Below are 55,177 nucleotides of genomic sequence, written 5' to 3' on the forward strand. Positions count from 1 at the left end.
CCGCCTTCACGCCAAAGGAATGCCGACACTATTTCGAGGCCGCAGGATATGACCCGGAATAAGTCGAATCTGCTCTAGAGGCGGCGGCGCCGGGAACGGTGCCGCCGTTTTCGTATGCGGGAGATCAGCCGCGCGGCGCGGCGGCGCGGGCGAGCCGGTCGAGGATCGCCTCGCCGAGGCCCTCCGGCGGCATCGGCGCGAAGGCGATGGCCGTTGCGCCCGTCGCATCGGCCTGCTTCATGAAGGCGAAGAGGTTGGCCGCCGCTTCGGCAAGGTCGCCGGACGGGCTGAGGTCGAGGACGACGGTTGCCGCCTCCTCTCCCGCAATCCGCCTGCCGCCGAAGCGGATCAGCGCCTCTCCGGGCCGGACCGCGGTCGCATCGAGCCGCACCGTCGCCGCCGGCGCATAATGCGAGGCAAGCATGCCCGGCGCCTCGATCGCCGCGCCCGGCCGTTCCGGCCGGATCAGCCGCGTGCCGGTCAGCGCTTCGATCGCGGCGGCGTCGAGCCCGCCGGGGCGCAGAAGCCTGACGCCGTCCGCCTCCACCTTGACGATGGTCGATTCGAGCCCGACCGGGCAGGGGCCGCCGTCGAGGATCAGCGGCAGCTTGTCACCGAGATCGGCGGCGACATGGGCGGCGCTGGTCGGGCTGATCGCGCCGGAGGTGTTGGCGCTCGGCGCTGCGAGCGGCCGGCCGTAGCGCCGGATCAGCGTGCGGGCGAACCCTTTCGGCATGCGCAGGCCGACCGTGTCGAGCCCCGCGGTGGCGAGGTCGTGGATCGTGCTGGTCGCGGCAAGCGGCAGGACGAGGGTCAGCGGTCCCGGCCAGAAGGCGTCCGCCAGCCGGCGCGACAGCGGGTCGAAGACGGCGTGTGCTTCCGCCATGGCGAGGTCGGACACGTGGCAGATCAGCGGATTGAAGCGCGGCCTGCCCTTGACCGCGTAGATGCGCGTGATCGCGGCCGGCGCGGTCGCGTCCGCCGCAAGCCCGTAGACCGTTTCGGTCGGCAGGGCGACCGGGTCGCTGCCGTGGAGCGTGGCAAGCGCGCGTTCGAGCGCGCGCTCCGGTTCGTCTGCGGTGTCGATGATCTCGGCCATGGCCTTCCCGTCCGTTCGCCCGCTTCATAGCGGATCGGCGGGGCGATCGGAACGGAAATCGCCGCACCTCGGCATGATCCGGCCCGAGTGAGACGGGGACCGGCCCATGATGCCGGCGAAACGGGGCGTTGAAAGCGCCGTTCCGTTTCAGGTCGATCGACCGTGCTCCCGGCGACCGGGCGTCAGAGATTGCGGATGACCTGGCGGATCTGTTCGTCCTTGGCGCCGAGCAGCAGCACGCTCTTCAGCGCCATCTTCGGATCGTGGGTGCGGAACAGGATGCCGTTGCCGCGCACGTCGCGATTTATCGTCATGTGCTGCGTCTCCGCGTCGAGACGGATCGCGACGGCGAAGTACATCCGCCCATAGCCGATGTTGATGTTCTCGAAGAACACCTCCGACTCGCCGATGTCGGAGAAGAAATTGGCGATGTAGAAGGCCCAGCCGACATTCTTGAAATCGGCGAATTCGCTCTGGGACGCGGTGATATGGCAATAGCCGAGATGGGGGCTGCCGTCGATCGTCCGGTGGAAGAGAAGCTTCGGAAACTGGATCGAGCGGTGGAAGCCGTTGATGCGCTCATGCGTCGTCTCGCCGGCGACGGCGAGCTTCTTGCCGGTGCGCTCGGCCACTTCCTCATAGGTGAGGTAGCGCCGCTTTTCCTGGTCCCAGTCCTCGCGCCAGCGACGGATGCGGCCCGTGCGCAGGAATTCCGTATGGAACGCCGGCTTCAGCGCCGGTTCCTTCGGCTTGGTCGGGGCATCGAAGTAACGAAGCTTTTCCATGGTCGGTCCGGAACGCTTTATCCTGATCGAACTCTTAAGCCTGCGGCGGCATGTTACCGCGCCCGGATTAACGAGTCGTTACGCCATTCTGGCGGGCGAAGGGTGTGCGAAACTTGACGCGTGACGGAAGGGGCCGGTGTCGCATTCCGGCAGGGCGTCGCAGCGCCCCGGCCGCGAACGGCGCGAGAAGCGGCACCTGCCGAAAGTTTAAGCCATGTTTCTGATTCGAAACGGGAAAATCTTCTCATTCGGCGAAGTTGCCGGATTCGGTGCGCTGTCGCCTTTCTCAAATCCGATGTCGCTTCGAGGCGCAGGCAGGCGCACGATTTCGCATTAGATGGATGCATCTCACGGTGCCGCCCTCGGCTGAGGGCGGAGAATTGGGAAGCCGGTCGAAACCCGGCGCTGCCCCCGCAACGGTGGTGGAGCGATGTCGCGGCGGATGCCACTGGGAGGAGCCCGGGAAGGCGCCGCGACCGTCCTTTTCAAGAGGACGGCTCCTGAGCCCGGAAACCAGCCTTGAGGTATGAGCTGTTGCAACGGGCTGCGGAGGGCGGCCGGGTTACGGAACCTTGACGACCGGCCGGTCATTCCGCCGGCGGTTCCCGCCCGCATGCGTCCTTCCATCCCCGACACCAATGGGCAGGCGCCCGAAGGACGTGACCATGGATACCCGCAGCGAAATGGTGCGCCGGTTGAAGAACCGCCGCGCCGGCTACAGCCTCGACCAGGCCTTCTACATCGATCCGGATGTCTACAAGGTCGATCTGGACACGATCTGGTATCGCGACTGGCTGTTCATCGGCCATGACTGCGAGATCCCGCGCGCCGGCAACTATTTCACCGTCCAGGTCGGCGACTACCCGGTCGTCGTCACCCGCGACCGCAAGGGCACGATCCGGGCGCTGCACAATTCCTGCCGCCATCGCGGCTCGCGCGTCTGCAGCCAGCAGAAAGGCGCCTCCGCCAAGCTGGTCTGTCCCTACCACCAGTGGACCTACGAGCTCGACGGCACGCTGCTCTTCGCCCGCCACATGGCCGACGATTTCGACCCGGCCGCCCACAGCCTGAAGCCCGTCGCCTGCGAGGTGGTCGGCGGCTACATCTTCATCAGCCTCGCCGACGAGCCGATGGATTTCCAGCCGATCCGCGACCTGGTGACGCCCTATCTCTCCCGCCACCGCCTGAGCGACGCCAAGGTCGCCTTCGAAAGCACCATCGTCGAGAAGGGCAACTGGAAGCTCGTCTGGGAGAACAACCGCGAGTGCTACCACTGCGCCGCCAACCATCCCGAGCTTTGCCGCACCTATCCGGAAGCGCCGACGGCGACCGGCGTGCAAGGGGCGAAGGACGATCCGGTCATCGCCGCCCACTGGGCGAAATGCGAGGCCGAGGGCCTGCCGAGCGAGTTCAAGATGGACCCATCCGGCCAGTTCCGTATCGCCCGCATGCCGCTGATCGAAGGCGCCGAGAGCTACACCATGTCGGGAAGGCGCGCCGTGCGCAGACCGCTGTCGGACGACGTCACCGCCAGTGAGATCGGCACGCTGCTGCTCTTCCATTATCCCGGCACCTGGAATCACGTCCTCGCCGACCACGCCGTCACCTTCCGCGTGCTGCCGATCGGTCCGGAACTGACGCAGGTGACGACCAAATGGCTGGTGCACAAGGATGCGGTCGAGGGCGTCGACTATCAGATCGACGAACTCATCCACGTCTGGACCGAGACCAACGACCAGGACCGCCGCATCGTCGAGGAAAACGCCTTCGGCATCCGCTCGCCCGCCTATCAGCCCGGCCCCTATTCCCCGGTCGACGAAGGCGGCGTGATGCAGTTCGTCGACTGGTACGCGACCTTCATGCTGAACCGTCTGCAGGGCGCCAAGGCCCCGCTCGTGCGCGTGGCCTGACCGCGATGAGCGCCGCCGCATCCTTCCGCCATCTCGACGAACTGCATCCCTGGAACGACCGCCAGCAGATGCTCGAATGCATCTCCGTCACCGCCGAGACGGCGGATGTCATGACCTTCGCCTTCCGGTCGGAGCGGCCCGGCTGGTTCCGCTACCTGCCGGGCCAGTTCGTCACGCTCGAACTGCCGGTCGGCCCGGAGCCTGTGATGCGCACCTACACGCTCTCCTCCAGCCCGTCGCGGCCCTTCTCCATCGCGGTCACCGTCAAGGCGCAGAACAACAGCATCGGCACGCGCTGGATGTTCGACACTCTGAGGCCGGGCATGAGGCTGAAGGCCTTCGGCCCGCTCGGCGATTTCAGCTTCGTGCGTCACCCGGGCGAAAAATACCTGTTCATCTCGGCCGGCTCCGGCGTGACGCCGATGATGTCGATGACGCGCTGGATGGCGGATTCGGCGCCGCTTTCCGACGTCGCCTTCGTCTCCTGCGCAAGGCGGCCCGACGATCTCCTCTTTCGCGCCGAACTCGAGGTGCTTTCCGGGCAGATGCCGAACATGGCGCTCGGCTTCATCGTCGAGGGCCATGCGCCGCGCGACGGCTGGCACGGTCTTCGCGGCCGCATCGACGCGACGAAGCTCGCGCTGCTGAGCCCCGACTTCCGCGAGCGCACCGTCTTCTGCTGCGGCCCGGAACCGTTCATGCGCGGCGTGCGCGCGGTGCTCGAGGCGGCCGGCTTCGACATGGCCCGCTATCACGAGGAGAGTTTTCAGCCGGCATGCGCGCCGGATCCGGCCGAGCTTGCCGCCCGCGCCGGCGCGGCCGGGCAGGAACAGGCCGGGACGGCCACGATCACCTTCGCGCTCTCCGGCAAGGACGCCGCCTGTCTGCCGGGCCAGACCGTGCTCCAGACGGCGCGCGCCGCCGGTGTCCGTATCGGTGCGGCCTGCGAGAGCGGGCTTTGCGGCACCTGCCGGGTGATGAAGATTTCCGGCGAGGTCGAGATGAACCACAATGGCGGCATCCTCGACGACGAGATCGAGGAGGGCTATATCCTCGCCTGCTGCTCGCGCCCGCGCGGCGACGTGCAGATCGAAGCGTAGGCGGCGGGTTTTTAGAACCAGAAGTCGCCGGCGTCGAGGTCCTTGAGCGCCACGTTCTGCAGGAGGATGCTGTCGCCGTTGAGCCCGTTGATCAGGATGTCGGCCCCCTTGACCGTGAGGTGGTCGGCCTTGAGGTCGTTAAAGTCGGTGATGCTCGCAAGGCCGGTGAGGTCGAGCACGTCGTGCAGGGCGCCCTTCGCCCTGAAGTCGGTGATCGTGTCGCGGCCGTGGCCGGTCGCGAAGACGAAGGTGTCGACGCCCTTGCCGCCGGTCAGCGTGTCGTTGCCGCGATGGCCGACGAGGACGTCGTTGCCGGCGCCGCCGTCGAGGCGATTGGCGGCATTGTTGCCCTCGATGCGGTTGGCGGATGCGTTGCCCGTCCCGTCGATTTTCCTGGCGCCGAAGAGGAAGAGCTGCTCGATATTGTCGGCAAGCACGTGGCTCGCCGAGGACTTGACGACATCGTTGCCGCCGCCGCGCAATTCGACGATCGTCACCGCATTGCCGTTCAGCACGTAGACGTCGTCGCCCTTGCCGCCCCGGACCGTGCCGGTGATCGCGCCGGTGTTCTCCAGATAGTCGTTGCCGGCGCCGAGGTCGATATGGCCCCTGATCGTCCCGGTGTTGACCACCGACTGGCTGCCGGCGCCGCCGAGGACGGCGGTCTTCACCGCCTCGATCAGGCCGTTGTTCTGCAGCGCCGCCGCCGTCGCCTTGGCGAGATCGACCGTGGCGCGGCTCGCAAGCGTGCCGGCGAGCGTGCCGTAATTGGCAAGCGATGCACCGTCGCCCGTCACGCTCATCGCGCTTCCGGCGGAAATCGTCTGGTTGTTGCGCAGAATCACGCCGTCGGCCGAGACGACGATGGCGACGGCCTTCGTGTCGATGCCGCCGTCATTGGTGACGATCGTATCGTCGCCGGTCACCGTAATACCGGCGCGCTTTGCCGAGATCGTGCCGTTGTTGGTGATGATCGCCGTATCGCCGGTGACGGAGAGCCCGCGATCGTTGAGCGACTGGATCAGCCCGTTGTTGGTGACGGTCGCGCCCTCGCCGGTGACGCTGACGGCAAGGGCCGCCGCCTTCGCCGTGCCGTTGTTGGTGACGATCGCGCGGTCGCCGCGCGACAGGATCGCCGCCCCCTTCGAGGCCTCGGCGAGGCCGTTGTTGGTGGCGATGATCGCGGCGCCGGTCAGCACCAGCGCATTGCCGAAGGCGGTGACGGTGCCGTTGTTGGTGACGACCGAACTGTCGCCCGAGGCGGAGATGCCGGCCGTGCCGCCGGCCGAGATCGCGCCGCTGTTGGTGATCCGCGTCGTCGCGCTGGCGGTCACGCCGACGAGGCGCGCGCCGATCTCGCCCTCGTTGACGAGGCTGAGGCCGGTGCTGGCGATGCGGATGCCGTCGCCGCCGCTGCCGATCCGGCCCTCGTCGCCGATGGTGATGCGGTTGCCGCTCGATGCCGTGCCGGCCGTGCCGAAGTCGATCGCCGGTCCTCCGGTCGATTGCAGCGTGCCGTGGATGTCGAAGCTGCGGTTCGCCGCGCCGCCTGTTGCGACGATCGAGGCGCCGCCGGTCGAAACCGTCACACCGGCATCGACGATAAAGGCGTCGCCCGCCTCCAGCGCCGTCACGGCCGTGGTCGTGCTGGCATCGATCTCGTATGTCGCCATTGCCTCTGCCTTCATCGCAGGTTCAGGTGCGGACCGCATGATCGGCCGCATCGGGGATGTATTCATTCCATCGACGGCGACACTAAGGCGGTGTGCCTTTTCCGGCGGTTAACGCGCGTGCGACACGAGGCGCTTCTTGCCGGATGGTTAAGCCTTCGCTGACGTTTCTCCCCGGAACAAAGCGACGTCTCCCGCGTTGAGGCGCCAGGGACGAAACATCGCATTTGACCTCAGAAGGAGGAAGACATGTCTCTCTTTAGAAACAAGTTTACGGTGGCGGCTCTGGCGGCGCTGCTGATCGGTACGTCGGTCGCGCCTTCCCAGGCCTTCACGCCCGTCCCGGCCGCGGCGGAACGCAGCTCCGACATCCAGCAGGTCCAGGCGCGCGAATCCTGGCGCGACCGCGACGGCCGCCGCTGGAGCAATGTCGACCGCGAGGTCTGGCGCAAGCGCGGCTACCATCGCCGCGGCAACGCCTACTATTACAATGGCCATCGCGGCTATCGCTACGCGCGTCCAGGCTACCGCCGCCACAACGACGCCTGGTTCCCGCTGGCGGCCTTCGGCGCCGGCGCGATCATCGGCGGTGCGCTCGCCGACCGGCCGCGCGTCTATGTCGATCCGCCGGTGCGCCGCGTCGGCAACTCCCATGTCGAGTGGTGCATGAACCGCTATCGCACCTATCGCGCGTCGGACAATTCCTACGTGCCGCGCGCCGGCTACCGCGCCCAGTGCGTCTCGCCCTACAGCTAAGACGCCGGGATCTTCACTCTATCGGGCCGGAGGGCATCCCTCCGGCCTTTTCGCGTCCGGAGCGCCGCACCTGACACTATTTCCTAGAGGATACCGATCCGTTTCAGGATCATCCAGGCGAGCCCCATCGAGGCGAGGATGAAGGCGAAGGCGGCGACGGTGCCGCTTCCGTCGGAGAAGGGCAGGCCGCCCGTGTTCATGCCGAAAAAGCCGGTGACGAGCGTCGGCGGCAGTAGGAAGGCGGTCATCAGCGACAGGATGTAGAGGTGGCGGTTGGTCTCCGAGGAGAGCTTGCTGTCGATCTCCTCATGCAGGAGGCGGGCGCGCTCCTGCAGGGCGAAGACGTCGCGGTCGACGGTGTCGAGCCGGTCGTAGAGCCGTTCCGCCACCTCGATCACGCCGGGCGGCACCTCGTCCTCGTCGGAGGCGGCGGCCCGGCGCAGCAGCGCCATCAGCGTGCGCAGGTGGCGATGCAGGCGCACGGCGGTGCGCCTCAGCGGCGCCAGCCCCGGCTGCAGCTTGTGGACGGCCTCGCCATAGACGTCCTCCTCGATGACGTTCAGTTCCTGCGTCATCTCCACGACCAGCGAGATCAGCGTGCGCTGGAATTCGACCACCATCAGCTCGAACAGCTCGATCGGGTTGCGGCAGCGGGCATTCTTCTCGATCGCCGCGCGCACCCGGTCGATCGAGCGCAAGGGATGCAGCCGCGTCGTGACGATGATCCGGTCGGTGACGGCGAAATGCATCCAGCCGATCGTATCGGTGACGCTGTCGAAGGTGCGTTCGAAATCGACGAGCGTGCCGTGCAGCATGTCGTCCTGCACGGTGATCGCGGCTTGGGTGTCGTGGCTGGTCAGCGTCGTCGCCGCCGCCGCCGGCAGGCCGGGGATGCGGGCGATCAGCGCCGGCACGCGCGCATCGCTCAGGGCGAGATGCAGCCACAGCCAGCCCTCGCCCGTAAACAGATCGTTGATAGAGGCGTCGTGCGGCACGCGGATGCAGCGGTTCTCGCCCGGGATCACCCGGCAGGCCCAGACGAAACCGGGAATCTCCGTCGAAATCAGGTTCATGCTGTCCAACATCGCGAGAGGGAAGGTCGAGCGCCCGCCGGGGCGGCGCGCCTTGCCTGTTGTAGCGTCCCGGCCGTTCCCGGCAATTCCATCGCCATAGGCGGGCTTGATGACAGTTTTGCTAAAGGCGCGCCTGCGACCTTGCCGTTTTCGCCGGATTCGCTCAGCATCGGCGCCGCAATCAGGGAGGTGAGGGATGTATACTGCGCCGGTCGGGGAGATCCTGTTCACGCTTCAGCATGTCGCCGGCATGGCGGGCGACGGCTCCGATCCGCTCGACGAGACGCTTGCGGCGGCGATCCTGACCGAGGCCGGCCGGTTCGCGAGCAACGAGATCGCGCCGCTGGCGGCGACGGGCGACCGGGCCGGCGCGACGCTTGCCGACGGCGTGGTCACCGCCCCGCCCGGCTGGGCGGCCCTCTACCGCGCCTGGGCGGCGGCGGGCTGGAACGGGCTCGGCGCGCCGGAAGCCCATGGCGGGCAGGGGCTGCCGCATCGGCTGCATGTCGCGGCGATGGAGATGTGGAACTCCGGATCGATGGCCTTCGCGCTGGCGCCGATCCTGACCACCGGCGCGATCGAGGCGATCGACCGCCATGCGACGGACGCTTTGAAGGCGCTCTATCTGCCGAAGATGGTCTCCGGCGAATGGACCGGGACGATGAACCTGACCGAGCCGCAGGCCGGTTCCGACCTCGGCGCGCTCTCGGCACGGGCCGAGCGCCGCACCGACGGCAGCTACCGCCTCTTCGGCCAGAAGATCTTCATCACCTGGGGCGAGCACGACCTGACGGAGAACATCGTCCATCTGGTGCTCGCCCGCCTGCCGGACGCGCCGGAGGGCACGCGCGGCATCTCGCTCTTCCTCGTGCCGAAGTTCCTGCCCAACGCGGAGGGCCGGCCGGGCGCGCGCAACGATCTTTTCTGCCACGCGATCGAGCGCAAGCTCGGTATCCACGGCTCGCCCACCTGCACGATGATCTTCGGCGACGGCCGCTTCGGCGCGGAGAAGGGCGCGGTCGGCTATCTCGTCGGCGAGGAGCATCGCGGCCTTGCCTGCATGTTCACGATGATGAACAACGCCCGCCTCACCGTCGGCACGCAAGGGGTGGCGATCGCGGAGGTCGCGACGCAGAAAGCGCTCGCCTATGCCCGCGAGCGCCGCCAGGGCCGGGCCGGCGGGGAAAAGGGCGGGCCGATGAGCCCGATCGTCGCCCATCCCGACATCGCCCGCACGCTTCTCCTGATGAAGGCGCTGACGCAGGGCGCGCGGGCCATCACCTATGCCTGCGCCGATGCCATCGACCGCGCCGGCACGGAAACGGGCGACAGGGCGCGCTTCTGGCAGGGCCGCGCCGGCCTCATGACGCCGATCGCCAAGGCCTTTGCCACCGATGTCGGCGTCGACGTCGCCTCGATGGGCATTCAGGTGCATGGCGGGATGGGCTTCATCGAGGAGACGGGCGCGGCCCGGCTCTACCGCGACGCGCGGATCGCGCCGATCTACGAGGGCACCAACGGCATCCAGGCGATCGACCTCGTCACCCGCAAGCTTACGCTCGAAGGAGGCGGGCATGTCCGCGATTTCATCGCCGGGCTCGCCGGTGCGGCGGGGGAGGGCAGGCTCGGCGAGGCGGTGCGGGCGCTGTCGGACGCGACGGAACACCTGCTTGCGCTCCAGGCCGCCGGCCGGCCGGAGGAGGCGCTCGCCGTCGCTACACCCTATCTGCGCCTCTTCGGACTGGTGCTGAGCGGCGTCTATCTCACCCGCGGCGGTTCGGTCGATGCCGGCGACGGGCGGCAGGCGGAGCGGCAGGCACTCGCCCGCTTTGCCGTCGACTGGCTGCTGCCGGAAACCTCGGCCTTGCGCGCGGTGGTCACCGGCGGCGCCGGCAGCCTCGATGCCGCGCGCTTCCTGCTGGCCTAGGGTCCGCCGGGTTCATTGCGAACCGGACGGCCCTCCGCTCTTTCGTTGACGTTTGCCTTTCGGGGATAACCGGATGAAACGTATCCCCCACACACTCCAGGAGACGATGATGACCGATGCGATCCTCGTCGAACGGGCGGAGGCGCTGCCCGGCGTGCAGCTCATCCGCCTCAACCGTCCGCAGAAGAAGAACGCCATCACCCGCGCCATGTATGCCGCGATGACGGCGGCGCTGCGGGAGGCCTGCGACGATGCCACGGTCCGCGTCACCGCCATCCTCGGGCATGCGGGCTGCTTTTCCGCCGGCAACGACATGGCGGATTTCATGGCGGCCGCGTCGCACGGCGATCTCGGCGCCGAGGTGATCGAGTTCCTGCGGGTGCTCGCCCGCCACGACAAGCCGCTCGTCTCCGGCGTCGACGGTCTCGCGATCGGCATCGGCGCGACGCTGCATCTGCATTGCGACATGACGATCGCCTCGGCGCGCTCGGTGTTCCGCACGCCCTTCACCGATCTCGGCCTCGTTCCGGAAGCCGGATCGAGCCTGATCCTGCCGCAGATCGCCGGCCACCAGCGTGCCTTCGCCATGCTCGCCGCCGGCGAGCCCTTTTCCGGGAGAGAGGCGTTCGACGCCGGCATCGTCTGGCGGATCGTCGAGCCGGACGGGGTGGAGGAGGAAACGCTGGCGCTCGCGGCACGGCTTTCGGCCAAGCCGGCCGAGGCGCTGCGCCTCGCGCGGCGGCTGATCAGGGGCGAACCGCAGGAGCGGCTCGCCCGCATCGATGCCGAGGCCGCGCATTTCGCCGAGCGGCTGCGCTCGCCGGAGGCGAAGGCCGCCTTCGCCGCCTTCCTTGCGCGCTGACGCCCGTCGCGATCGCTCCGATCCGCTCGTATGTTTCAGATCCCCGTTTCTGCGCATGTCCTTACGCAAAACAGCGGCGCACGTTTTCCGGGACATGCTTCGGGGCTCATCTCTCGAGCAGCGCCACCGCCTCGACATGGGCCGACCAGAGGAACTGGTCGATCGGCGTCACGGAGCGGATGGCATAGCCGGTCTCGGTGAGGATCTTCAGGTCGCGGGCGAGCGTCACCGGATTGCAGGAGACGGCGGCGACGCGCCGCACGCCGGATTTCGCCAGCTCGCGCATCTGCGCTTCCGCCCCCGCGCGCGGCGGATCGAAGACCACCGCGTCGTAGACCTTGAGCTCGGAGGTCATCAGCGGCCGGCGGAAGAGGTCGCGCTTTTCCACCGTGACCGGCTTCAGCCCCTGCATGTTGCGCGCCGCGTGGTCGAGTGCGGCCAGGGCCGGCCCGTCGCCCTCGACCGCATGGACGCGGCCGATCCGCGCCAGCCTGAGGGCGAAGGTGCCGCTGCCGGCGAAGAGGTCGGCGATGCGCTTCGCCTTGCCGACATGGCCGAGCACGATCTCCGCCATCGCCTCTTCCGCCGCGCGCGTCGCCTGGACGAAGCCGCCCGGCGGCGGGCTGACCGGAACGCCGCCGAAGTCCAGCACCGGCCGCACCGGCTCGACGACGATTTCGGCATTGAGCGTGACGCGGGCGATGCCGCGCGCGGCAAGCGTCGCCGTCACCGTCGCCCGGCGCTGCCGGTCGTCGATCGCCTTGATGCCCTCGAAGGCGAGGTCGAGCCCCGTCATCGTCTCCAGCACGGTGACGCGGAAGGGCTCGGCATTGACGGCGATCGCCGCCGCGATGGCGCGGATCGCGGCGAGCTTTCCGACGATGCCGTCGCTGGCGATCGGACAGTCCGAGACGGCGACGATATGGTGGCTCTGGGCCTGGTTGTAGCCGAGGAGAAGGCCGCGCTCGGTGCGCCGCGCCGTCAGGGTGACGCGGCGGCGTTCGCGGGGACCGCAGGGCAGGAGCGCCGCGACGGGCGCGTCGAGCCCCCTGGCCGAAAGCGCGTCCACGACGAGCGAACGCTTGAAATCCCTGTAGAGCCGGTCGCCGGCATGCTGCAGCGCGCAGCCGCCGCAGGTGCCGTTCTCGCCGTCCGGCCCGAAATGCGGGCAGGGTGGCGCAACCCGCTCGGGCGAGGACTGGCGCAGCGAGATCAGCGTGCCGTGGCCCTTGCTGACGGCGGCGGCGACCGTCTCGCCCGGCAGAGTGAACGGCACATGCACCGGCCCGTCGGCCCCCCGCGCCACGCCGTCGCCGCCATGGCCGAGCGCCTCGATCGCCAGCGTCTCGCCGCTCATGGCTTCCTCCCCGCCAGAAGGAATTCGACATTGCCGTCGCCGCCCGCGATCGGCGAGGGGATGAGGCCGAGGATGATCCAGCCCATGTCGTCGCGAAGCCAGCGCTCCAGTTCGGCCGCGACCGCGGGCGCGCTTTCCGGGTCCTTCAGGAGCCCCGCCTTGCTGATCGCCTCGCGCCCGGCCTCGAATTGCGGCTTCACCAGAAGCACGGCTTGCGCGCCGGGGGGCGCGAGATCGAGCGCTGGCGCCAGCGCCAGCTTCAGCGAGATGAAGGACACGTCCGAGACGATGAAGCGGATGTCGCGCCCGCCGAGATGGCTTTCGTCCAGCGTGCGCGCGTTCAGTCCCTCGATGCTCGTCACCCGCGGATCGGCTTCGAGGCGCGGATGGAACTGCCCGTGGCCGACATCGATGGCGAGCACATGGGCCGCCCCCCGTTCGAGGAGCACGTCGGTGAAGCCCCCGGTCGAGGCGCCGACGTCGAGACAGTCGCGCCCGGCCGGATCGAGGCCGAAATGATCGAGCGCCGCGACGAGCTTCAGCGCCGCGCGCGAGACATAGGCCTGGGCGGGGTCGTCGATGGTGATCTCGGCGTCCGTCGCGACGTTGACGCTTGGCTTGGTCACGAGCCTGCCGTCGAGGCGGACGGTGCCGCGCTGGATCGCGTCGCGCGCCCGCGCGCGGCTGGCGACGAGGCCGCGTTCGAGGAGAAGCTGGTCGAGGCGAAGGGTCTGGTCCTTGGTCATCGCCCGTCATGGCGCGTCGGCCGCCGGAAGGCAAGGGGCGGCGCGCCTTTGCGCCGCCAGGCGGTGGGCTACCAGACGATGCGGCCGTTGAAGCGGGCCGGCTGCCGGCCGTCGACCAGCCGGTCGAGATCGCTCGGCGCGCTGCCGGCGAGGCGCTGGGGACCCGCTGCCGACAGGCCGCCGCGCAGCTCCGGCAGCTTCTTCTGCAGGATCGCGATCGCCGCCTTCTCGACCGCCGGATCGTGGCGCGGACGCTCTTCGGCGCCGGCGCGGGCGGCGAGGGAGCCGGCAATGAGGATGGCGATGACGATGGGCTTCATGGCAGGCTGTCCGCAAGGTTCGACGTCAGGTGGAAACTAGCGGGTCCGGGTTGCGGAACGACCAAGGAGCGTGGTTAGCGGGGCGAGAAGACTTTGGGTTGAGATTTTCTCAACGGCATTCTGGGCGGGGCACCGCTTCGCATAAGTTTTGTTCAGTTTTTGATCAATTTAGCACTAAATTAAGACGGGTGCGGGACAGTCGCTGCGGCGCCTCCGCGCCCGTCGGCGATGCTGCCGGTGTCCCGCCTCCGCGATGCCATGACGACGTCTCCGGATGGACGAGCCGCAAGGCTTTCAGAAGATGGCCTGCCGATCTTTGCCGGAGCTGACTGATGTCGAGACCCAAGATTAAAACCGCCCTGACGGGCATTTTCGCGATCACGGCCTTCGCCGTGGCGACCTTGTCGTGGTTCGCCCTGTCCGGATTGCAGGCGCTGAACGCCAATACCGAGACGATCGCCACCAACAGCATGCCGAGCCTGGCCGCCGCGCGCCAGATCGACACCGCGCTGATGGGCGAGCGCTACGCCTATGCGCGCCACATCCTCGCCGTCGACAAGCTCCAGATGACCAATGCCGATGTACTGGTCGACCAGCAGATCGCCGCGGCCAGGAAGGCGATCGCCGACTACGAGGCGCTGATCTCGTCGGAGGAGGAGCGGGCCCTCTACGAGGAGATCAAGACCAGCGTCGCCGAATACGGCAAGCTCGGCAAGGAGATGGTCGATCTGTCGAAGGACAACGGCAAGGAATTCGCCAAGGCGCTGTTCGACCGCGACATGACCACCCTGTCGACCAAGATGAGCGATCTCGTAGGCCAGCTCGTGGTCATCAACACGACGGCGGCGGAAGCCGCCCATCAGGCCAGCATCGAGACCTATAACGGCGCCTTCGTCAAGATTTCGGCGATGATCGGCCTCGCCGTCGTCGTCCTTCTCGGCTCGATCCTCTTCGTGCTGCGCGGCATCGCCCGGCCGATCCAGTCGATCACGGCGGCGATGACCCAACTGGCGCAGGGCGACACGACGTCGGCGGTGCCTTTCGCCGGGCGCCGGGACGAGATCGGCGAGATGGCCAGCGCCGTCGAGGTCTTCCGCCAGGCGGCGATCGCCAACCATCAGCTCGAGGAAGAGGCGGCGGAAGCGCGCCGTCGCGCCGAGGAAGAGCGTGGCCGGCTGCAGGCGGATGCCGAGCAGGCGGCGCAGGTCCGCCTGCAGCAGGCGACCGCCGGCCTCGCCGGAGGCTTACGCCGCCTTGCCGCCGGCGACCTCGCCTTCACCCTCGACGAGCCCTTCGCCCCGGATTTCGAGCAGCTCCGCCACGACCTGAACGCCGCCGTCACCCAGCTCGGCGAGACGCTGCGCTCCGTCGCCGGCGCCACCTCCGAGATCGACAGCGGATCGCGTGAGATCAGCCGCAGCGCCGACGACCTGTCGCGCCGCACCGAGCAGCAGGCAGCCTCGCTCGAAGAGACCGCCGCCGCCCTCGACGAGATCACCGCCAACGTCTCGAACTCCTCCAAGCGCGCCGACGAGGCCCGTCACGTGGCGGTCCAGGCCAATGCCAGCGCCTCCCAGTCCGGCGCCGTCGTCGCCAATGCCGTCGACGCGATGCAGCGGATCGAACAGTCGTCGAGCCAGATCTCCAACATCATCGGCGTCATCGACGAGATCGCCTTCCAGACCAACCTCCTCGCGCTCAATGCCGGCGTCGAGGCGGCGCGGGCGGGCGATGCCGGCAAGGGTTTCGCCGTCGTCGCCCAGGAGGTGCGGGAACTGGCGCAGCGCTCGGCCCAGGCGGCCAAGGAGATCAAGGACCTCATCCGCAACTCCTCGAGCGAGGTGCAGAACGGCGTCCGGCTCGTGCGCGACACCGGCGAGGCGCTGAAGACGATCGAGGGCTTCGTCGTCACCATCAACCAGCATATGGACGCGATCGCCACCTCGGCCCGCGAGCAGTCGGTCGGCCTCGCCGAGGTCAACACCGCCGTCAACCAGATGGACCAAGTGACCCAGCAGAACGCGGCGATGGTGGAAGAGACCAATGCGGCGAGCGCCACGCTCGCCACCGAAAGCGGCCGCCTGCGCGCGCTGATTTCGCAGTTCAATCTCGGCACGGCGCAGGAACAGGCCGGTGCCCTGCGCCAGACGGCGGCGCGCATGGCGAGTGCCGTCCGCCCCGCGGCGCCGGCAAAGTCGCGCGCCGCAGCAAGTCCCCCCGCAGGCCGCCCGGCGCCCGCCAGCCGCGGCAACACCGCCTTGAAGGAAGACGACTGGACCGAATTCTGATCGGCCCGGGGCCGCTCCACAGCCGTCCATCCCCGACATCCCGCCGCGTCCACGGCGGGATGTCGCATTTCGTGGCATCTCCTTCAGCAAATCCTGAAATTCGTTCAAGTTGTCGCGATCGCGCTGAGACTTTCTTTGCCGCGGCGCGGTAGGCTTCGTCCTCAATGACGGACCGCGCGGCGCCGCGATCTTGGAGACACGGCCGATGGCGAAAGAGCGGGAAAACCGGATCGACCTGCTGCGGGGGCTCTCGCTCCTGCTGATCTTCGTCGGCCACGCCAATTTCACCTTTTCCGAGGCGTTCCAGCAGGCGCGCGGCTTTTCCGATGCGTCGGAAATCTTCGTCCTCCTCGCCGGCGTTTCGGCGGCGCTCGCCTATTACCGGCCGCGCGAGGCCGGATGGCAGGCGTCGCGGCCGCTGCGCCGCGCCGGGCGGCTCTACGTCGTGCATCTCGCCATGTTCGCGACGATGGCGCTCGTCGCGGGGCTGGCCCTCGTCAAGGGCGGACGCCTCGGCGATACGGTCGTCCAGTCGCTCTATATCGCGGATTTCTGGAAGGACCCGCTCGGTTTCGGCGGCCGGGCGCTCGCGCTCGCCTACATGCCCGGCAATCTCGACATCCTGCCGATGTATGTCGTGCTGATCGCCGCCGCGCCGCTGATCTTCCGCCTGCATGACCGCTCGAAAGTGGCGCTGGCGGCGGTCTCGGTGACGGTCTGGCTCGTGTCCGGCCTCGGCCACATCAACCTGCCGAACGCCGCCTCCGAGAATGGCCGCTGGTATTTCGATCCGCTCTCCTGGCAGATCATCTTCGTCGCCGGCATCGTCATCGGCATCCGCATGAAGACAGGCCTGTCGGTGCTGCCCTACAACAGGCTGGTCTTCCGCGCCGCCGCCGCCTTCGCGCTGGCCGCGATTCCGGTAAACCTTCTCTTCCATTTCGGCCTTGTCGAGCCGCCGCTGCCCGTCCTCTACGATGCGATGATCTCGAAGACCAACAGCGGCATCCTGCGGCTGATGAACATGATGGCGATCCTCTATCTCGCCTGGAATCTGCCCCTGGTGAAGCAGGCGGCGGCCCATCCGGCGCTGGCGCTCGTCTGCGCCGCCGGGCGCCACAGCCTGCCGGTCTTCGTGCTCGGCGTCGCGCTTTCGGAACTCGCCACCATCGCGATGCTGTCGGTGCCCGACCTGCCGATCGTCAGCCAGCTCGCCATGGCGATCCTCGGCTGCGCCGTCCAGCTGATGCTGGCGCAGCGCCTGGCGGAGAAGCGGCGGCAACCGGCCGCGCTTCCGCCGCAGACCGACCGCGACGTCCTCAAGGCGCGCATCGCCCGGCTTCATGAGACCCGCCTGCGGGCGCCCCGACCGAGCCCGCTGGAACACCGGCCTTGAGCAACGGCCTCTGCCGAGCCTGATCGTGAGTGCCGAAAAGCGCCGTCAGCCGGCGGCGCCGATCGTCACTCGATCCTGTCGGCCGAGTGCGGCGAACACCGTCCCGACGATGCCGGCCCGCGTCAGCCCGGCGCGGGCATACATCGCCTCCGGCTTGCCCTGTTCCATCCAGACGTCCGGCAGCACCAGCGGCCGGACCTTCAGTCCCTGGTCGAGAAGGCCCTGATGGGCGAGGAAGTGCAGGACATGGCTGGCGAAGCCGCCGATCGCGCCCTCCTCGATCGTCACCAGCACATCGTGTTCGCGGGCAAGGCGGCGGATGAGATCGGCGTCGAGCGGCTTGGCGAAGCGGGCGTCCGCCACGGTGGTGGAAAGGCCGGCGGCATCGAGTTCTTCCGCCGCGAGCAGGCAGTCGGCGAGCCGGGTGCCGAAGGACAGCAGCGCCACCGTCGTGCCCTGGCGCAGAACGCGGCCCTTGCCGATGGAAAGGATTTCGCCGCGTTCCGGCATCTCGACGCCGATGCCCTCGCCGCGCGGATAGCGGAACGAGATCGGCCCGTCGTCATAGGCGGCCGCGGTGCGCACCATGTGCTTCAGCTCCGCCTCGTCCGCCGCCGCCATGACGACGAAGCCCGGAAGGCTCGCGAGGTAGGTTGTGTCGAAGGACCCGGCATGGGTCGGCCCGTCGGCGCCGACCAGGCCGGCGCGGTCGATCGGGAAACGTACGGCCAAGCCCTGGATCGCGACGTCGTGCACCACCTGGTCGTAGGCGCGCTGCAGGAAGGTCGAATAGAGCGCGGCGAACGGCTTGTAGCCCTCGGCGGCGAGCCCGGCGGCGAAGGTGACGGCATGCTGCTCGGCGATGCCGACGTCGAAGGTGCGGGCGGGATAGGCTTTGAGGAACTGGTCGAGCCCGGTGCCGGACGGCATGGCGGCGGTGATCGCCACGATCTTCTCGTCCGCCGCTGCCTCCTGCACCAGCGACTCGGCGAAGACGCTCGTATAGGCCGGCGCGTTCGGCTTCGCCTTCGCCTGCGCGCCGGTGATCACGTCGAAGGTGTTGACGCCGTGATACTTGTCGGCTGCGGCCTCCGCCGGCGCATAGCCCTTGCCCTTCTGCGTCACGACATGGATCAGCACCGGCCCGCGGGCATTGTCGCGGACATTGCGCAGCACCGGCAGCAGATGGTCGAAGGAATGGCCGTCGATCGGGCCGATATGGGAGAAGCCCATCTCCTCGAACAGCGTGCCGCCGGTCACGTAACCCCGCGCGTGCTCGACGGCGCGGGTGATCGCCCGGTCGACCGTCTTGCCGAGATAGGCGGTCAGCTTCTTGCCGAATTCGCGGAAGCCCATATAGGCGCGGCCCGAGGCCAGCCGGGCGAGATAGGCGCTCATCGCCCCGGTCGGCGGCGCGATCGACATGTCGTTGTCGTTGAGGATGACGATGAGGCGCGCGTCGAGCGCGCCGGCATTGTTCAGCGCCTCATAGGCCATGCCGGCCGACAGCGCTCCGTCGCCGATGACGGCGATGACGTTGCGCGGCGTGCCGGAAAGATCGGCCGCGACCGCCATGCCGAGGCCGGCGGAGATCGATGTCGAGGAATGGGCGGCGCCGAACGGGTCGTATTCGCTCTCGGCCCGCCGCGTGAAGCCGGAAAGGCCGTTTTCCTGGCGCAGGGTGCGGATGCGGTCGCGCCGGCCGGTGAGGATCTTATGCGGATAGCACTGGTGGCCGACGTCGAAGATCAGCCGGTCGTGCGGCGTGTCGAACACCTTGTGGATGGCGATCGTCAGCTCGACGACGCCGAGCCCGGCGCCGAGATGGCCGCCGGTGCGCGAGACGGCGTCGACCATCTCGGCGCGCAACTCGCTCGCAAGCTGCGGCAGGTCGCGGTCCTCGACCGCCTTCAGGTCGGCGGGAAACGCGACCCTGTCGAGCAGGGGGGTTGCCGGTCTCGGCGGGGCTGGTTTCGGCTGGGATGGGCTCACGATCGTCTTGCCTCTTGCCCGGCGCACCGTTCGAGGGGCCGGGGCGCATGTCTGCCGGTCCGCCGGATGGGGCGGCGGCGCGCTTCGTTCAGACTGTTTTAACGCAAGTCAGCGCGCCGGCAAGGGGATAAACTCCTCCTCGTCGCCGGGCACGATGTCGAAACGGCCGGTGCGCCATTCCTCCTTCGCCTGCTCGATGCGCTCCTTCGAGGAGGAGACGAAGTTCCACCAGACATGGCGCGGCGAGGTCAGCGCCGCGCCGCCGAACAGCATGACGTGACAGCCGGCCGCGCCGCCCTCAAGCGTGATCTCGTCGCCGGGGCGGAAGACGAGGAGCTGGTTCGGCGCGAAACGGTCGCCGGCAATCACGACCTCGCCATCGAGGATATAGAGCGCGCGCTCCTCGCAGGCCGCCGGAAACGGCGCCTTGCCGCCGGGCTGAAGCGTCAGGTCGACATAGAGCGTGTCGGAGAAGGTCGAGACCGGCGAGCCGAGCCCAGCATAGCGGCCGATCACGACGCGGCCACGCATGTCACTATCGAAAAAGGCCGGCAGCGCCTCCTTCTCGGTGTGGGCGAAGACCGGGGCGATCTCCTCCTGCGCATCCGGCAGCGCCAGCCAGGTCTGCAGGCCGGAAAGCCAGCGGTCGCGGTCGCGCTGGTTTTCCGGCGAGCGCTCGGAATGGACGATGCCGCGCCCGGCCGTCATCAGGTTGAGGTCGCCCGGCCGGATGACCATTTCGGTGCCAAGGCTGTCGCGATGCTTGATCTCGCCGTCGAAGAGGTAGGTGACGGTCGAAAGCCCGATATGGGGATGGGGTCGCACGTCGATGGCCGCGCCCGCCTTCAGCAGCGCCGGTCCCATCCGGTCGAAGAAGATGAAGGGGCCGACGAGGCGGCGCCTGACCGTCGGAAGCGCGCGGCGCACCTCGAAGCCGCCGATATCGCTGGTACGGGGAATGATCAGATGCTCGATCGCGTCGCAGGCCGGCGCATCGCCGGCAATCGGGTCGTTTCCGGGGAAAAAGGACATGGGCAAACCTCGGTTCTGGAGTTTGCGCCATGCTAGACCGTAGCGCGGGGGATGGATAGGCGCGAGCGGTTGACGGTGCTGCTACCGGATCCTCCCTTGTCATCCGGTATCCGGTCCTGCGAAGGCAATCCCGCGTCGGCCTCGCGTGTCACGCCCCGTCGAGCGGCTCCACGCCCTGCGGCCGCCCGGCGCGGTCGAGGCGGATCTTTTCCACCCGGTCCTCGGCCGCCTTCAGCAGCGCCTCGCAATGCTTCTTCAGCGCCTCGCCGCGCTCGTATTTCTCGATCGACTGGTCGAGCGCGACATCGCCGCGTTCGAGCGCCGAGACGATGGTCTCGAGTTCCTCCACGGCCTTTTCGAAGGTGAGGGCGGCGATGTCGGAATGGGGATCTTTTGCCATGGTCAGCCTTTCATCAGGCGCAGGATGTGGATCGCGGCCGATTCGGCGAGCCCCTGCAGGTCGTAGCCGCCTTCCAGCAGGCTGACGATGCGGTTGTGCCCGGCGTTGCCCGCCATGTCGAGAAGCCGGCCCGTCGCCCAGTCGAAGTCGTCTGCGACGAGATTGATCTGCGCCAGCGGATCGCGGTGATGGGCGTCGAAGCCGGCGGAGATGACGATCAGGTCGGGCCGGAAGCGGTCGAGCGCCGGGAGGACCCGGTCCCTGAACGCCTCGCGGAAATGGTCGCTGCCGGTAAACGGCGAAAGCGGCGCGTTGACGATGTTGCCGGCGCCGGTCTCGTCCTTGGCGCCGGTGCCGGGATAGAGCGGCATCTGGTGCGTCGAGCAGAAGAGCACCGAGGGATCGTCAAAGAAAATGTCCTGCGTGCCGTTGCCGTGATGCACGTCCCAGTCGACGATGGCGATGCGCTCGGCGCCGTGGGCGGCCTGCGCGTGGCGCGCGGCGATCGCGGCGGTGTTGAAGAAGCAGAAGCCCATCGCCTTCGTCTTCTCGGCGTGGTGGCCGGGCGGGCGGGCGGCGACGAAGGCGTTGTCGGCCTTGCCGGAGAACACCGCGTCGACGGCGGCGGTGGCGCCGCCGATCGCCGTCAGCGCCGCCTGCAGGCTCGCCGGGCTCGCATGGGTGTCCGCCTCGAAACTGTTGATGCCCTCCTCGGGGATCACCGACATCACCATGCGCAGATGGTCCTCGGGATGGGCGAGAAGCACCAGGTCCTCGTTGCCTTTTTCCGCCTGCTCGCGCACCAGCCGGCGGAAATTCTCGTGTTCCAGCGCGAGGTTCAGCGCCTTCAGCCGGTCCGGGCGTTCCGGATGGCCCTCGGGCACCTGATGGTCGAGGAAGACGCTGTTTTCGTAGAGGATGGTGGTCATGGGCGGGAACCTAGGGCCTCGGCCCGCGAAGGTCTAGCATCCGGCGGCCGCAAATCGCCGCTTTTCAACATCCGGCGCCCGCGCAAGGACGCCGGACATGCAAGGACCGCGCTCAGGCGCGCTGGTGCAGCAGCGGATAGCCGGCAAGCACCGCGCGTGCCGCGAGCGTTGCAACGGCCGCCTTGACGAGGTCGCCGGGAATGAAGGCGAGGTTGCCGATGAGTGCCGCGCCGAGCGGCGTGCCGGTGACGGCCGAGAGCCACGGGATGCCGAGCAGGTAGACGACGCCGATGCCGCCGACGATCGCGGCGGTGGCGAAGCCGGCGATCTGGCGCAGCTCGCTCTGGCCTTCGCGCACCAGCCGCTCGGCGATCAGGCCGGTGACGAAGGCGCCGAGGATCCAGCCGACGATGTAGCCGCCGGTCGGGCCCTGCAGGATGGCGAGACCGCCGCGCCCGCCCGAGAGCACCGGAAGGCCGATCACCACGAGAAGCACGAAGAGCGCATAGGCGAGCATCGCGCGGCGCGCGCCGAGAATGCAGCCGGCCAGCATCACGCCCATCGACTGGGCCGTGATCGGCACGGGAATGAAGGCCAGCGTGATCGGCGGCAAGAGGCCGAGCACCACCACGATGGCGGCGAAGAGGGCGGTCAGCACGATGTCTCGGGTCGTCATATCCAGTCCTTTGTCCATGAGGAAAGTCCGATGTATCCCGCGATGTCGCAGATGGGAAGCCCCGCGTCGCTATTCTCCCACCCGCCGGCGCAGGCCGCGCGCGTCGATCGCCATGGCGATCGTGTCGGCATCCTTCAGCGTCAGGATGATCAGCGGTCCGATCAGCGACAGCGGCTTCAGCGCCAGGCCGCGGGCGCGATGGGCTTCCTTCAGGCTTTCGTAGCGGTCGAAGATCTCCGGCACGAAGCGCATGACCAGACCGAAGGCGAGCCCGACATCGGCCGCGCGCACGAGGCCGAGCCGCTCGAAGGGCGCGAGGGAGCGGGTGATCGCGGCGATGAAGGCGCCGGTCTCGGTCGTCGCCGTGATCGCGCCGGCGAGAAGGACGAGCGCCGTCAAGCGGAGCACGGTCTCGGCGGCCTCGCGGGGAGAATTGAGCCAGGCCGTCGCCACCGCCAGCACGAGGATGGTGAGGAGCACCGGCACCAGCCGGCGAAGCCCGTCGCGGAAGGACAGCCCCGTCGTCGCATAGGCGGCAAGCGCGACCAGGAAGGCCGGGCCGAGGATCAGGAACGAGCGGCTGGCGAAAAGGACCAGGCCGCAAAGCAGGAGGCCGAGCAGCTTCGGTGTGACGCCCAGCCGGTGCAGGGCCGTGTCGCCCTCGACGTTGAGCCCGTTCAGCATGCGGCGAGCGCCCGGTAGCGCGCAATCACCGGCGCCGGCGCGCCGTCGGCGACGAGCCGACCGTCGTCGAAGAGCAGCACGCGGTCGAAGCCGTCGAGGAGCGCGAGGTCGTGGCTCACCACGATCGCCTGCTGGTCGAGGCCGGCGATCGCCGCCTCGACGCGGTGCCGGTTCTTAAGGTCGAGCTGATTGGTCGGCTCGTCGAGGATCAGCACGTCGGGCCCGGTGACGACGACGCTGGCGATGGCGACGAGCTGCGTCTCGCCGCCCGAGAGTTCATGCACGCGCCGGCGGGCGAGGGCGGCGATGCCGAACCGGTCGAGCACCGCCTCGCTCCGCCGGGCGATCTCGTCCTTGGCGAGGCCGTGGTTCGAGAGGCCGAAGGCGATGTCCTCGGCGACGATCGGCATGATGATCTGGTGCTGCGGGTTCTGGAAGATGAAGCCGACGCGGGAAAGAACCGCCGCCGTATCCGCCCGCGTGTCGAGCCCACCGACGGTGACGGCGCCGGAGGTCGGCTTGACGAGGCCGTTGACGAGGCGGGCGAAGGTGGTCTTGCCGGAGCCGTTCAGGCCGATCACGCCGATGCGGCGTTCGGAAAGGACGAGCGTCAGCGGCTGCAGCGCGACGCGCCCGCCATAGACGACCGATGCCTCTTCGAAACGAATGTCCAAATGTCCCGCGCGCCCCTTTTGGTCCCGGTCGCTCTATAATCGGCTTTGCCGGGAAGGGAAATGCCTCTGGATGCGGCCGGGCCGGCCAGCCTATCATGGCGCCATGCCGATTCTCCTTTCGAACGCCGACGCGCGGCGCCTCTTCCTCGCCCGCCAGGGGCTTTCCGCGCCGCCGAACCGCGCGCTCGGCAAGGCGGGCCTGCTCGATCTCATAGAGGCGATCGGCTTCGTCCAGGTCGACAGCATCGCCACCGTCGAGCGCGCCCATCACCACATCCTCTTTTCCCGCAACCAGACCTACCGCCGCGAGCACCTGACGGCGCTGCTGGAGGAGGACCGGGCGCTCTTCGAGCACTGGACGCACGACGCCTCGATCATCCCGACCGCCTTCTATCGCTACTGGAAGCACCGCTTCCGCCGCGAGGAGGCGACGATCCTTGAGCGCTGGCGCAGGTGGCGCGAGCCCGGCTTCGAGGCCGCCTTCGACCAGACGCTTGCCGGAATCGTCGAGAACGGCGCGGTGCTTTCGCGCGACTTCAAGCACGAGGACCACGTCTCGGGCGGCTGGTGGAACTGGCATCCCTCGAAGACGGCGCTCGAATATCTCTGGCGCACCGGCAGGGTGGCGATCGCGCGGCGCGACAATTTCCAGAAGGTCTACGACCTCACCGAGCGGGTGATCCCGCGCCATCACCACGAAGACGAGGTCGACCACGACGCCTTTGTCGACTGGTGCTGCTCGGCCGCGCTCGACCGGCTCGGCTTCGCCACCCATGGCGAGCTTGCCGCCTTCTTCGCCCTGATCTCCCCGGAGGAGGCGAAGGCCTGGGTCGCGGCCAACCGCGACCGGCTGGTGGACCTCCTCGTCGCGCCCGCGGACGGCGCCAGGCCGCGCGCCTCCTTCGCCTGGGCGGGTTTTCCCGAGACCCTCGGCGCCATACCCGAACCGCCGGACCGGATCCGCACGCTGAGCCCCTTCGATCCGCTGCTGCGCGACCGCAACCGTGCCGAACGGCTGTTCGGATTCAATTACCGTATCGAGATCTTCGTGCCGGAGCCGAAGCGGCAATACGGCTACTACGTCTTCCCGCTGCTTGAAGGCGACCGGATGATCGGCCGCATCGACATGAAGGCAGAGCGCAAGGCGGGCGTGCTCGCGGTGAAGCGGCTCTGGCTGGAGCCCGGCGTCAGGGCCTCGGCGGGGCGGCTGGCGAAGCTCGATGCGGAACTGGCGCGTGTGGCGAGGTTCTCGGGGCTCGAACGCGTAAAATATCTCGACGGCTGGCGGAGTTAGGCATCGTTTCTATCATCCGCCGGAGCTTTGTCCGACGGCGGGCGGTCCTTACGGCCAAAAATCTTCCCGTTGAATATGTGCGTGCAGCAGGTGTGGCGCGGCTCCATCTCGGCTGCCCAAAGCGTCGGATCAACCATCATAGGAAAGGTGTTGCCATCGACATAGAGACCGCTGAAATCGCTGCTCTCGTCTGTCCTGACGATCGCCTGCCGCTCCCTGCCGCTATGGGTAACGAGAATGAAGATCCTTTCCGGATCGTCGATGCCGTGCCACCGCTTGGCTATGGACGGCATCCCACTCCCGACCGACGCGGGAGATCAGCAAGCGGCAGAGCGGCGTATAGTCCAGCCCGTGGCGATGGTTCGAATGCATCGAGCCGCGCGAAGACCTATTCTGCCCGTTGCCTTACCGCTCCCGTCCCGTCTGGCCGCGATCGCGCAGATAGTGGTCGGCGATGGTGCAGGCGAGCATCGCCTCGCCGATCGGCACGGCGCGGATGCCGACGCAGGGGTCGTGGCGGCCCTTGGTGCGGATATCGACCTCCTTGCCGTCCGAATCGACCGAGCGGCGCTCGGTCAGGATCGACGAGGTCGGCTTGATGGCGAAGCGGGCGACGACCGGCTGGCCCGTGGCGATGCCGCCGAGGATGCCGCCGGCATGGTTCGACAGGAAGACCGGGCGGCCGTCGGCACCGATGCGCATCTCGTCGGCATTCTCCTCGCCGGTGATCTCGGCGGCGGCGAAGCCGTTGCCGATCTCCACGCCCTTGACCGCGTTGATCGACATCAGGTTGGCGGCGATGTCCTGGTCGAGCTTGGCGTAGATCGGCGCGCCGATCCCTGCCGGCACCCCTTCCGCCACCACCTCGACCACGGCGCCGATCGAGGAGCCGGCCTTGCGGATGCCGTCGAGATACTCTTCCCACACCGGCACGATTGCCGGATCGGGGGCGAAGAAGGGGTTGCGGTTGACCTCCTCCCAGTCCCAGTTGTCGCGGTTGATCGCGTGCCTGCCGATCTGCACCAGCGCGCCGCGCACGACGAGGCCGGGCACGACCTTGCGGGCGAGGCCGCCGGCGGCGACCCGCGCCGCCGTCTCGCGCGCCGAGGAACGGCCGCCGCCGCGATAGTCGCGGATGCCGTATTTCACGTCATAGGTGAAATCGGCATGGCCGGGCCGATAGCTTTTGGCGATCTCGGAATAGTCCTTCGAGCGCTGGTCGGTGTTCTCGATCATCATCGAGACCGGCGTGCCGGTCGTCACCAGCGTCTCCCCGTCGGCATCGGGCATGACGCCGGAGAGCACGCGCACCAGGTCGTCCTCGCGGCGCTGGGTGACGAAGCGCGACTGGCCGGGCTTGCGCCGGTCGAGCCAGACCTGCAGTTCGGAAAGGGTGAAGCGGATGCCGGGCGGGCAGCCGTCGACGACGCAGCCGAGCGCCGGCCCGTGGCTTTCGCCCCAGGTGGTGACGCGGAACAGGTGACCGAAGGTGTTGTGCGACATGGATGCGCCCGGAACCGTTGACAGACGCGCCCGCTCTAGAGCATCGCGGCCGAAACGACAATCGCCTTGTGGCGGCGCGCCGGCGCTTACGAGGCGAGCTTCAGCGCCTCCTGGCCGGCGAAACGGGCGAGGTCCTCCGGGCTCAGCGGCCGGGCGAAGGCATAGCCCTGCAGAAGGTCGCAGCCGAAGAGGCCGAGCATTTCCGCATGCGCGAAGGATTCGACGCCTTCCGCCACCGTCTCGACGCCGAGCGAGCGGCCGATGTCGATGATCGAGCGGATCAGCCCCTGCTGCTTCTTCGAGCCGAGGATCGGCGCCACGAGCTGGCGGTCGATCTTCAGCCGCTTCGGCTTGATCTTCAGCAGGCTGACGATCGAGGTGTGGCCCGTGCCGAAATCGTCGATCTCGATGTCGATGCCGCGCCGCTTGATCGCCGCGATGTTGGCGGTCACCCGGTCGTCGCTCTCGTCGAGGAAGATCGATTCGACCAGCTCGAAGGCGATCTTGCCGGGCGCGATCTGCAGCCCGTCGAGCGCGTGAAGCAGGGTCGCGTCGGACAGCCTGCGGGCCGACACGTTGACGGAGATTTTCGGGATGACGATGCCGTCCGCCTGCCAGCGCCGGTCGTCGGCGAGCGCCTTTTCCAGCACGATCCGGTCGAGCGTCGCGGTGACGTTCAGTTCCTCGGCGATCGGCAGGAACCTGTCGGGTGTCAGGAGCCCGTCGCGCGGATGCTGCCAGCGGATGAGCGCCTCGACGCCGGCGAGCGTCAGCGTCGTCGCGTCGAATTGCGGCTGGTACCAGACGACGAACTGGTCCTTTTCGATGCCCTCGAGAATGTCGTCGGCGATGCGCTTGTTGCGGATGACTTCGGCCTGCAGGAATTCGGTGAAGAATTCATGCCGGTTGCGGCCGCTCTCCTTGGCACGGTAGAGCGCGATGTCGGCGTTGACGAGCAGCCTCGATGCCTCGACCGGCGTGTCGCGCGCGACCGCGATGCCGATGCTGACGCCGAAGCGGCAGGGAAACCCGTTATAGTCGACGGGCTGGCGCATCCGGCCGATGATGCGTTCCGAGAGTGCGGCGAGATAGGTCTTGTTCGGCGCGTCGGTGACGACGAGGACGAATTCGTCGCCGCCGATCCGGGCGACGATGTCGCCCTTGCGCACATTGGCCCCGAGGATCCCCGCCGCATGCACGAGCATCGCGTCGCCGGCGGCGTGGCCGAGCGTGTCGTTGATCTGCTTGAACCGGTCGAGGTCGATGTGGAGGATGGCGACGTTGGAAAGCCCCGTGTCTCCGCCGAGTTCCGCGAGCTTCATGTCGAGCATGCGGCGGTTGCCGAGGCCGGTCAGCGGATCGTGCAGCGCGTTGTGGACGATCTGGTCGCGCGTGCGTTCCAGCTCGGCGTTGCGGGCGTCGGCGAGCGCCTTGGCCGAGAGCAGTTCCTCCGTCAGCGAGACGTCGTCGGTCACGTCCCAGGCGATCCCGGTCATCCGCTCGCCTCCGTCGGCGCAGCGGTAGACCGAGCCGACGGTGCGGATGTGGCGGACGCTGCCGTCGGCGCGCAGCACCCGGTATTGCGAGCGGTATTCCTCGCCGTCGTCGAGGGTGCGCAGCAGCGAGAGCGATGCGGAGCGCATGTCGGCCGGATGCACGCTCGCGCGCCACGCCTCGAAGGTCGGATGGGGATTGTCCGGCGCCAGCCCGTGCAGGTCGAGCATGCGGTTGTCCCAGCTGCGCTTCTGGGTGGCGAGATCGATTTCCCAGATGCCGATGCGCGAGGCGTTGAGCGCCATGTCGAGGCGGCGCGACAGGCTGAGCAGTTCCTCGTCGCGCACGCGCAGCCGGGCGAGGTTGCGCTGGCGCTCGCTGATCAGGTTACCGGTCAGCACGATCGGCAGCACGACGACGAGCACGGCGAGCAGGATGATGAGCCGGATCGTGTCGCCATTGTCGGGCGCCTGCGCCCAACCGTCCTTCGGCAGCGCGCCGAGCTGCCAGGTGCCGCCCGGTAGGGCCAGGGAGCGCAGGACCGGCGACTGGTCGAAGAGGGCGCCGTCGCCGAAGAACGCATCCTGCACATGGTCGGCGAGCGAGGCGTCGCGGATGGCGAGACGGATGCCGTCGCCGCCCTCGATGCCGTGCAGCGCGGCCTCGGAGGCTTTCCGTTCGCCGCCGAGCCCTGCATTGCGGTAGAACGGCCGCTCGGCGATCGCGGCCTCGACGAAGCCCCAGAACACCGGCTCGCCGCTGCGCATGGTGAAGACCGGATAGTAGACGGTGAAGCCCCTTTCGCCGCTCGGCAGGCGGACAGGACCGTCGATCACGGGCTTGGCCTTCTGCCGCGCCCGGTCGGTGACCGCGCGCAACGAGGAGAAGCGCGTGAGATCGGTGCCGGGTGCCTTTCCGCTCGTCGCCGGGAAACTCATCGAGACGACCCCTCCCGGCGCGGCGCTGATGCGGCTGATCTGGCTGTTCTGGACGAGGATCTTTGTCGCGATGCGCTCGAAGACGGCCCTCTCCATGAACGGCTCGACCGAGAGGCTGTTGACGAGACCGCGCAGGGCCGACATCGAGCCGCGCACCTCTGCGCCGAGCCGGGTCGCCACGAGGTCGAGTTCGGTCTCGACGCTGTTCTTCAGGCGGATCTGGAAATTCTGCTCGTTCTGCGCGCTGAAGAGCACACCGCCGGTGACGATGACGCAGGCGGCGATGGCCGCCGGCACGAAGGAGGGTTTGACGAAGCGGATGAGAGAAAGGGCCGTGAGCCGCAGATTTTCAACGCGTTTCAACGCTTTCGAGACCCCTTGCACCGACGTTCGCGCCCCCTCCGGCACGGTAGGAGGCAGGTCTTAATTTTGCATTGCGGGATGACGGCCTGGCCGCCCGAGCGCACCGGCAATGGTTGATCTTTCGTTAAACACCGCTTGCCTTTTTCAGGCCCGCAGGGTTTCACTCTTGCCGCCGTCGTGGCCGGAGCTTCGCCGGAATGTCATCGCGCCGGGCGATTTTCGCCACAATCCGGGACCAGAAGGGATCGCACCAATGGCAGACAAACATGCTCGGGGAATCACGATGCGCTTCATCATCGCCGCTTTGCTGGGCGCCGCCGGCCTCCTCTCCCCCTTCTCCGCGGTGGCGGAGAGCGCCGATGTCGAGGCGGTGATCACCGATGTCGACACCGAACGGCTGAGCCTGTCGCTCGACGACGGCAAGAGCTACCAGGCGCCCGAGGAATTCAATTTCGAAGGGTTGAAGGCGGGCGTGAAGGTGATCGTCTTCTACACCGAGGTCGACGGCAAGCGCGTCATCAACGATCTCGAGGTCGTGCAGTAGGCGAGCGCGATCGCCGCACGGTTACTGCTGGACGAAGGCATCGCGGCCCTCGGCATCGGCCGGAGATGCACCGTCTCATCGTTCGCGGCACCGTCGGACGCCGAAACGATCCCGATCCCGCCGGACCTTCGCAAGAGCGCGCCGCGACCCTTCAGATCCGCTTTCGATCATCGTTCTTCCGCAAGGCCGACGCACGGTTGCGGGGAACGCGCTTCAGATCCAGGTCAGCGCGCCGTTGTCGGAAACGAGGATGCGATCCTGCGGGATTGGCGCGACGGAGGCCTCGTCGGAGGCCATGTGGCCGGACAGCTTGAACATCGAGCGGATGACGCCGCCATGGCAGACGCAGACCGTCGGCCGGTCGACGCCGTCGAGCCAGTCGCGGATGCGGTGCGACAAGATCTCGTAGCTTTCCGCCGTTTCGCCCGGCGGCACGAAGTCCCATTTGGACGCCTCGCGCGCCGCTACCAGGTCCGGCGCGCGCGCCTCGATCTCGGCGAGCGTGTTGCCTTCCCAGTCGCCGAAGGAGACCTCCTTCAGCCGCGCATCCAGCCGGTAGGCGGCGGGATCGAGGCCGATGGCGGCACGCAGCCGCTCCATCGTCTCGCGCGTGCGGCCGAGCGGGCTGGAGACGAAGTCGAACGCGTCGACGCGGCCGCCGAGCACCTTGGCGAGCGCCCGGCCGTTGGCCGTCGCCTGCGCCCGGCCGGTGTCGTTCAGCGGGATGTCCTTCTGTCCCTGGAGACGCCCTTCCGCGTTCCAGTCCGTCTGACCGTGTCGTATCAGGTAGATGAGCAAGCGGGTCGCTCCGCGAGAGGCAGGAGAAGGGGAGGGCGCCGTTCCTTCGGGACCGTCAGTCCTTGACGACGGAGATGTCCGGCGCGTCCACCGCCTTCATGCCGACGACATGATAGCCGCTGTCGGCATGGTGCACCTCGCCGGTCACGGAGCGCGACAGGTCGGAGAGCATATAGAGACCGACATCGCCGACCTCCTCGATGGTGACCGTGCGGCGCAGCGGCGCGTTGTACTCGTTCCACTTGAGGATGTAGCGGAAGTCGCCGATGCCCGAGGCGGCAAGCGTCTTGATCGGCCCGGCCGAAATCGCGTTGACCCGGATGTTCTTCGGCCCGAGGTCGACGGCGAGGTATTTCACGCTCGCCTCCAGCGCCGCCTTCGCGACACCCATGACGTTGTAGTTCGGCATCACCTTCTCGGCGCCATAATAGGTCATGGTCAGCATCGAGCCGCCGTCCGTCATCAGCTTTTCCGCGCGCCGCGCGATCGAGGTGAAGGAGAAGACCGAGATCTGCATCGTCTTGGCGAAATTTTCCGGCGAGGTATCGACGTAACGTCCGGTCAGCTCGTCCTTGTCGGAAAAGCCGATGGCATGCACGACGAAGTCGATCTTGCCCCAGAGGGCCGCCAGATGGTCGAACACGGCATCGATCGTCGCCTCGTCGCTGACGTCGCAATGGCCGGCAAGCACGCCGCCGAGTTCCGCGGCCAGCGGCTCCACCCGCTTCTTCAGCGCGTCGCCCTGATAGGTGAAGGCGATCTCGGCACCCTGCTGATGAAGAGCCTTGGCAATCCCCCAGGCGATCGAACGATTGTTTGCCACGCCGAGGATGACGCCGCGCTTGCCACTCATCAGACCGGATGCCTGTGCCATGGTATATCCCCAATACTTTCAACATGCCCGGCCGTACCGCGGGACGGGTATACGCAAACGAGACCGTGCGGGAGGAGAGCCTGCGGCATTCCGGCGCGGAAATGTCCGAAGCCTATGGCATAGGCGCCGGACCGGTTCAAGCGCGGCCGGGATCAGGAACTGTAAGTTCCCGTAACAAAGGGTCAGGCGCCCGAAGCCTGTAGCGATCCCCCAGATTCGCCTGTCGGCTTCAGGCCTTCGCTTTCAAGCGTGTCTTTTCGCAAGACCGCCGCACGCTTTTGCGAGCCATGCTTCAAAGATAGAGCCCCTCGCGCAGGCTGCGCATCAGGTCGGTCATCTTGTCGTCGGGCTTTTCCCACAGCATCAGGCGGAGTTCGACGAACAGCGTGCCGCGCCGGCCGGCTTCGTCGGCGAGGCCGCGGCCGGGAAGCGGGATGACATGGCCCGAATTGGACCAGGGCGGAACGGTGACGACGACCGGCCCGTCGAGCGTCTCGACGGCCGTCTCGCAGCCGAGGACGGCGTTCTGGATGTCGATCGGCAGCGTGGTGCGCAGGTCGTGGCCGTCGGTGCGGAAGGCGCCGTCCTTCTCGACGCGCAGCGTCACGACGACGTCGCCGCGGCGCAGGCCCTCGACATGATGGCCCTGCTCCGTCAGCCGCACGACATGGCCGTCGGTGGCGCCGGCGGGAAGGGCGACCTTGACGGTTTCGCCGTCGTCGAGCGTCACGGCGAGGCGCGCGCGGCTGTGGAGATCCTCGACGGTGACCGGCAGGTCGATCGCAAGGTCCGGCACCTTGTTGACGCTTTTGCGCTGCGCGCCGCGGATGCGGCGGACGATGGCGGACACGAGTTCGGCGGCGGGTGCTGCGCCACGCGCGAAAGGGTTCAGCGAGGCGCGCCGCGGCGCTGCCTGCGGCGCCGGCTCCGCATCGGCGGCCTCCGTGAAAGCCTCGGGACGGACGGCCTCCGGGCGCGGCGCGGATCGCGGCGGCGGCTTCTTCTCCTGCTGCCTCGGTTCCTGCGACCTCGTCTCCTGCGGCTTCGGCCGGACGGCGGCGCCGAAGATGCGCTCGATCATCTCCTCGGCCATGTCGGCGTCGACGGGTTCCTCGCCGGCCTCGCGGGCGCTTTTCTGCTTCATCGCCTCCATGCGGCGCAGTTCCGCCTCGCGGCGGGCCTGGTCGTAGCGGGTGCGCAGCCGCGGATCCTTCAGCACCTCGTAGGCGCGGCCCGCTTCGGCGAAGCGCGCGGTCGCCAGCGGATCGTCCGGGTTCTGGTCGGGATGCACGCTCTTCGCCACAGCCCGCCAGGCGGCCTTGATCTCGTCGGGACCGGCATTGCGCCTGACGCCGAGAACGGAATAGGGATCGCGCATCATCTCAACCGCCCTTGAAGCTTGGCCTTTGCCTGTCGGTCCGCAACGCCTTCAACGAGCAGGAGAGGTGCGGGTTCCGTCGGGCGTTCCGGCCTTTTTCGCTTCCTCGACTGTCGGGAAAACTTGCTAAGGATGGGTTATGCGGCCGGGAAGGGCCTGCGCGCCCGGCCCGCGATCCGCCATCTTGGTTAACGGCGGGTGAAAAACCCGGCTCAGCCCTGGCGTTCGAAGCGCGACAGCAGCCATTCGCCCTTGCCCGCCTGGCAGGCGCGGCCGTCGAAGCGGGCGATCCCCTCGTAGGAATGGCGGGTGGTGGTGAAGCTGCGGCAGACGACGCCGTCGGCCCGCTGCTCGCGGATGGCGCTGATCACGCCTGCGCTTCCCGAACTGGCGTTGGCCCAGGGAACGGGGCGGTCCTTCAGGCTGGCGAGGTCGGCGGAGGAGACGGCGTTGCGCACGGTCGCCTCGTCCGAGGTCTCCGCGGGACGCGCGGCGATCGCGCCGGTAGCGATCGACCGGTCGACGCCGCTGGCGAAATCGAGCCCGCCGCCGACGCAGGCGGCAAGCGGCAGGCATGCGACACCGATGCAGGCCGCGCGACCTGCCGCCCGGGCCATCTGCCCCTTTGTCTCCGCGATCCGCTTTGCTATGTGTCGCACGGCATACCTGTGAATGAATCGAGACGCATGCAGGACACGTCGCGCTCCGTGCCGACGGGTCCAGGGCGGCATGGGACGGAGACTATGGGCGTGAACAGCTTAACAAGCGGTGACTTCACCGATGCGAATGATCCCGTTTCGCTCTTCGGCGACTGGCTGACGGAAGCGCAGGCGACCGAGGTCAACGATCCGAGCGCAGTGGCGCTCGGGACGGTCGACGAGGAGGGGATGCCGAACGTGCGCATGGTGCTGCTCAAGGACCACGACGCGCGCGGCTTCGTCTTCTATACGAATTTCGAGAGCGCCAAGGGCCGCGAGATCCTGTCCAGCCGCAAGGCGGCGATGTGCTTCCACTGGAAGACGCTGCGCCGCCAGGTGCGCATCCGGGGTGCCGTCGAGGTCGTCACCGATGCCGAAGCGGACGCCTATTACGACAGCCGCCCGCTGCAGAGCCGCATCGGCGCCTGGGCGTCGAAGCAGTCCCGCCCGCTCGAAAGCCGCTTCGCGCTGGAAAAGGCGGCCGCCGCCTATGCGGCGAAGTTCGCGCTCGGCGCCGTGCCGCGTCCGGAGCACTGGTCGGGTTTTCGCGTGATGCCGGAGACGATCGAGTTCTGGAAGGACGGCGCCTTCCGCCTGCACGACCGCATCGTCTTTGCGCGCGACGGCGAGGGCTGGTCGAAGACGCGGCTCTATCCGTAACGCGCGCCCCCTCGCGCACGTCCGGCGAATCCTGGTTCTCCGGACGTGTTCTCTTCTTTTGTTCCCGCCGCCTTGTCCGACGCCGAAGCGATCCCGCTTCGGCTCGACATGCCCCGCGCTCAGTCCCTCGCGCCCATCAGGCGGAAGGGAATGCCGGAGGCGAGCGCGGCAACCGCGCCGGCGCTCTGGAAATAGCCGTTGAGCGAGATGCGCGGCAGGCCGGTCAGCCTTTCCTGCAGGCGGAGCGTGCCCGGCCGGGTCAGCACGCCGACCGAAAGCCCGGCCTCTTCGGCGAGCGCGGCTTCGCGGTCGCCGGCCGCCGCCCGGTCGCCATAGGGATAGGCGATCGTCGTCGGCCTCCGACCGGTGATCGCCTCGACCGTCATGATGGACCCCTCGATCTCCGCGAGCGCCTCGTCGCGCGGCAGTCGGGCCAGCGCCCGATGGCTGACCGTGTGCGCGCCGAGGCTTGCCAGCGGATCGGCGGCAAGCCGGGCGAGCCCTTCCACATCAAGCGTCAGCGCGCCGATCAGTGCCAGCGGGTCGATGCCGTGCTGCCGGGCCGCGGCGTCGATCCGGGCGACGGCCTCCGCCTCGTCGATGCCGTGGACGAAGGCGGCCAGCCGATCGAACGCCGCCTGTTTGCCGCGCGAGGTCGCAAGCTCAAGCCTCTCCGGGCCCGAGCCGAAATCGAAGGCGAGGTGGTCGATGCCGGACAGAAGCCGGTCGAGCGTCTGCCACCAGGCGCCGTGGCTGCGCTCGACGAAGCCCTTGGTGACGAAGACGGTGTAGGGCACCCCGTGCCGTCGGAACACCGGCGCCGCATGCTCGAGATTGTCGCGATAGCCGTCGTCGAGGGTGAAGGCGGCGAGGGGCGGGCCCTGCGGCTCCGACAGAAGGGCGGGCAGGGCATCGAGCGCGACGAAGCGGTAGCCTGTCCGCTTCAGCGTCAGGATCGCTGTGTCGAGGAAGTCCGGCGTGATGTCCAGATGCGCGTTCGGCGCAAAGGCGGCCGCGACCTTCGGTCGCACATGATGGAGCGTGAAGATCGCGCCGCGCCCGCGCGCGGCAGCCATCAGGCCGAAACCCGCCACGACACCCGAGGCGGCGAGCCCCGCGGCGATCACGCATCGTTTCAACTGCCGCTTCACGCGCAAGGACCTCCGAGACCCGACGGGCGCTATTGAGACAGAGGCGCGTTAAGCCTTGCTTAAATCAGGTGCGCGTGCCGCCGACGGTGGTCTCGGTCATCTTCAGGTGCGGCTGGCCGACGCCGACCGGCACCCACTGCCCGCCCTTGCCGCAATTGCCGATGCCGGTGTCGAGCTTCGAATCATTGCCGATCATGGTGATGCGCTTCATCGCGTCCGGCCCGTTGCCAATCAGCATCGCACCCTTGACCGGGGTCGTCACTCGGCCGTTCTCGATGAGATAGGCCTCGGTGCAGCTGAAGACGAACTTGCCTGAGGTGATGTCGACCTGGCCGCCGCCGAAGGAGACGGCATAGATACCCTTCTTCACCGAGGCGATCATCTCCTCCGGCTCATGGCTGCCGGAGAGCATGTAGGTGTTGGTCATGCGCGGCATCGGCTGGTAGGCATAGCCCTGACGGCGGCCGTTGCCGGTCGGCTGCATGCCCATCAGGCGCGCGTTCTGCCGGTCCTGCATGTAGCCGACGAGCCGGCCGTCCTCGATCAGGACATTGTAGGCGGACGGCGTGCCCTCGTCGTCGATGGTGATCGAGCCGCGCCGCTCGGCGATCGTGCCGTCGTCGACGACGGTGACGCCCTTGGCCGCCACCTGCGTGCCGATCAGCCCGGCGAAGGCGGAGGTCTTCTTGCGGTTGAAGTCGCCCTCCAGCCCGTGGCCGACCGCCTCGTGCAGCATCACCCCCGGCCAGCCGTTCGCCAGCACCACGTCCATGCTGCCGGCCGGCGCGTCGACGGCGGAGAGATTGACGAGCGCCTGGCGCAGCGCCTCGTCGGCGCCGGCCTTCCAGTCGTGCTCGCCGATGAAAGCGTTGAAACCCATGCGCCCGCCGGTGCCGAAGGAGCCCGATTCCTGCCGGTCTCCCTCGCCGGTGACGACGGAGATGTTCAGCCGCGTCATCGGCCGGACATCCTCGACGCGATGGCCGTCGGCGCGCAGGATCTCTATTTTCTGGTGGCTGGCGGCGATCGAGACCGACACCTGGCGCACGCGCGGGTCGGTGTCGCGCAGATAGGCGTCGATGTCGGCGAGCAGCTTCGCCTTCGCCTCGAAGGAAGGTTCGCCGATCGGGTTCTCGTCGCCGTAGAGCCGAGTGTTGGTCCCGCGCGGCGGCTCGGCATAGGTGCCTGCCCGCCCGCGCGCCACTTCCTTCACCGCGTCCGACGCGCGCTTCAGCGCCGAGAGGCTCATCTCGCCGGAATGGGCATAGCCGACCGCCTCGCCGGACACCGCGCGCAGCCCAAAACCCTGGTCGGTGTTGAAGCTGCCGCCCTTCAGGCGGCCATTGTCGAAGGTCAGCGATTCGGACTGGATCTGCTCGACGAAGAGTTCGCCGTCGTCCGCGCCGGCAAGCGTGTCGGCGAGGCTGGCGCGCACGGCCGCCTCGTCGACATCGAAGAGGGAGATCAGATCGGCAGCCATGGGGAACTCCATTGGAACGGGCGGATGCGGCCGTATGTAAGGAGTGGTCCGGCGCCTGGCAACCCGAGGGGCCGATCCGGCAGGCGCGCTCAGGGCAGCTTGTCGTAGCCTTCGCCGAAGCCGGAAAGATCGACGGGGATGCCGATGCCTTCTTCCGGCGACTGGAAGACGATGAAGGTCGCGGTCGCGCCGGCGCGGAAGGTCTTCAGCAGTTCCTCCTCCAGCACCACCTCGGCATAGCAGCCGTCGGAGAAGCAGCGGACGAAATAGGCGCGGCCGATGTCCTTGCCGTCGACATTGAGGCCGAGGCCGTTCGGAAGCAGCACGCCGAGCGGCGCGAGGACGCGCAGGATGCGGGCCTTGCGGTCGGCGGTCTTCAGCACGACGACGGAAAGCCCGACCTCCGGCCGGTCGTCGGCAATCACGTTCTGCATCAGCGCGCATTGCTCGGAGGAGGCGCCCGGCGGCTTGTCGCAGATGATCGACCAGGCGCCGTGATTGGACTTGACCGTGCCCGGCTGCTGCGCGGCCGCGCCCGTCGAGAACGCGCCGGCGGCGAACGCGGCGAGAACGGCCGCGTGCGTCAGGCGGGACAGCGGACGAAGGGACAGGCCCATGGACACCTCGAGTACCGTTAATGCCGAATCAAACCGTTGTATTCATGAAGGGAGCCCGTTCAAATGAAAAGCCCCGCATGCTAGGGGAGGGCAGTTTCGCGGCAGGATGTGGCGGAAATCCGTCCGTCAATGGCCGCGCGGCGGCTCGCGCGGAAATGCCGCACGACACTGTCGGCTGAAGTGTTGCGGCCCGGCTGAATCTGTGGTTTGACACGCGTCATTATAGTAGGGATTCTGCGTGTTGGTTTGATCTGGATCAAGCGCTGATGGGAGACACATTCGTGAAAAACAAGGCTATCGCGTTTCTGGCGGCGCTGGGCGGCGGGCTTTTTGCCTCGGCGGCCCATGCCGACAAGCCGGTCGACTGGCAGCTCGGCCTGCAGCCGGCGGCGACCGGCATCATGGAAGAGGTCCGCTGGTTCGAGCACTACACGCTGTGGTTCATCGTTCCGATCACGCTCTTCGTGCTGGCCCTGCTGATCGTCGTCGTCGTCAAGTTCCGCGCCAGCGCCAATCCGGTGCCATCGAAGACCAGCCACAACACCGCGATCGAGGTGGTCTGGACGCTCGGTCCGGTCGTCATCCTGCTCTTCCTCGCCGTTCCTTCCTTCCAGCTCCTCACCGCCCAGCTCACGCCGCCGCCGAACCCGGACCTGACCATCAAGGCGACCGGCAACCAGTGGTACTGGTCCTACGAGTATGAGGCCGGCGAGAACCCGCTGTCCTTCGACAGCCTGCTCCTGAAGGATGTCGACCGCGCTTCCTTCGGCAAGGAGGACAAGGCCGCCTATCCGCATCTGCTCGCCGTCGACAACGACATCGTCGTGCCGGTCGGCAAGACCGTGCGCCTGCTCGTCACCGCCGCCGACGTCATCCATGCCTTCGCCATGCCGGCCTTCGGCGTGAAGATCGATGCCATTCCGGGCCGCCTCAACGAGACCTGGTTCAAGGCGGACCGCGAAGGCCTCTATTACGGCCAGTGTTCCGAGCTCTGCGGCAAGGATCACGCCTATATGCCGATCGCCATCCGCGTGGTGGCGCAGGACAAGTACGACGCCTGGTTCGCCGCCGCCGGCAGCAATCTCGGCGAAGCCAACAAGGCGCTGATCGCCTCGGCGGACGGGGCGGCCAAGACCGTCACCGTTGCCGAGAACGTCGCAGAATAATCCGAAGGGGAGTAGGATCCATGGCCGGAACAGCCGCTCATCGCGATCACCACGATCATGCCGGGCATGATCACCACGACGACCATGCCCACAAGCCGCTGACCTTCTTCCAGCGCTGGTTCCTGTCCACCAACCACAAGGACATCGGTACGCTCTACTTGATCTTCGCGATCATCGCCGGCCTGATCGGCGGCACGCTCTCCGTCGTCATGCGCATGGAGCTGCAGGAGCCGGGTATCCAGATCTTCCACGGCCTCGCCTCGATGGTCTACGGCTTCGAAGGCGATGCCGCGATCGACGGCGGCAAGCACATGTACAACGTCTTCACGACGGCCCATGCGCTGATCATGATCTTCTTCATGGTCATGCCGGCGCTGATCGGCGGTTTCGCCAACTGGATGGTGCCGATCATGATCGGCGCGCCGGACATGGCCTTCCCGCGGATGAACAACATCTCGTTCTGGCTGATCATCCCGGCCTTCCTGCTGGTACTGCTCTCGATGTTCGTCGAGGGTCCGGCCGGTGCCTATGGCGCGGGTGGGGGCTGGACGATCTATCCGCCCTTCTCGACATCCGGACAGCCCGGACCTGCGATGGACTTCGTCATCCTCGGCCTGCACATCGCCGGTGCCTCGTCGATCCTCGGCGCGATCAACTTCATCACCACCATCCTCAACATGCGCGCCCCGGGCATGACGCTGCACAAGATGCCGCTCTTCGCCTGGTCGGTGCTGATCACCGCCTTCCTGCTGCTGCTGTCGCTGCCGGTTCTCGCAGGCGGCATCACCATGCTGCTCACCGACCGCAACTTCGGCACGACCTTCTTCACGCCGGACGGCGGCGGCGACCCGATCCTGTTCCAGCACCTGTTCTGGTTCTTCGGCCACCCGGAAGTCTACATCCTGATCCTGCCCGGCTTCGGCATCATCAGCCACATCGTCTCGACCTTCTCGCGCAAGCCGGTCTTCGGCTATCTCGGCATGGCCTATGCGATGGTGGCGATCGGCGCCGTCGGCTTCATCGTCTGGGCGCACCACATGTACACGGTCGGCATGTCGCTCAACACGCAGCGCTACTTCGTCTTCGCCACGATGGTCATCGCCGTTCCGACCGGCGTGAAGATCTTCTCCTGGATCGCGACGATGTGGGGCGGCTCGATCTCGTTCCGTACGCCGATGATCTGGGCGATCGGCTTCATCTTCCTGTTCACCGTCGGCGGCGTCACCGGCGTGCAGCTCGCCAATGCCGGCCTCGACCGGGCGCTGCACGACACCTACTACGTCGTCGCCCACTTCCACTACGTGCTCTCGCTCGGCGCCGTCTTCGCCATCTTCGCCGCCTGGTACTACTGGTTCCCGAAGATGTTCGGCTACATGTACAACGAGAAGATCGCCAACGCGCACTTCTGGGTCATGTTCGTCGGCGTCAACCTGGTGTTCTTCCCGCAGCACTTCCTCGGCCTGGCCGGCATGCCGCGCCGTTACGTCGATTATCCGGATGCGTTCGCGGGCTGGAACATGGTCTCGTCCTATGGCTCCTACATCGCCGCGATCGGCGTGCTGATCTTCCTCTACGGCGTCTGGGAGGCCTTCTCCAAGAAGCGTCTCGCCGGCGACAATCCGTGGGGCGCGGGTGCCTCGACGCTCGAATGGCAGCTGTCCTCGCCGCCGCCGTTCCACCAGTGGGAACAGCTGCCGCGCATCAAGTAAGACCCATCGAGGATCATCCGGGGCCGCCCGCAAGGCGGCCCCGGCCTGAAAGGCGGGCTTTGGGCCCCGCAAGGTGCCGCCCGCCGGGCCGGCGCCCGAGGAGACCGGACATGACGATCATCAACAGCCAGGATCTGGACGGCGGGGTGCGCTTCTCCGAAGCGACGGCTGGCGATTACTGGGCGCTGCTGAAACCGCGGGTGATGTCGCTCGTCGTCTTCACCGCCGTTGCCGGCATCGTGCTGGCGCCTGGCCATATCCATCCGCTGATCGGCCTCATCGCCGTGCTCTGCATCGCCGTCGGCGCCGGGGCGTCCGGCGCGCTCAACATGTGGTACGACGCCGACATCGACGCGGTGATGAGCCGCACTGCCTCGCGGCCCGTTCCCGCCGGCCGGATCCAGCCGGTCGAGGCGCTCGCCTTCGGCGTGACGCTGTCGGCCTTTTCCGTCTGCATCCTCGGCCTTGCGGTCAACTGGGCCGCCGCCGCGCTCCTCGCCTTCACCATCTTCTTCTACGCCGTTGTCTATACGATGTGGCTGAAGCGCTCGACGCCGCAGAACATCGTCATCGGCGGTGCTGCCGGCGCCTTCCCGCCGATGATCGGCTGGGCCTGCGTCACCGGCTCGGTGTCGATCGAGAGCGTGGTACTCTTCCTCATCACCTTCCTGTGGACGCCGCCGCATTTCTGGGCGCTCGCCCTCTTCAAGATGCGCGACTACGGCGCCGCCGGCATCCCGATGATGCCGAATGTGCGCGGCGAGGCCTCGACCAAGCGCCAGATGCTGGTCTATGCCGTGCTGACCGCCTTGATCGGCATCTGTCCCGCCGTGCTCGGCTTCGCGAGCACCGGCTACGGCATCTTCGCCGGCCTTATCGGCCTCGGTTTCGTCTGGTATTCGGTGCGGGTCTGGCGGATGCCGGAGGAGGACCGCGCCATGGTGCCGGCCAAGCGCCTCTTCGCCTTTTCGATCTTCTACCTGTTCGCGATCTTCGCCGGCCTGATGCTGGACCGGCTGGTCGCCTCTCTCATCGCCGGGAGCATGCTGGCATGATCGAGACCGTCAAGCTCACCGAGGCGCAGAAGCGCTCCCGCCGCGGTCGCAACATCGCGCTCGCCGTGGTGCTCGTCGCGCTGGTGGTGATGTTCTACGCCATCACCATCGTCAAGTTCAGCGGCGGGATGGCGTCATGAGCGGCCCTGTGAACGACACGGGAAAGGCGTCGCAGTCGCGCTCCCACACGGTGGTCGCGGCCTCCTGCGTCGCCTTCGTCGCGGCGATGGTCGGCATGGCCTATGCCGCCGTGCCGCTCTACGACATGTTCTGCCGCGTCACCGGCTATAACGGCACGACGCAGCGCGTCGAGCAGATGTCCGACACGATCCTCGACCGCAAGGTCACGGTGACCTTCGACGCCAATACCGGCGGCGGGTTGCCTTGGGAGTTCAAGCCGGTCAGCCGCGAGATCTCGCTCCGGATCGGCGAGACGGTGCAGGTCGCCTACACGGCGCGCAACATCGCCTCCGTGCCGACGACCGGCCAGGCGGTCTACAACGTCACGCCGATGCAGGTCGGCGCCTATTTCAACAAGGTGCAGTGCTTCTGCTTCACCGAGACGACGCTCCAGCCGGGCGAGGAGATGGAGATGCCGGTGGTCTTCTTCGTCGATCCGGAAATGGTCAACGCGGTGGAGACCGCGGGCATCAATACGATAACCTTGTCCTACACCTTCTATCCGCGCGAGCCGTCGAAGCCGGTGGCCGAACTTGATACCGGCGCGGAGCGGACGGTGGACGGCAAACTTTGACGGCATGCCGGCTCCGGTGCTACGGAGAGGCAAGAGAATGATCGGGGACGAGTGACATGGCCGACGCGCACAGCAAGAATCACGACTATCACATCATAGATCCGAGCCCCTGGCCGCTGCTGTCGTCGATCGGCGCCTTCGTGCTGGCCTTCGGCGGCATCGGCTACATGCGCTATCTCTCCGGCGGCTCGCTGCACCTCTTCGGCCTCGACTGGGCGCATCCGTGGGTGTTCTTCATCGGCCTCGTCATCGTTCTCTACAGCATGTATGCCTGGTGGGCGGACACGATCAAGGAGGCGCATGAGGGTCACCACACCCGCGTCGTGTCGCTGCACCTGCGCTACGGCATGATCATGTTCATCGCGTCGGAAGTGATGTTCTTCGTCGCGTGGTTCTGGGCCTATTTCGACGCCAGCCTGTTCCCGGGCGAGGCGATCCAGGCGACGCGCACCGCCTTCACCGGCGGCGTCTGGCCGCCGAAGGGCACCGAGGTTCTCGATCCCTGGCACCTGCCGCTCTACAACACCGTCATCCTGCTGCTTTCCGGCACGACGGTCACCTGGGCGCACCATGCGCTGCTCCACAACGACCGCAAGGGCCTCGTCTACGGCCTGACGCTGACCGTGCTGCTCGGCGTGCTGTTCAGCTACGTCCAGTATTACGAATATGCCCACGCGCCCTTCGCTTTCAAGGACTCGATCTACGGCGCGACCTTCTTCATGTCGACCGGCTTCCACGGCTTCCACGTCCTGGTCGGCACGATCTTCCTGCTGGTCTGCCTGATCCGGGCGCTGCGCGGCGACTTCACCCCGAAGCAGCATTTCGGCTTCGAGGCCGCCGCCTGGTACTGGCACTTCGTCGACGTGGTCTGGCTGTTCCTGTTCTTCTCGATCTACATCTGGGGCGGCTGGGGCGCGCCCGTGCACGGCTGATCGGCAGCACGGATTTTTTTGAAGACATGGAAAGGGCGGCTGTTGCGGGTGGCCGCCCTTTTCCGTTCACGATCGTCCGGTATTCCGGCGGCATCGCGGCATCGCGGCATCGCGGCATCGCGGCATCGCGGCATCGCGGCAGGGAAGGGATGCGGGACGGGACGTCGGTTCACGTCTGGCCTGATGGCGCTCACGATCGCTTGGGGATCCGCCGTCGCGGCCGATCCCGTCGACCGCGTGCTGGTCCACAAGGCGGAGCGACGGCTGGAGCTCCTGCGCGACGGACAGGTGGTCGCCGCCATGCCGGTCGCGCTCGGCGGTGATCCGCTTGGCCACAAGCAGGCGGAAGGCGACGGCCGGACGCCCGAGGGCGTCTACCGTCTCGACTGGAGGAACCCGGCGAGCGCCTACCATCGTTCGATGCACGTGTCCTACCCCGATGACGACGATGTGGCGCGGGCGCGTGCCGGGGGTCGCGACCCCGGCGGCATGATCATGATCCACGGCCAGCGCAACAATTTCGGATGGCTGGCGCCGGTCACCCAGCTTTTCGATTGGACGGACGGCTGCATCGCCGTTACCAATGCCGACATGGACATCATCTGGTCGCGCGTGCCGGATGGCACGGTGATCGAGATCAGACCATGAGTGACGACCAGGCCCATTATCCCCCCGTCGATCCGGTCGGCGTCGGACTGAAGGGGCTTTGCCCGCGCTGCGGCCAGGGAAAGCTCTTCGACGGTTTCCTCACGGTGAAACCGGCCTGTGCCGCCTGCGGCCTCGACTACGCCTTTGCCGATGCCGGAGACGGACCGGTCGTCTTCGTCATCCTCATCGCCGGCTTCCTCATCCTCGGCCTCGCTTTGTGGCTCGACGTCAACTACAGCCCGCCGCTCTGGCTGCATCTCGTGCTGTGGATCCCGCTCGCCGTCGTCGTCTGCCTCGGGCTGATGCGCGGGCTGAAGGGCGTGCTGATCGCGCTGCAATACCGCAACAATGCCAGGCAGGGCGAGATCGACCGTGGCTGAGGGGGCCTCGCGCGGCCGTACAGCCGCCATGCTCGCCGTCGTCGCGGTGGCGTTCTGCATCCTGGCGGGGCTCGGAACCTGGCAGGTGCAGCGCCTCGCCTGGAAGGAGAGCCTGATCGCGATGATGGCGGAGCGTCGTGCCGCGCCGCCGCAGACGCTCACCGAAATCGAGGCGATCGCGACCGGGGGCGGCGATGTCGACTACCGGCCGATCCGCGTCGCCGGCCGCTTCGACCACGCCCGCGAGCGCCACTTCTTCGCCACCTACGAGGGCGCCACCGGCTACTACGTCTATACGCCGCTGACCGTCGACGAGGGCCGTGTCCTCTTCGTCAATCGCGGCTTCGTCCCGTTCGAGCGCAAGGACGCCGCGACGCGCGGCGAGGGGCAGGCCGAGGGCGCCGTGACCGTCACCGGGCTTGCCCGGGCGCGGCTTTCGGAAAAGCCCTCCTCCTTCGTGCCCGAGAACGACGAGGCGAAGAACATCTTCTACTGGAAGGATCTCGACGCGATGGCGCGCACGGCAGGCCTCGCCCCGGATCGGGTGCTTCCCTTCTTCGTCGATGCCGATGCGACGCCGAACCCCGGCGGCCTGCCGGTCGGCGGCGTCACCCAGTTCGACCTGCCGAACAACCACCTCCAATATGCGGTCACCTGGTACGGCCTGGCGCTGGCGCTGGTCGCCGTCACCCTCGCGGTCGTGCTTCGCGGCCGCAGGGAGCGGAACTGACCCCGAGGGTTGCCGAAGGCCGCGCGTCCTGTTGCCTGCCCCAGCGGGCGAAAGGAGGGGGATGGGGCGTGTTCGTCCTTGTGCCGCGGTTGCCCGCCCATATATACAGGGCCCATCCGATGCCCGCTCTTGACGGGCGCCCCTTCGTTGCAGGCGATCCGGTTCATGGCCTCACCTCCCGCTGAGAAACCCCCGCTCACCATAAGGCTCTGCGGCCCGCGCGGCTTTTGCGCCGGTGTCGACCGGGCGATCCAGATCGTCGTGCTGGCGCTGAAGGAATATGGCGCGCCGGTCTATGTCCGCCACGAGATCGTTCATAACCGGTTCGTCGTCGAAGGGCTCGAGGCCAAGGGCGCCGTCTTCGTCGAGGAACTGGACGAGATCCCCGAGGCGCATCGGCGGCAGCCCGTGGTCTTTTCCGCCCATGGCGTGCCGAAATCCGTGCCGGCCGATGCCGACCGCCGCAATCTCTTCTATCTCGACGCCACCTGTCCGCTGGTCTCCAAGGTTCACAAGCAGGCGATGCGCCACCAGCGCATGGGCCGCCATGTGATCCTGATCGGCCATGCCGGCCATCCGGAGGTGATCGGCACCATGGGGCAGCTGCCGGACGGCGCCGTGTCGCTGATCGAGACGATCGAGGACGCCGACTGCTATCAGCCGGCAGACCCCGACAATCTCGGCTTCGTCACCCAGACGACGCTTTCCGTCGACGACACCGCCGGCGTGATCAGGCGGCTGCACGAGCGCTTCCCGAACCTGACGGCGCCGGCTGCCGATTCGATCTGCTATGCCACGACCAACCGTCAGGAGGCGGTCAAGCAGGCCGCGCCCGGCTGCGACCTCTTCCTGATCGTCGGTGCGCCGAACTCGTCGAATTCCAAGCGGCTGGTGGAAGTGGCCCAGCGCGCCGGTGCGACCCGCTCCGTGCTGGTGCAGCGCGCCGCCGAGATCGACTGGGAGACGGTCGGCGCGATCCGCACCGTCGGGCTCTCCGCCGGCGCCTCCGCCCCCGAGGTCATCGTCGACGAGATCATCGAGGCCTTCCGCGCCCGTTTCGAGGCTCTGGTCGAGCTCGCCGACACGGTCGAGGAGACGGAGAACTTCCTCGTCAACCGCGAGCTTCGCCATGTGCCGCTGACGGCGGCCGACATGGCCTTCGTCAACGGCGAATAGCAGGAACCCGGACCCTTGGCCGTCTATACCGACATCACCGAAGACGAACTCGGCCGCTTCCTTGCGGCCTATGACATCGGCGCGCTCGTCTCCTACAAGGGGATCGCGGAAGGGGTGGAAAACTCCAATTTCCTGCTGCGAACCGGCGCGGGCGTCTTCATCCTGACGCTCTATGAGAAGCGCGTCGAGCGCTACGACCTGCCGTTCTTCCTCGGGCTGATGCAGCATCTCGCCGATCGCGGCCTCAATTGCCCGCTGCCGATCGCGCGGCGCGACGGGCGTCTCCTCGGCGACCTCGCCGGCCGGCCTGCGGCGATCATCTCCTTTCTCGACGGCGTCTGGCTGCGCAGGCCCGAGGCGCGCCATTGCCACGCGGTCGGCAGGGTGCTGGCCGAGATGCACATCGCCGGTGAAGGCTTTTCCATCCGGCGCGCCAATGCGCTCTCCGTCGCCGGCTGGCGTCCGCTCTGGAACAGGGCGCGCGACCGGGCCGACGAGGTGCGGGCCGGGCTCGCGGGCGAGATTTCCGCCGAACTCGACCATCTCGAAGCGCATTGGCCGCGTGACCTGCCGGAGGGCGTGATCCATGCCGATCTCTTCCCCGACAATGTCTTCTTCCTCGAGGACCGGCTGTCGGGCGTGATCGACTTCTATTTCGCCTGCAACGACATGCTCGCCTATGACCTGTCGATCTGCCTCAATGCTTGGTGCTTCGGCAAGGAGGACGGCGTTTTCGACATCGGGAAGGGCGCCGCCCTGCTGGCGGGCTACCAGTCGGTGCGGCCGCTGAGCGCCGCCGAAGTCGCGGCCCTTCCGCTGCTCGCGCGCGGCTCGGCGCTGCGCTTCTTCCTGACGCGGCTCTACGACTGGCTGACGACGCCGCCGGGCGCGCTGGTCGTCAAGAAGGATCCGCTGGAATATCTGCGCTACCTGCAGTTCCACCGCAGGGTCGCTTCCGCCGCCGACTACGGCCTTGCGGGAGAAAGCGCATGAAGCATGTGGACATCTTTACCGACGGCGCCTGTTCCGGCAATCCGGGGCCGGGCGGCTGGGGCGCGGTGCTGCGCTACGGCGAGGTCGAGAAGGAGCTCTGCGGCGGCGAGGCGGAAACGACCAACAACCGCATGGAGCTTCTCGCCGCGATCACGGCGCTGAACGCGCTGAAGAGCCCGTGCCGGGTCGACCTGCACACCGACAGCAAATATGTCATGGACGGGATCGGCAAGTGGATCCATGGCTGGAAGAAGAACGGCTGGCGCACCGCCGACCGCAAGCCGGTGAAGAACGGCGAGCTCTGGCAGGCGCTCGATGCCGCCCGCGACCGGCACGAGGTCACCTGGCACTGGGTCAAGGGCCATGCCGGCCACCCGGAGAACGAACGGGCCGACGAACTCGCGCGATCGGGCATGGAGCCCTTCAAGAAGGCGCGCTGACCGGCCCGCGACACAACTTTCGCGCGGTTCAATGGCTTGACGGCGTTTTCGATTGCATTAGCCTCTCCTTATTTCGAAGGGGAGGTTTTCATGAAGACATTTGCAGCCACGCTCATCCTCGCCGCCGTCGCTCTCGGCGCGCCGGCCGCCTCTGCCGAGGTCAAGCCGTTCGGCTCCACCTGCGTCAAGGTCACCAAGGGTGCGTCGAAGACCGTTTGCGTCGCCTGGAACGGCAAGACGATCGCGAGCACCGACAAGTTCCGCAATACGATTCCCACCCGTGGCCAGCACACCGGCTGCAAGGCGAGCGACGCGGTCATCGCCTGCTCCGGTGGCACCTATGCGACGGGAGAGGGCTCCGGCAGGATGCCGCCGTTCAAGGTGCGGCTGAAGGCCGGAAAGCCGGTCGCCGCCAACTGGTGACATGCCCGTTCCCGGCCGGGCGATCCGCCGCGGCCGGGAACGGTGTTTGCCTCAGAGCTGTTCGAGAATGGCGGCGGCGCTCGACACCGTGGCCTTGCCGGGCGACTCCTCGACGTTCAGCGCGGTGACGACACCGTCGTCCACGATCATCGAATAGCGCTTCGACCGCACGCCGAGGGTGCCGGCGGAGAGATCGATGTCCATGCCGATCGCCTTGGTGAAACCGGCGTCCCAGTCGGCGAGGAAGTGGATCTTGCCGATGCCGCCCGAGGCGGTCGCCCAGGCGCCCATGACGTGCAGGTCGTTGACGGCGAGCACGGCGATGTCGTCGATGCCGCGCGCGAGGATCGCCTCGCGGTTTTCCAGGAAGCCCGGCAGGTGGTTGAGCGAGCAGGTCGGCGTGAAGGCGCCCGGCACGGCGAAGAGCACGACGCGCTTGCCCTTGAAAAGCTGTTCGGTGGTGATCTCGACAGGCCCCTCGGCGGTCTTCTCCTTGAAGGTGGCGGCGGGCAGCGTGTCTCCGACGGAAATGGTCACGGCGTCTGATCTCCTTGAATGGGGCGGCCCGCCGCGGCGTCCGGGGGCGGGGCCGGTCGGACTATAGAATTGCCTCACTCAAAGGCAAGCGGCGTTTCCATGCTGCGGGCGCCGGCCCTGACGACGATATGGATTGCGGCAAGGTCGAGCGGCTTGCCCTTCGGCCGGCGCAGCACGTCGATCCGTGCCGTCATCGTCCGGCCCGTCACGGCGCGCGCGACCGGCATGTGCACGGCGTAGCCGTCAGGCGCGGCGACGAACACCTCCGGCGCCTCTCCGCCGCCCTCCGGCAGCGCGACGCGGATGTCGATCCGCCTGCCGTCGTCGGAGGCCTGCGCGGCCTGCAGCCGGAAATCTTCAGAGGGCGGCTCGGGCAGCCATTTTGCCGCATCTTTGATCCGGGCGCGGTCGAGCGGCCGGTCATGCGGGCCCTCGTCCAGCGTCAGCGCCAGATCGCCCTGGACGGGAATGCAGATCTCCTTGCAGATGCCGAGCAGCACCGAGAGGTCGAGACGGCGGGCCTGCGGCGCCAGGCGCTTCAGCCGCAGCGGAAGGGCGACGGGTCGGTCGTAGCCGACATAGCGCACCGTGCCGTCGTCGAAGAGGCGCGGCGGCGGGAAGCCGATCCCGTCGAGGGCGAAGCCGCTCTCTGGCGGAAGGGTCACGCTCGGCGCCAGCCCGCTCGCGCCCGGATCGCGCCAGTAGGTCTTCCAGCCGGGCGCCAGCCGGATGTCGAGAACCGCCGGGACGGTTCCGTCCGCCTCCGGGGCGGCGGCGACGAGACGGATCGTACCGCCTTCGCTGTCGAGCGTGTTGCTCGTCGCGGCCCGAAGCGGGGCGGCGGCCAGCAGCGAGGCGGCCAAGGCGGCCATCAGCCGCACACCCGCCCTTGATCTTGCCGCCCGGTGGAATAGTTCCCCTCTCGCGGTCCGGTTAAAAAGGTTGACGCCGCACCGGATGGCATTCGCCCATTTCCGCATCACATGCCCTGCTCATCGTCCTGAATGCCTGCGGCTCTACCATGAAAAACGACCCGCGCGCAGATTAGAGACTTTTCATTTCTCCGTGAATTGGTAGGCTTTCCCCATGTTGACCAAAGCGACCTTCAGCAAGACACGCGAGCGCGGCTTTCTCGACGGGCAGTTCCTCATCGCCATGCCCGGCATGGCGGACACGAATTTCGCGCGCACGGTCGTCTATATCTGCGCCCACTCCTCCGACGGGGCGATGGGTTTCGTGCTGAACCGGCCGCAGACGCTGACCTTCCCCGACCTGCTGCGCCATCTGAACATCGTCGAGGACGGCGAGATCATCCGCCTGCCGCCGATGGTACGCGAATTCCAGATCCAGACCGGCGGGCCGGTGGAGACCGGACGCGGTTTCGTGCTGCATTCGGACGACTATATGAGCGAGTCGAGCATCCCGGTCAGCGACGACATCTGCCTGACGGCCACGCTCGACATCGTCCGGGCGATTTCGAGCGGCGACGGGCCACAGCGGGCGATGATGATGCTCGGCTACGCCGGCTGGGCCTCGGGCCAGCTCGAGGCCGAGATCGCCGGAAACGGCTGGCTCACCTGCCCGGCGGCGGAGGACATGATCTTCGACCGCGACTGCGCCGCCAAATACGACCGGGCGCTCGCCACGCTGGGCGTCACGCCGGCCATGCTGTCGATGGAGGCGGGGCACGCCTGACGGCGTGTTGCCGCCTGCTTTTCATCGCCGGCCCGGAACCTTTTTTTCGCTGCCCCGTTTTCCCCGCAACGGCACGATGATCCCGAAACGGGCGTGCCGGGAACCGAAAAAGGAGCAAACCATGGGCAGCATGTCCGAAAAGATCAGCGGCGTCGGCAACCAGATCGCCGGCAAGGCCAAGCAGGCCATCGGCGAGGCGACCGGAAACGATCGCCTGAATGCCGAAGGCAAGGGCCAGGAAGTCAAGGGCAAGCTCCAGAAGGCGTCCGGCGACGCCAAGGACGCCGTGAAGTCCGCCGTCGACCGGATGTGACCGCGATACGGCAGCCACGGATCTCCCGATCCCAAGGCTGCCGACGAGGAGCGCGAAACCTTTCCGGCAGACGGGTTCAACTGACGGAAAGCCGCGCCGATGCCCGCCTGGTGCTCACGCATCGGCGGGCATTTCTTCCTCTGGGGCAGGGCCTTGGGGGATTATGGGGAACGGGCTCATCAGCAACGGAAAGCCCGGCGTCGTTGCGGCCGGGACGGGGATCCATCCATGAAGCTTTTCACCTGCGGCCATTGCGGTCAGGCCGTCCATTTCGACAATCGCGTCTGCGTGCGCTGCGGCTCGAGGCTCGGCTTCGCCGCCTCCGACGCGAAGATGCATGCCGTCCTTCCGGAGGACGACAAGGGCGGAGACCTCTGGCAGGATGCCGCCGACACTGGCCGGCGGTTCCGCTTCTGCGCTAACGCCGCGCAGGACATCTGCAATTGGCTGGTCGACGACGGCTCGGCAGAAATCTATTGCGAGGCCTGCCGCTACAACCGCATCGTGCCCGTGACGGACAATCCGGAGGGGCTCGACCGCTGGCAGCGCATCGGGCAGGCACAGCGCCATCTCTTCTATTCCCTGATCCGCTGGAACCTGCCGCGTCCCGGCCGCGACGTCGATCCGCAGGGCGGGCTGGTCTTCGATTTCCTCGCCGACCAGACGGCGCCGGACGGCAGCATCGTCCCGGCGATGACGGGCCACGAGGACGGCCTGATCAGCCTGCGGGCGGCGGAGGCAGACGATGCGACCCGCGAGAGCATCCGTGTCCAGATGGGCGAACCCTACCGCACGCTGCTCGGCCATTTCCGCCACGAGATCGGCCATTTCTATTTCGACCAGCTCTGCCGCGACGAAGCGATCCTCTCCGAGGCGCGCGCGCTCTTCGGCGACGAGCGCGAGGATTACGCAGCGGCGCTGCAGCGCAACTACGAGCAGGGCCCGCCGCCGGACTGGCAGCTGCGCTTCATCAGCACCTATGCGAGCTGCCACCCGGCCGAAGACTTCGCCGAATGCTGGGCCCATTACTTCCACATCGTCGACACGCTGGAGACCGCCCGCGCCTTCGGCCTGTCGACCGATCCCTGGCGCCATGGCGACATCGCGGCGGAGGTGAGCTTCGATCCCTACCGCGCCCCGTCCGCGCAGGTGCTGGTCGATGCGTGGATCCCGTTGAGCGTGGCGCTGAACAGCCTGCAGCGCAGCATGGGGCAGATGGACATCTATCCTTTCATTCTCTCCCTGCCGGTGGTCGAGAAGCTCGACTTCATCAACCGCCTGATCCTCAGCTATGCCCAGCCGCAGGAGAATGCCGCTCCGGTCGAGGCTGCGGCCTGACGCTTAAGGCCGGGACAATGCGGCGCCTTTCGCCGGCCGGCGGAAGGCGCCTTTCCGTCAGGCGCGCTTCATCAGCGGAAACCGCTCCTTCAGCAGCCGCTGGATCGATTCGACGCCGATCGGCGGCCCGAAGATGAAGCTCTGGCCGTAATGGCAGCCCATCTTGGCGAGTTCTGCCGCGTCCTCGTCCGACTCGATCCCCTCCGCCACCACCTGCATGTCGAGATCATGCGCCATGGTGATGACCGAGCGCAGCAGCACCGCCCGCTTGTCGGTCGGGTCGGTGACCAGCGCCTTGTCGATCTTGATCGTGTCGAAGGGGAAGCGGGTCAGGTAGGAGAGCGACGAGTAACCGGTGCCGAAATCGTCCAGCGCCAGGCCGAAGCCGGCATCCTTCAGCTTGGTCAGCACGAGGCGCGCCTGTTCCGGATTGCCCATCACCACCGATTCTGTCAGCTCGATCTTGAGCTTCGCGGGATTGCAGCGCGTCTTGTCGAGCACGGCGCGGATATCGTCGTAGAGATCGTTGTTGAGGAGTTGGGCGCTCGACAGGTTGACCGAGACGAAGATCGGCAGGTCGCCGGTCTGGAGCTGCCATTCGGCAAGGTCGGTCGAGGCGCGCTCGATGGCGAAGAGGCCGATCTGGTTGATCAGGTCCGACTGTTCGGCGACCGGGATGAACTCGCTCGGCGAGATGTTGCCGCGCTTCGGGTGGTCCCACCGCATCAGCGCCTCGAAACCGGCGATCTCGGCATCGTTCAGCCGCACGATCGGCTGGTAGACGAGGCTCAGCTCCTTGCGCTCGATCGCGCGGCGCAGGTCGGTCTCGATCTGCAGCCGCTCCGTGCCCGAGGTTCGGAAGGCCGGGCGGAAGGGCTCGACCCGGTTGCCGCCGGCCTTCTTGGCGCGGAACATCGCCAGTTCCGCGTCATCGAGGAGGCCTGTCGCCTGTTCCTGCTGGCCGACAGAGGAGACGAGGCCGATCGAGGCGGTCAGGTTGATCTCCTTGTTGCCGAAGGAGAGCGGCACCATGATCGCCTTGCTGACCGCATCGGCGAAATCGGCGACCTTGGCCGGATCGCGCTCCGACATCAGGATCAGGCCGAACTGGTCGCCGCCGAGCCGAGCCAGCGTGTCCTGGGGCTTCAGCAGCCGGCGCAGCCGCCGGGTCAGCGCGATCAGGATATTGTCGCCGGCGGCGATGCCAAAACGGTCGTTGACCGTCTTGTAGCGGTCGATGTCGATGGCGAGCACCGTTGGCCGCACGGTCGGCGTCGAGGGGGCCAGCGCGAGGAAGGCCTGCAGCCGGTCGAGGAAGACCTGGCGGTTCGGCAGGCCGGTCAGATTGTCGAGCACGGCGTCGTGCAGCAGCCGGTCGATCGAGTTCTTCTGCTCGGTCACGTCGACGATGGTGCCGACACAGCGGATGATCTCGCCATTGGCGCCGAGCACCGGCCGGGCGCGGATCGCCAGCCAATGATAATGGCCGTCCTCGGCGCGGATGCGGAATTCGTGGTTCAGCCGGCCGCGTCGGTGTTCGAGCAGAACGTCGAGGGTGGCGCGGAAGCGGTCGCGGTCGTCGGGATGGAGATAGGGCAGCCAGTTGCGCGCCGGCCCGTGCATCGTGCCCGGTGACAGGCCGAGCTGGATCGAGACGTCCGGCATGGTGACGACCCGGTCGCGTGCCACGTCCCAGTCCCAGACCGTGTCGCCCGAGCCGGTCAGCGCCAGCGACTGGCGTTCGAGATCGGAAAACAGGCCCTGGCTGTAGGCACCGCCGGCAAAGGCGTGCTGCATCACCGTGAAGCCGATCAAAAGCACGATCAGCACCAGCCCGCCGCCGAGCGCCGGCTGGACGATGTCGTTGGCGAGCTGCCCCGTCACCGTCAGCCAGGCGCCGAACAGCCAGACGAGGATCAGCGCCCATGCCGGCACGAGCAGGATCGCCCGGTCGTAGCGGTTGAAGCCGAGATAGCCGATCAGGATGATGCCGACCGTGCCGGTCAGCGCGAAGGAGAGGCGGGCGATGCCGGCCGCGATCGCCGGATCGTAGACCGCGACGCCGAAGAGCAGGCCAAGCCCGAGAACCCAGGCGAGCGTCGCATAGGAGAGGTGCTGGTGCCAGCGGTTGAGGTTCAGATAGGTGAAGAGGAAGATGACGAGGCCGGCGGCGAGGAAAACCTCCGTGCCGGCGCGCCAGATGCGCTCGTCGCCGGCGGTGATCGAGATCAGCTTCGACAGGAAGCCGAAGTCGACGCAGACATAGGAGAGCACCGCCCAGGCGAGCGCCGCCGTCGCCGGCAGCATCGAGGTTCCCTTGACGACGAAGAGGATCGTCAGGAACACGGCGAGCAGGCCGGCGATGCCGAGCACGATGCCGCGATAGAGCGTGAAGGCGTTGACCGTGTCCTTGTAGGCGTCCGGCTCCCAGAGATACATCTGCGGCAGGTCCGGCCCGGCGAGTTCGGCGACGAAGGTGATGACCGAGCCGGGGTTCAGCGTGATGCGGAAGACGTCCGCCTCCTCGCTCGGCTGCCGGTCGAGGGCGAAACCCTCGGACGGCGTGATCGACAGGATGCGCTTGGAGCCGAGGTCGGGCCAGAACAGTTTCGAATTGACCAGCCGGAAATGCGGCGCGACGATGACGCGCTCCAGCTGCTCCTCGGAGACGTTGGCGAGGGCGAAGACGGCCCAGTCGCCCTGGTGGGTCTCGGCGGTGGAGCGCACCTCGATGCGGCGCACGATGCCGTCGGTTCCGGGGGCGGTGGAGACCTGGAAGGCCTCGCCGCGGCCCGTATAGATCTCGGTCGTCGCGGTCAGGTCGAGCGCGGTGTCCTCGCGCGAGATCTTCACGGGCTCGATCGCCTGCGCCGAAGCGGCGGCAAGGAAGGCGATCAGGCCGCAGATCAGGGCAAGGGCCTGCCGGCACGGCCGGGCGGCCGCCGTCCGGCACGGCTTGCGGATCGAAATCATCGGATGTTTACATTCCCGTTTGCGCCACCGTTCCCGCTGATCAGCGAGTAGATCAGGTGATCGCGCCATTGTCCGTTTATCTTCAGATATTCGCGCAGGTAGCCTTCCCGCTCAAACCCGGCCTTTTCAAGAAGCCGGATGCTTCTGCCGTTTTCCGGAATACAGGCTGCCTCGATCCGGTGCAACTGAAGGCCGGCAAAGATGTAGGGGATGGTCAACCGGACGGCGGCGGACATATGGCCGTGGCCGGCATGGCGCTCGCCCATCCAGTAGCCGATCATGCAGCATTGCGCCGCGCCGCGGCGGATATGGCCGATGGTCATGCCGCCGAGCAGCGTGTCGTCGCTTCGGGAGAACAGGAAGAGCGGCACGGCCTGGCCGGAGGAGAACTCCTGCTCGCCGCGCACCACCCGCGCGCGGAAGGCGCCTTCGGTCATCTCGTCGCCG

The 55,177-nt window shown here is 67.5% G+C and carries 54 protein-coding genes and 1 riboswitch (1 of these 55 cut by a window edge); of the genes, 26 read left to right on the plus strand and 28 right to left on the minus strand.

Features of this window, described 5'->3' with window-relative positions; genetic code table 11:
• Positions 1-124: 124 nt before the first annotated feature.
• Both ACEVQ6_RS07070 and ACEVQ6_RS07075 read right to left on the minus strand, forming a co-directional pair.
• Positions 125-1,099 (minus strand): L-threonylcarbamoyladenylate synthase, encoded by a 975-nt coding sequence (locus ACEVQ6_RS07070; RefSeq protein WP_374888233.1) that lies wholly within the window; start codon positions 1,097-1,099, stop codon positions 125-127.
• Between the two features lie 182 nt (positions 1,100-1,281).
• Positions 1,282-1,884 (minus strand): DUF6656 family protein, encoded by a 603-nt coding sequence (locus ACEVQ6_RS07075; RefSeq protein ID WP_374888234.1) that lies wholly within the window; start codon positions 1,882-1,884, stop codon positions 1,282-1,284.
• Between the two features lie 334 nt (positions 1,885-2,218).
• Positions 2,219-2,420, plus strand: a riboswitch (cobalamin riboswitch).
• 129 nt (positions 2,421-2,549) lie between these two features.
• On the opposite strand from ACEVQ6_RS07075, the gene ACEVQ6_RS07080 reads away from it, so the two are divergent.
• Positions 2,550-3,794 carry an aromatic ring-hydroxylating oxygenase subunit alpha gene (locus tag ACEVQ6_RS07080; protein WP_374888235.1) on the plus strand — a complete coding sequence of 415 codons (1,245 nt, stop codon included), beginning with the start codon at positions 2,550-2,552 and terminating at the stop codon, positions 3,792-3,794.
• Between the two features lie 5 nt (positions 3,795-3,799).
• Positions 3,800-4,894 carry a 2Fe-2S iron-sulfur cluster-binding protein gene (locus ACEVQ6_RS07085; RefSeq protein WP_374888236.1) on the plus strand — a complete coding sequence of 365 codons (1,095 nt, stop codon included), beginning with the start codon at positions 3,800-3,802 and terminating at the stop codon, positions 4,892-4,894.
• Between the two features lie 11 nt (positions 4,895-4,905).
• Here ACEVQ6_RS07085 and ACEVQ6_RS07090 read toward each other — a convergent pair whose 3' ends face one another.
• Positions 4,906-6,567 (minus strand): hypothetical protein, encoded by a 1,662-nt coding sequence (locus ACEVQ6_RS07090; protein WP_374888237.1) that lies wholly within the window; start codon positions 6,565-6,567, stop codon positions 4,906-4,908.
• 246 nt (positions 6,568-6,813) lie between these two features.
• Here ACEVQ6_RS07090 and ACEVQ6_RS07095 point away from each other — a divergent pair, with 246 nt between their 5' ends.
• Positions 6,814-7,320: a BA14K family protein gene (locus tag ACEVQ6_RS07095; protein ID WP_374888238.1), complete on the plus strand. Its 507-nt coding sequence runs from the start codon at positions 6,814-6,816 to the stop codon at positions 7,318-7,320.
• Positions 7,321-7,403: 83 nt separating this feature from the next.
• On the opposite strand, the gene ACEVQ6_RS07100 is transcribed toward ACEVQ6_RS07095, so the two are convergent.
• On the minus strand, positions 7,404-8,393 hold the full coding sequence (locus tag ACEVQ6_RS07100) for a transporter (RefSeq protein ID WP_374888239.1): 990 nt from the start codon (positions 8,391-8,393) through the stop codon (positions 7,404-7,406).
• Positions 8,394-8,589: 196 nt separating this feature from the next.
• On the opposite strand from ACEVQ6_RS07100, the gene ACEVQ6_RS07105 reads away from it, so the two are divergent.
• Together ACEVQ6_RS07105 and ACEVQ6_RS07110 are read left to right on the plus strand one after the other, a co-directional pair.
• A complete protein-coding gene (locus tag ACEVQ6_RS07105) occupies positions 8,590-10,320 on the plus strand; it encodes an acyl-CoA dehydrogenase (RefSeq protein WP_374888240.1) in 1,731 nt (576 codons plus the stop codon).
• A 109-nt stretch (positions 10,321-10,429) separates the two neighbouring features.
• Entirely contained in the window at positions 10,430-11,182 is a 753-nt protein-coding gene (locus ACEVQ6_RS07110) for a crotonase/enoyl-CoA hydratase family protein (protein WP_374888578.1), read from the plus strand.
• A gap of 106 nt (positions 11,183-11,288) precedes the next feature.
• On the opposite strand, the gene ACEVQ6_RS07115 is transcribed toward ACEVQ6_RS07110, so the two are convergent.
• The 3 genes from ACEVQ6_RS07115 to ACEVQ6_RS07125 form a co-directional block, all read right to left on the minus strand.
• The gene (locus tag ACEVQ6_RS07115) at positions 11,289-12,539 is read right to left on the minus strand and encodes a class I SAM-dependent RNA methyltransferase (RefSeq protein WP_374888241.1); all 1,251 of its coding nucleotides are present in this window, start codon (positions 12,537-12,539) and stop codon (positions 11,289-11,291) included.
• On the minus strand, positions 12,536-13,285 hold the full coding sequence (locus tag ACEVQ6_RS07120) for a TlyA family RNA methyltransferase (protein WP_374888242.1): 750 nt from the start codon (positions 13,283-13,285) through the stop codon (positions 12,536-12,538). The genes ACEVQ6_RS07115 and ACEVQ6_RS07120 overlap by 4 nt, the downstream gene beginning before the upstream one ends.
• Positions 13,286-13,353: 68 nt before the next feature.
• On the minus strand, positions 13,354-13,605 hold the full coding sequence (locus ACEVQ6_RS07125; protein ID WP_374888243.1) for a hypothetical protein: 252 nt from the start codon (positions 13,603-13,605) through the stop codon (positions 13,354-13,356).
• Between the two features lie 332 nt (positions 13,606-13,937).
• Between ACEVQ6_RS07125 and ACEVQ6_RS07130 the strand changes: the two genes are divergently transcribed.
• Complete coding sequence (locus ACEVQ6_RS07130; protein WP_374888244.1) at positions 13,938-15,893, plus strand: methyl-accepting chemotaxis protein; 1,956 nt, start codon at positions 13,938-13,940, stop codon at positions 15,891-15,893.
• A 205-nt stretch (positions 15,894-16,098) separates the two neighbouring features.
• Positions 16,099-17,289, plus strand: a complete 1,191-nt coding sequence (locus tag ACEVQ6_RS07135) for an OpgC family protein (protein WP_374888245.1) — start codon at positions 16,099-16,101, stop codon at positions 17,287-17,289.
• 45 nt (positions 17,290-17,334) lie between these two features.
• Here the strand turns inward: ACEVQ6_RS07135 and dxs are convergent, their stop codons facing one another.
• From dxs to ACEVQ6_RS07170, 7 genes are all read right to left on the minus strand, one after another.
• Positions 17,335-19,281 carry a 1-deoxy-D-xylulose-5-phosphate synthase gene (gene dxs, locus ACEVQ6_RS07140; RefSeq protein ID WP_374888246.1) on the minus strand — a complete coding sequence of 649 codons (1,947 nt, stop codon included), beginning with the start codon at positions 19,279-19,281 and terminating at the stop codon, positions 17,335-17,337.
• A gap of 108 nt (positions 19,282-19,389) precedes the next feature.
• Positions 19,390-20,313, minus strand: coding sequence for a pirin family protein (locus tag ACEVQ6_RS07145; RefSeq protein WP_374888247.1), 924 nt, complete (start codon positions 20,311-20,313; stop codon positions 19,390-19,392).
• A gap of 148 nt (positions 20,314-20,461) precedes the next feature.
• A complete protein-coding gene (locus ACEVQ6_RS07150) occupies positions 20,462-20,713 on the minus strand; it encodes an exodeoxyribonuclease VII small subunit (protein WP_374888248.1) in 252 nt (83 codons plus the stop codon).
• Between the two features lie 2 nt (positions 20,714-20,715).
• Positions 20,716-21,642, minus strand: a complete 927-nt coding sequence (locus tag ACEVQ6_RS07155) for a histone deacetylase family protein (protein WP_374888249.1) — start codon at positions 21,640-21,642, stop codon at positions 20,716-20,718.
• Between the two features lie 112 nt (positions 21,643-21,754).
• A complete protein-coding gene (locus ACEVQ6_RS07160; protein ID WP_374888250.1) occupies positions 21,755-22,318 on the minus strand; it encodes a biotin transporter BioY in 564 nt (187 codons plus the stop codon).
• 69 nt (positions 22,319-22,387) lie between these two features.
• Positions 22,388-23,002 (minus strand): energy-coupling factor transporter transmembrane component T family protein, encoded by a 615-nt coding sequence (locus ACEVQ6_RS07165; RefSeq protein WP_374888251.1) that lies wholly within the window; start codon positions 23,000-23,002, stop codon positions 22,388-22,390.
• Positions 22,996-23,676, minus strand: coding sequence for an energy-coupling factor ABC transporter ATP-binding protein (locus tag ACEVQ6_RS07170; protein ID WP_374888252.1), 681 nt, complete (start codon positions 23,674-23,676; stop codon positions 22,996-22,998). Before ACEVQ6_RS07170 ends, ACEVQ6_RS07165 begins: the two co-directional genes overlap by 7 nt.
• A 103-nt stretch (positions 23,677-23,779) precedes the next feature.
• Between ACEVQ6_RS07170 and ACEVQ6_RS07175 the strand changes: the two genes are divergently transcribed.
• Complete coding sequence (locus tag ACEVQ6_RS07175; protein WP_374888253.1) at positions 23,780-24,970, plus strand: winged helix-turn-helix domain-containing protein; 1,191 nt, start codon at positions 23,780-23,782, stop codon at positions 24,968-24,970.
• On the opposite strand, the gene ACEVQ6_RS07180 is transcribed toward ACEVQ6_RS07175, so the two are convergent.
• The 3 genes from ACEVQ6_RS07180 to ACEVQ6_RS07190 all read right to left on the minus strand — a co-directional run bounded on the left by ACEVQ6_RS07180 (position 24,967) and on the right by ACEVQ6_RS07190 (position 29,268).
• Positions 24,967-25,263 (minus strand): hypothetical protein, encoded by a 297-nt coding sequence (locus ACEVQ6_RS07180; protein ID WP_374888254.1) that lies wholly within the window; start codon positions 25,261-25,263, stop codon positions 24,967-24,969. The two genes, ACEVQ6_RS07175 and ACEVQ6_RS07180, sit on opposite strands and share 4 nt — an antisense overlap.
• Positions 25,264-25,375: 112 nt before the next feature.
• Complete coding sequence (gene aroC, locus ACEVQ6_RS07185; protein WP_374888255.1) at positions 25,376-26,473, minus strand: chorismate synthase; 1,098 nt, start codon at positions 26,471-26,473, stop codon at positions 25,376-25,378.
• Positions 26,474-26,559: 86 nt separating this feature from the next.
• Complete coding sequence (locus tag ACEVQ6_RS07190) at positions 26,560-29,268, minus strand: bifunctional diguanylate cyclase/phosphodiesterase (RefSeq protein WP_374888256.1); 2,709 nt, start codon at positions 29,266-29,268, stop codon at positions 26,560-26,562.
• Between the two features lie 283 nt (positions 29,269-29,551).
• On the opposite strand from ACEVQ6_RS07190, the gene ACEVQ6_RS07195 reads away from it, so the two are divergent.
• Positions 29,552-29,812 (plus strand): DUF1344 domain-containing protein, encoded by a 261-nt coding sequence (locus ACEVQ6_RS07195; protein WP_374888257.1) that lies wholly within the window; start codon positions 29,552-29,554, stop codon positions 29,810-29,812.
• 213 nt (positions 29,813-30,025) lie between these two features.
• Here the strand turns inward: ACEVQ6_RS07195 and ACEVQ6_RS07200 are convergent, their stop codons facing one another.
• The 4 genes from ACEVQ6_RS07200 to ACEVQ6_RS07215 all read right to left on the minus strand — a co-directional run bounded on the left by ACEVQ6_RS07200 (position 30,026) and on the right by ACEVQ6_RS07215 (position 33,521).
• Entirely contained in the window at positions 30,026-30,610 is a 585-nt protein-coding gene (locus ACEVQ6_RS07200) for a histidine phosphatase family protein (RefSeq protein ID WP_374888258.1), read from the minus strand.
• A 55-nt stretch (positions 30,611-30,665) separates the two neighbouring features.
• A complete protein-coding gene (fabI, locus tag ACEVQ6_RS07205) occupies positions 30,666-31,484 on the minus strand; it encodes an enoyl-ACP reductase FabI (protein WP_374888259.1) in 819 nt (272 codons plus the stop codon).
• Positions 31,485-31,776: 292 nt separating this feature from the next.
• Positions 31,777-32,862, minus strand: a complete 1,086-nt coding sequence (locus ACEVQ6_RS07210; RefSeq protein ID WP_374888579.1) for a DnaJ C-terminal domain-containing protein — start codon at positions 32,860-32,862, stop codon at positions 31,777-31,779.
• A 212-nt stretch (positions 32,863-33,074) separates the two neighbouring features.
• Positions 33,075-33,521 (minus strand): RT0821/Lpp0805 family surface protein, encoded by a 447-nt coding sequence (locus ACEVQ6_RS07215; RefSeq protein ID WP_374888260.1) that lies wholly within the window; start codon positions 33,519-33,521, stop codon positions 33,075-33,077.
• A gap of 84 nt (positions 33,522-33,605) precedes the next feature.
• Between ACEVQ6_RS07215 and pdxH the strand changes: the two genes are divergently transcribed.
• Entirely contained in the window at positions 33,606-34,220 is a 615-nt protein-coding gene (gene pdxH / locus ACEVQ6_RS07220) for a pyridoxamine 5'-phosphate oxidase (protein WP_374888261.1), read from the plus strand.
• 119 nt (positions 34,221-34,339) lie between these two features.
• On the opposite strand, the gene ACEVQ6_RS07225 is transcribed toward pdxH, so the two are convergent.
• The 3 genes from ACEVQ6_RS07225 to ACEVQ6_RS07235 all read right to left on the minus strand — a co-directional run bounded on the left by ACEVQ6_RS07225 (position 34,340) and on the right by ACEVQ6_RS07235 (position 37,468).
• Positions 34,340-35,377: a polysaccharide deacetylase family protein gene (locus tag ACEVQ6_RS07225; RefSeq protein WP_374888262.1), complete on the minus strand. Its 1,038-nt coding sequence runs from the start codon at positions 35,375-35,377 to the stop codon at positions 34,340-34,342.
• A 58-nt stretch (positions 35,378-35,435) separates the two neighbouring features.
• On the minus strand, positions 35,436-36,851 hold the full coding sequence (gene tldD, locus ACEVQ6_RS07230; RefSeq protein WP_374888263.1) for a metalloprotease TldD: 1,416 nt from the start codon (positions 36,849-36,851) through the stop codon (positions 35,436-35,438).
• Between the two features lie 89 nt (positions 36,852-36,940).
• Positions 36,941-37,468: an invasion associated locus B family protein gene (locus ACEVQ6_RS07235; RefSeq protein ID WP_374888264.1), complete on the minus strand. Its 528-nt coding sequence runs from the start codon at positions 37,466-37,468 to the stop codon at positions 36,941-36,943.
• A 281-nt stretch (positions 37,469-37,749) separates the two neighbouring features.
• Between ACEVQ6_RS07235 and coxB the strand changes: the two genes are divergently transcribed.
• The 13 genes from coxB to ACEVQ6_RS07300 all read left to right on the plus strand — a co-directional run bounded on the left by coxB (position 37,750) and on the right by ACEVQ6_RS07300 (position 47,874).
• Complete coding sequence (gene coxB, locus ACEVQ6_RS07240) at positions 37,750-38,634, plus strand: cytochrome c oxidase subunit II (protein ID WP_374888265.1); 885 nt, start codon at positions 37,750-37,752, stop codon at positions 38,632-38,634.
• A 20-nt stretch (positions 38,635-38,654) separates the two neighbouring features.
• Complete coding sequence (gene ctaD, locus ACEVQ6_RS07245) at positions 38,655-40,343, plus strand: cytochrome c oxidase subunit I (protein WP_374888266.1); 1,689 nt, start codon at positions 38,655-38,657, stop codon at positions 40,341-40,343.
• A 110-nt stretch (positions 40,344-40,453) separates the two neighbouring features.
• A complete protein-coding gene (locus tag ACEVQ6_RS07250) occupies positions 40,454-41,398 on the plus strand; it encodes a heme o synthase (protein WP_374888267.1) in 945 nt (314 codons plus the stop codon).
• Entirely contained in the window at positions 41,395-41,538 is a 144-nt protein-coding gene (locus ACEVQ6_RS07255) for a hypothetical protein (protein ID WP_374888593.1), read from the plus strand. Before ACEVQ6_RS07250 ends, ACEVQ6_RS07255 begins: the two co-directional genes overlap by 4 nt.
• A complete protein-coding gene (locus ACEVQ6_RS07260) occupies positions 41,535-42,152 on the plus strand; it encodes a cytochrome c oxidase assembly protein (RefSeq protein ID WP_374888268.1) in 618 nt (205 codons plus the stop codon). The genes ACEVQ6_RS07255 and ACEVQ6_RS07260 overlap by 4 nt, the downstream gene beginning before the upstream one ends.
• Before the next feature lie 56 nt (positions 42,153-42,208).
• Complete coding sequence (locus ACEVQ6_RS07265; protein ID WP_374888269.1) at positions 42,209-43,084, plus strand: cytochrome c oxidase subunit 3; 876 nt, start codon at positions 42,209-42,211, stop codon at positions 43,082-43,084.
• A 183-nt stretch (positions 43,085-43,267) separates the two neighbouring features.
• On the plus strand, positions 43,268-43,732 hold the full coding sequence (locus ACEVQ6_RS07270) for a L,D-transpeptidase family protein (RefSeq protein ID WP_374888270.1): 465 nt from the start codon (positions 43,268-43,270) through the stop codon (positions 43,730-43,732).
• The gene (locus ACEVQ6_RS07275) at positions 43,729-44,112 is read left to right on the plus strand and encodes a DUF983 domain-containing protein (protein WP_374888271.1); all 384 of its coding nucleotides are present in this window, start codon (positions 43,729-43,731) and stop codon (positions 44,110-44,112) included. Before ACEVQ6_RS07270 ends, ACEVQ6_RS07275 begins: the two co-directional genes overlap by 4 nt.
• Positions 44,081-44,842 (plus strand): SURF1 family protein, encoded by a 762-nt coding sequence (locus ACEVQ6_RS07280; protein ID WP_374888272.1) that lies wholly within the window; start codon positions 44,081-44,083, stop codon positions 44,840-44,842. The genes ACEVQ6_RS07275 and ACEVQ6_RS07280 overlap by 32 nt, the downstream gene beginning before the upstream one ends.
• 165 nt (positions 44,843-45,007) lie before the next feature.
• The gene (gene ispH / locus ACEVQ6_RS07285; RefSeq protein ID WP_374888273.1) at positions 45,008-46,018 is read left to right on the plus strand and encodes a 4-hydroxy-3-methylbut-2-enyl diphosphate reductase; all 1,011 of its coding nucleotides are present in this window, start codon (positions 45,008-45,010) and stop codon (positions 46,016-46,018) included.
• Positions 46,019-46,033: 15 nt separating this feature from the next.
• Positions 46,034-47,011: a homoserine kinase gene (locus ACEVQ6_RS07290; protein WP_374888274.1), complete on the plus strand. Its 978-nt coding sequence runs from the start codon at positions 46,034-46,036 to the stop codon at positions 47,009-47,011.
• Complete coding sequence (gene rnhA, locus ACEVQ6_RS07295; protein ID WP_374888275.1) at positions 47,008-47,451, plus strand: ribonuclease HI; 444 nt, start codon at positions 47,008-47,010, stop codon at positions 47,449-47,451. The genes ACEVQ6_RS07290 and rnhA overlap by 4 nt, the downstream gene beginning before the upstream one ends.
• Before the next feature lie 90 nt (positions 47,452-47,541).
• Entirely contained in the window at positions 47,542-47,874 is a 333-nt protein-coding gene (locus ACEVQ6_RS07300; protein WP_374888276.1) for a hypothetical protein, read from the plus strand.
• A 51-nt stretch (positions 47,875-47,925) separates the two neighbouring features.
• Here ACEVQ6_RS07300 and ACEVQ6_RS07305 read toward each other — a convergent pair whose 3' ends face one another.
• Positions 47,926-48,411, minus strand: coding sequence for a peroxiredoxin (locus ACEVQ6_RS07305; RefSeq protein ID WP_374888277.1), 486 nt, complete (start codon positions 48,409-48,411; stop codon positions 47,926-47,928).
• Positions 48,412-48,485: 74 nt separating this feature from the next.
• A complete protein-coding gene (locus ACEVQ6_RS07310) occupies positions 48,486-49,283 on the minus strand; it encodes a protein-disulfide reductase DsbD domain-containing protein (RefSeq protein ID WP_374888278.1) in 798 nt (265 codons plus the stop codon).
• A gap of 214 nt (positions 49,284-49,497) precedes the next feature.
• Between ACEVQ6_RS07310 and ACEVQ6_RS07315 the strand changes: the two genes are divergently transcribed.
• From ACEVQ6_RS07315 to ACEVQ6_RS07325, 3 genes are all read left to right on the plus strand, one after another.
• Positions 49,498-50,106 carry a YqgE/AlgH family protein gene (locus tag ACEVQ6_RS07315; protein ID WP_374888279.1) on the plus strand — a complete coding sequence of 203 codons (609 nt, stop codon included), beginning with the start codon at positions 49,498-49,500 and terminating at the stop codon, positions 50,104-50,106.
• A gap of 121 nt (positions 50,107-50,227) precedes the next feature.
• The gene (locus ACEVQ6_RS07320) at positions 50,228-50,419 is read left to right on the plus strand and encodes a CsbD family protein (RefSeq protein WP_374888280.1); all 192 of its coding nucleotides are present in this window, start codon (positions 50,228-50,230) and stop codon (positions 50,417-50,419) included.
• 228 nt (positions 50,420-50,647) lie between these two features.
• On the plus strand, positions 50,648-51,757 hold the full coding sequence (locus ACEVQ6_RS07325) for a zinc-binding metallopeptidase family protein (protein ID WP_374888281.1): 1,110 nt from the start codon (positions 50,648-50,650) through the stop codon (positions 51,755-51,757).
• A gap of 57 nt (positions 51,758-51,814) precedes the next feature.
• Here the strand turns inward: ACEVQ6_RS07325 and ACEVQ6_RS07330 are convergent, their stop codons facing one another.
• Positions 51,815-54,730: an EAL domain-containing protein gene (locus ACEVQ6_RS07330; RefSeq protein ID WP_374888282.1), complete on the minus strand. Its 2,916-nt coding sequence runs from the start codon at positions 54,728-54,730 to the stop codon at positions 51,815-51,817.
• Positions 54,727-55,177, minus strand: the 3' portion of a protein-coding gene (locus tag ACEVQ6_RS07335) for a GNAT family N-acetyltransferase (RefSeq protein ID WP_374888283.1). Its footprint extends 164 nt past the window's final position; 451 of the gene's 615 nt are visible here — the last part of the coding sequence; its start codon lies beyond the right edge, outside the window — the gene reads right to left on this strand; it ends in the stop codon at positions 54,727-54,729. The genes ACEVQ6_RS07330 and ACEVQ6_RS07335 overlap by 4 nt, the downstream gene beginning before the upstream one ends.

Origin of the sequence: Ensifer soli (assembly GCF_041928815.1) — a bacterium.
Lineage (GTDB): Bacteria > Pseudomonadota > Alphaproteobacteria > Rhizobiales > Rhizobiaceae > JBHFEI01.

Excerpts from the sequence above, each read along its gene's own strand:
- ACEVQ6_RS07070 (WP_374888233.1), bottom strand. The coding sequence starts at position 1,099 with ATGGCCGAGATCATCGACACCGCAGACGAACCGGAGCGCGCGCTCGAA.
- ACEVQ6_RS07075 (WP_374888234.1), bottom strand. The coding sequence starts at position 1,884 with ATGGAAAAGCTTCGTTACTTCGATGCCCCGACCAAGCCGAAGGAACCG.
- ACEVQ6_RS07080 (WP_374888235.1), top strand. The coding sequence starts at position 2,550 with ATGGATACCCGCAGCGAAATGGTGCGCCGGTTGAAGAACCGCCGCGCC.
- ACEVQ6_RS07085 (WP_374888236.1), top strand. The coding sequence starts at position 3,800 with ATGAGCGCCGCCGCATCCTTCCGCCATCTCGACGAACTGCATCCCTGG.
- ACEVQ6_RS07090 (WP_374888237.1), bottom strand. The coding sequence starts at position 6,567 with ATGGCGACATACGAGATCGATGCCAGCACGACCACGGCCGTGACGGCG.
- ACEVQ6_RS07095 (WP_374888238.1), top strand. The coding sequence starts at position 6,814 with ATGTCTCTCTTTAGAAACAAGTTTACGGTGGCGGCTCTGGCGGCGCTG.
- ACEVQ6_RS07100 (WP_374888239.1), bottom strand. The coding sequence starts at position 8,393 with ATGAACCTGATTTCGACGGAGATTCCCGGTTTCGTCTGGGCCTGCCGG.
- ACEVQ6_RS07105 (WP_374888240.1), top strand. The coding sequence starts at position 8,590 with ATGTATACTGCGCCGGTCGGGGAGATCCTGTTCACGCTTCAGCATGTC.
- ACEVQ6_RS07110 (WP_374888578.1), top strand. The coding sequence starts at position 10,430 with ATGACCGATGCGATCCTCGTCGAACGGGCGGAGGCGCTGCCCGGCGTG.
- ACEVQ6_RS07115 (WP_374888241.1), bottom strand. The coding sequence starts at position 12,539 with ATGAGCGGCGAGACGCTGGCGATCGAGGCGCTCGGCCATGGCGGCGAC.
- ACEVQ6_RS07120 (WP_374888242.1), bottom strand. The coding sequence starts at position 13,285 with ATGACCAAGGACCAGACCCTTCGCCTCGACCAGCTTCTCCTCGAACGC.
- ACEVQ6_RS07125 (WP_374888243.1), bottom strand. The coding sequence starts at position 13,605 with ATGAAGCCCATCGTCATCGCCATCCTCATTGCCGGCTCCCTCGCCGCC.
- ACEVQ6_RS07130 (WP_374888244.1), top strand. The coding sequence starts at position 13,938 with ATGTCGAGACCCAAGATTAAAACCGCCCTGACGGGCATTTTCGCGATC.
- ACEVQ6_RS07135 (WP_374888245.1), top strand. The coding sequence starts at position 16,099 with ATGGCGAAAGAGCGGGAAAACCGGATCGACCTGCTGCGGGGGCTCTCG.
- ACEVQ6_RS07145 (WP_374888247.1), bottom strand. The coding sequence starts at position 20,313 with ATGTCCTTTTTCCCCGGAAACGACCCGATTGCCGGCGATGCGCCGGCC.
- ACEVQ6_RS07150 (WP_374888248.1), bottom strand. The coding sequence starts at position 20,713 with ATGGCAAAAGATCCCCATTCCGACATCGCCGCCCTCACCTTCGAAAAG.
- ACEVQ6_RS07155 (WP_374888249.1), bottom strand. The coding sequence starts at position 21,642 with ATGACCACCATCCTCTACGAAAACAGCGTCTTCCTCGACCATCAGGTG.
- ACEVQ6_RS07160 (WP_374888250.1), bottom strand. The coding sequence starts at position 22,318 with ATGACGACCCGAGACATCGTGCTGACCGCCCTCTTCGCCGCCATCGTG.
- ACEVQ6_RS07165 (WP_374888251.1), bottom strand. The coding sequence starts at position 23,002 with ATGCTGAACGGGCTCAACGTCGAGGGCGACACGGCCCTGCACCGGCTG.
- ACEVQ6_RS07175 (WP_374888253.1), top strand. The coding sequence starts at position 23,780 with ATGCCGATTCTCCTTTCGAACGCCGACGCGCGGCGCCTCTTCCTCGCC.
- ACEVQ6_RS07180 (WP_374888254.1), bottom strand. The coding sequence starts at position 25,263 with ATGCCGTCCATAGCCAAGCGGTGGCACGGCATCGACGATCCGGAAAGG.
- aroC (WP_374888255.1), bottom strand. The coding sequence starts at position 26,473 with ATGTCGCACAACACCTTCGGTCACCTGTTCCGCGTCACCACCTGGGGC.
- ACEVQ6_RS07195 (WP_374888257.1), top strand. The coding sequence starts at position 29,552 with ATGCGCTTCATCATCGCCGCTTTGCTGGGCGCCGCCGGCCTCCTCTCC.
- fabI (WP_374888259.1), bottom strand. The coding sequence starts at position 31,484 with ATGGCACAGGCATCCGGTCTGATGAGTGGCAAGCGCGGCGTCATCCTC.
- ACEVQ6_RS07210 (WP_374888579.1), bottom strand. The coding sequence starts at position 32,862 with ATGCGCGATCCCTATTCCGTTCTCGGCGTCAGGCGCAATGCCGGTCCC.
- pdxH (WP_374888261.1), top strand. The coding sequence starts at position 33,606 with ATGGGCGTGAACAGCTTAACAAGCGGTGACTTCACCGATGCGAATGAT.
- tldD (WP_374888263.1), bottom strand. The coding sequence starts at position 36,851 with ATGGCTGCCGATCTGATCTCCCTCTTCGATGTCGACGAGGCGGCCGTG.
- ACEVQ6_RS07235 (WP_374888264.1), bottom strand. The coding sequence starts at position 37,468 with ATGGGCCTGTCCCTTCGTCCGCTGTCCCGCCTGACGCACGCGGCCGTT.
- ctaD (WP_374888266.1), top strand. The coding sequence starts at position 38,655 with ATGGCCGGAACAGCCGCTCATCGCGATCACCACGATCATGCCGGGCAT.
- ACEVQ6_RS07250 (WP_374888267.1), top strand. The coding sequence starts at position 40,454 with ATGACGATCATCAACAGCCAGGATCTGGACGGCGGGGTGCGCTTCTCC.
- ACEVQ6_RS07255 (WP_374888593.1), top strand. The coding sequence starts at position 41,395 with ATGATCGAGACCGTCAAGCTCACCGAGGCGCAGAAGCGCTCCCGCCGC.
- ACEVQ6_RS07260 (WP_374888268.1), top strand. The coding sequence starts at position 41,535 with ATGAGCGGCCCTGTGAACGACACGGGAAAGGCGTCGCAGTCGCGCTCC.
- ACEVQ6_RS07265 (WP_374888269.1), top strand. The coding sequence starts at position 42,209 with ATGGCCGACGCGCACAGCAAGAATCACGACTATCACATCATAGATCCG.
- ACEVQ6_RS07270 (WP_374888270.1), top strand. The coding sequence starts at position 43,268 with ATGGCGCTCACGATCGCTTGGGGATCCGCCGTCGCGGCCGATCCCGTC.
- ACEVQ6_RS07275 (WP_374888271.1), top strand. The coding sequence starts at position 43,729 with ATGAGTGACGACCAGGCCCATTATCCCCCCGTCGATCCGGTCGGCGTC.
- ACEVQ6_RS07280 (WP_374888272.1), top strand. The coding sequence starts at position 44,081 with ATGCCAGGCAGGGCGAGATCGACCGTGGCTGAGGGGGCCTCGCGCGGC.
- ispH (WP_374888273.1), top strand. The coding sequence starts at position 45,008 with ATGGCCTCACCTCCCGCTGAGAAACCCCCGCTCACCATAAGGCTCTGC.
- rnhA (WP_374888275.1), top strand. The coding sequence starts at position 47,008 with ATGAAGCATGTGGACATCTTTACCGACGGCGCCTGTTCCGGCAATCCG.
- ACEVQ6_RS07300 (WP_374888276.1), top strand. The coding sequence starts at position 47,542 with ATGAAGACATTTGCAGCCACGCTCATCCTCGCCGCCGTCGCTCTCGGC.
- ACEVQ6_RS07310 (WP_374888278.1), bottom strand. The coding sequence starts at position 49,283 with ATGGCCGCCTTGGCCGCCTCGCTGCTGGCCGCCGCCCCGCTTCGGGCC.
- ACEVQ6_RS07315 (WP_374888279.1), top strand. The coding sequence starts at position 49,498 with ATGTTGACCAAAGCGACCTTCAGCAAGACACGCGAGCGCGGCTTTCTC.
- ACEVQ6_RS07320 (WP_374888280.1), top strand. The coding sequence starts at position 50,228 with ATGGGCAGCATGTCCGAAAAGATCAGCGGCGTCGGCAACCAGATCGCC.
- ACEVQ6_RS07325 (WP_374888281.1), top strand. The coding sequence starts at position 50,648 with ATGAAGCTTTTCACCTGCGGCCATTGCGGTCAGGCCGTCCATTTCGAC.
- ACEVQ6_RS07330 (WP_374888282.1), bottom strand. The coding sequence starts at position 54,730 with ATGATTTCGATCCGCAAGCCGTGCCGGACGGCGGCCGCCCGGCCGTGC.